Here is a 57,671-nt window from a genome sequence, read left to right on the forward strand (position 1 = left end):
TGTTTAAAGTAAAATTAACATTTTAGCTAAATTTTACCTTGACACAGTTTAATTTACAGTCTCCAAACAACAGAAATAGGGAGGGACTTCCCTCTCTTTTTTCTTCAAAACAATTCAATTACGTAAAGTTTTTTCTTGTTGCTAAATCTGCAAAAATCTCAGCTTAAGCCAAAAACTAATATACAAAAATAGCCCTTCGGAAGAGGACTATTTTTTTTGTTCTATCAAATGCTTTAAGTTGTTAACAGAGGTGTTTCTTCCAATAAATCTTTCAATGTTGTATGTTCATACACTGCCAGATTTGCATCTCTTACTTTCTCCATAATGGGTCTTATGCGGCAAGTTACTTCATCATCGCAATCATCGCATTTACCATAAAAATGTAACGATACACATAGCATGGGTGCAATTGGGCCATCTACAATACGCACAATTTTTGCAATGGTTACTTGCTCAGGTGGAAGCCTCAACTGGTAGCCCCCTCCTTTTCCTTTCTGGCTATGTAATATTCCGTTGTTACGCAGTTCGAGCAATATAGCTTCCAGAAATTTCTTGGGTATATTTTCTTTTTCGGCTATTTCAGCAATAAGAACAGGTTGCTTTGATTCGTATCTTTCAGATAAGAGTTTCAAAGCTTTTAGTGCATATTTTGCTTTTTTAGAAATCATTTATTAGTATGCTGACGTGAATTTGTTCGATTCATCCGAGATGAATCAAACAAAAGTAAAATTTTTTCTTGGTTTTGCAATACATGTCTCTTTTGATTCTTTCCAAAATCGCCAGAGGCTTATATTTATAGCTAATATAGCTATTTTTTTACTGAATAACTACTTTTTGCTCTGACAGGCATCCCTAGCAAGGTCATTCCTTCCAGCTTTATATTAATATCTGTTTCGGCATTAGAGTTAAAAAACAATACCGTTGCCTTGCCTTTCGCATCGGTTTTTACTATTGGTGCCCAGAAAATGGTTGACCTGTAATCTGGTTTATTATTTACCTGAAAATCTTCCATAGTAGGCCCGTCATATTTTGGCGAATAAAATTCTTTTACAGGTGCATAACCGTTTATTTCGGTTACTTCAATACCACTACTTTCCCAAGGCTGTCTGGCGGAATCTCCTCTCTTTGTTAGAACAGATATTACACCGTTACCCCCTCTTGAACCATAAATAGCCGCATCGGCGCCTTTCAGTACATCAATGCGTTCTACATCAAAAACTGGTATATTCAGTATGGCTTGTTTATCCATCATCATACCATCGAGCAAAAAGGTTGGCTCTGAAGAACCATTCATTGAGCTTATTCCTCTGATAATCACAGTAGGTTCCATTGCATTACCCATTACCTGCACACCCGGAATACGCCCTCTCAATAAGTCTAGTACATTGCCCGATACATTCATGTCAGGCGTTATTTTTAAGGTATTAGATGCGTGCGAGTACAATACTCTGTTGTCTCTCTCCTGTTCTCTCTTTGCTTTTACTACTACCTCCTGCAAAAGTTGTTCTCTGCGAGCTTTTATCAGTTTTTCTATCTCAAGATTCTCTCGTGTTCTTTTCAGGTAATCAGCCAAATCATTTTCATCAAATGTAATCGGGTTGAAAGGAATGGGCACTCGCTCCAATTTTGGTGGTTTAGCTTTATTAATGAAAATTTTAGTATTACGGTTTAATTTACCTGCCACCGCCTGAATCAGTATTTTACTGGTACCTGTAAAATCGAGGTCGTTTAATGAAAACGTTCCATCGGTTGCTGCCAAGCCAGAACCGAAGCTACGTTCTCCGCCTTCCTGCCACATCATAAATGTAAGGTTGATAGGCTTTTCGAATAGCTTACCATTCTGTCTTGTGATTTCGCCTGAAATATCAATCCCTCTTTGAGCAACAAACTCTGGTAATGGTAAATCTGATTTCAGAATATCGTCCCATTTGAAACGTCGCCAGCCTTGGGTCATCAATAAAATATCCATGTGGCGGCGTACCTCAGGTTTTGTTTGCGTAAAGTAATAATCGGGCTGCTCAACTTTTCCTTTTACATCTGAGCTCAAAAACAAGTAATTCAGTATATTCTCTTCATTCGGAGAGAGCAATACCTGTTTGCCATCTGTTACTACTACCGAAAAATTACCCTCCACAGGCTCTCCGTCCATGTCTTTCGCCTCAATCTCTAGTTTTACTTCTTCTTTGGGTTTATAAATACGCTTGTCAGGCGTAATGCTCAAGTTTATGTAATCTTCTTTAAAGATATATACCAGACGTTCGCAGCGTGGGCGGCCGGTTTCATCAAAAACCGTGAACTGTGTGATTCCCTCCGGAAATTTGTCTTTTGAAATCTTCACAAACATTGATTTGTTGCTGATTGGCGTGCGGGCTACATAAGAAATCTTACCCTGCGACTGCCCAATTACCAATATATTGCCGCTTTCTTTAGGTTTATTATAATTATGCCCTACATATAAGCGCATCAGGTTTTTGTCGGCAACGGCTTCTACCCCCATTACAAAGCCCTGTTTTTCTATGTTTGGAAACTGCACCTCTTTCTCAAATATATTACGGTATTTTATCTTGGCAATATAAGTTTCGTTGGGTTTAGCTTTAAAATTAAATACTCCCATACCCAAGTGCTCGCTGTCAAATACAATTACGGTATCGCCCGAATTTGTTAATATTATACCACTTACATCTACACCATTTCCTACCCTATCGCTTGCTTTAAAGGCAACTTTGTTATCAAGCCCCTCTACAATCTGCCCACCTTCCGGAAAAAACTGAAAGTCAATATCCTGTGGGTTGAATTTTGTCGGCAAAACGTCCTCACCAGATTTATATACTTTAAACTCCTTATTAAACATCAGGCTTTCATCAAAATTACGCATCCAGTTGGTATAGGCACGTAAACGATAATACCCCGAATGCAGGCTATCAGGTAGCTCAAAATCGCCCGCAGCCATTCCACCTTCCAGTTTCAGTATTTTTTTTCCAACCACTAATCCTAACTGATTATCAATCAGTTCGATATTCAGCGGAATACTTGTGGTATCAAGCAAATTTGTTTCAGCTTCTATCAGATAAGCTTTTAGCCAGATGGTTTCTCCGGCAGTGTAGTATGGCTTATCTAAATGCAGATATGCTTTCTCTTGGGGATATGTGGCAGCATACTTGTTAAATTTACTAACAATGTTGTCGGCAAGCTCGTCGTTCACAGTAAAAGCAAAAAGTAAAGCAGCAACAGCAAAAATTGACGCTAATTTTTTCATAATATTAAAAGAGTTGACTGTGTGTTAATGTAAACTACTTGGTCTTGCTTTCTATGGGCTACAAACAAGATACTGTAAATTACGCTATTTTCATAAACTGCCCGGTGGACAAAAAGTGGCTAAAAAGAACAATCAGGGAGAGTATATATAAAAAATATAAGGCTCTGCTTAACATGTACTCTTTTGTTGAAGCAAAATTAAAAAATTACCTTATTATTTCTATTAAAAACGTAAAGTCTACAGTATTTATTTTGCGAAAGAACTCATATTCTATACAAGTACAATTCACTAATAATCAAATACTTAACAATTAAAAACAGACACATACCATGCCTTTAACTGATTTTGTTAAGACAAATTGGTTTGGCGATATTCGTATATATTGGCACCTATTTAAATCATATCTGCGCCTGATAATTTTCTTTAAATATTTCTTGACTCGTATTGTTTTTTTCCTTTCCTTAGTTCTAAGAAGTTCTTTGAAACCCAGATTTATAAGCTTTAGCTATCACAAAATAGCTATGCCTATAAGCCTGACCAATTAATCTATTTTTTAACTTTAAATTAGTGAGTTATGAAGATTCATGTGCATGCAGTACACTTTGATGCTGACCCAGGATTGGTTAGTTTCATTCAAAACAAGTTAAATAAATTAGAAACCTTTTACGATCGTGTAACAAGTGGCGAAGTGTTTTTGAAATTGAGCAAAGGAGAAAAAAGTAAAGTTCATAAAAAACATATAGAAGTTAAATTAAATGTCCCGGGTCAGACAATATTTGTAGAAGAAAAAGGAGATACATTTGAAGAAGCAACCGACCTAGCTCTTGAAGTGTTGAAATCTCAGATAAAAAAATTCAAGGACAAGAAAAACATCGTAGAACATAAAAAACCTGAATTAGTAGAAGCAGAAGAAACAGTTGAAGACGAATATTAATCAGGAATATATATAAAAGGAGCGGCAGTCTATCAGTAGGCTGCCGCTTTTTTTATGACCTCAAAATATCGGCTAGCGTTTTTACGTTATAACTTAAAAATGTACAAAAAGTACATAGACCTTAGTGAAAAATTAATAAAAGATTAAATCACTATAATTTCCTTTTCAGAATTTACTAGTTCAAAATCATTTACTTATCTTGCATAAGTTTTGTTTATAACTATTATTTATGAGAAAGACAAAAGGCATTCCACGCCTATTGTGGTTTGTGCTACCTGTAATTATAGGTTTAATACATTTTTTGCGAAACTCGTACAACAATTACGCAATATACAAAGGGGTTTTTTATCATCTTATTCATCAGACGAACCTCTATAGCTTATACCCAAACGAGTATTTCGATAGTAATCATTATGGTCCGTTGTTTGCGCTCATAATCATGCCTTTCGCTATTTTGCCCGATTATATAGGGCTTCCGATATGGGTTGCGTTTCATGCTTTTGTCTTATATAAAGCTTTTACTACACTACCGCTTGAAGACACCAGTCTTTGGATAATTCTTCTGATTTGCATAGTAGATTTAATGACCTCTTCGCACAATGTGCAGGTAAACCCAAGTATTGCCGGGCTTATTATCTTATCATGGTATTTTGTTAAAGAAGAAAAAGACTTCTGGGCACCTTTATTTGTCATGATTGGCCTATTTGTAAAACTCTATGGCATTGTTGGCTTGGTTTTCTGGCTTTTTTCAAAGCACAAAGTCAAATACATTTATTCGGCTATATTTTGGGCGGTGGTACTCTTAGTGCTACCTATGGTTATAAGTTCACCCTCGTTTGTTCTTCAGTCTTATGCCGACTGGTATCATAGTTTGGTAGAGAAAAACCTCTCAAATCAAACCGGAAGCCACGGTATTGGTAGTATGCAAGATGTTTCGCTTATGGGGCTTTTCAGACGTGTGGGTGGTTTTGATATAAGTAACGTGGCTTTTATTGTGCCTGCTTTAGTTTTGCAACTGGCACCATTAACACGTATCAGTTTTTACCACAATCTGGTGTTTCAGCTACGCTATCTAGCGTCTATCCTTATTTTCGTAGTTATATTTTCGTCATCGTCCGAATCCTCTACTTACATTGTTGCGGTGTCGGGCGTGGCTATCTGGTTTATTACCCAAGACTTCCCCATTAAACGTTGGGTATGGGTTTTACTGATTACAGTAGCCTTAATTACCTCACTTACAGCAACTGATATTTTTCCGTATCATATCAGGCAAATGTTTATCATTTACTCTATAAAGGCATTTCCGTGCTGCCTGGTATGGTTTGCCTGTGTTTACCAATTACTAACCGACCAATACTCCCTGACCGAAAAAAAATGGATATTTCAAGACTAAAAATCTGTATTTTGTCAGCTGCCTATAATGAAAACGAAAATATACTCGTTTTCTACAATGCTGTAAAACAAGTAATTGATCAATTGCCTTATTCGTTTGAGTTTTGCTTTGTAAACGATGGTAGTTCTGATGGTACCCTACGTATTATCAGAAACCTAGCACGTGAAGACCACTCGGTAAAATATTTGTCTTTCTCAAGAAACTTTGGTCAACAGATAGCACTAAAAGCAGGCGTTGATTCTATTGATGCCGATGCCATTATTATGATGGACAGCGACCTGCAACACCCACCAAGCCTGATACCTGTCTTGATTGAAAACTGGCTCAGAAACAGAGTAAATGTGGTGAACACGATTCGGGAAGAAGACCGTGATTTATCTTGGTTTAAGAAGAAATCGAGCCAATGGTTTTATAAGGTATTGAATAATATAAGCAATTTATCGCTAGAACCCGGCCAGGCTGATTTTCGTTTGATAGACAGACAAGTTGCCGAAACACTAAAAAACTCGAAAGAGCAAGATGTTTTTCTGCGAGGTATGATTCAGTGGATTGGTTATAAACAAATGAATATCCCTTACAAACCACATAAACGTTTTGCAGGTGAAAGTAAATATACGCTTAGTAAAATGGTTAAACTCGCTTTGGCGGGTATCACCTCTTTTAGCGTAAAACCATTGCACGGGGCTATTTATTTAGGTTTTACCATTGCTTTAGGCTCGCTTTTGTATCTGCCTTATGTGTTTTATAGCTTCTTTAGCGGGCACGTAGTTGATGGTTGGAGTTCGGTTTTGATAACTATCGCTTTTTTTGGCGGGTTAAATTTATTTATTTTAGGAATTATAGGCTTGTATATCGGCAAAATATTGATTCAGAATAAAGAACGGCCGCTATACATTGTACAGGAACATAATATTTATGAAAACAGCTATTCTCAGTTTTGATGTAGAAGAGTTTGATATGCCCTTTGAATATGGTGGTAAGCCATCAATGGACGAACAGATTGCTACTTCAAGCGCTGGTTTAAAAAGTGTTTTATCTATTTTAGACAAATACGACGCTACCGCTACTTTTTACTGCACAGGCGTTTATGCCTTGGCACAACCTACCGTTGTAGCAGATATAAGCCGTAAACACGAGGTAGCCTCGCACAATTATTATCATTCGAGCCACAAAACCGAAGACCTGCTGAACTCTAAACAGGTGCTTGAAAGTATTATAAAAAAAGAAGTAAGGGGTTTCAGAATGCCTCGGATGGCGCCTGTATCAGATGCCGACCTGCTGGCAGCCGGTTATACCTATAATGCTTCGTACAACCCAACATATCTGCCGGGTCGATACGATTACAGACATATTCCCCGAACAGTTTTTGAGCAAAACGGCCTGATTCATGTACCAGCTTCGGTGTCGCCCAAATGGCGTTTGCCTTTGTTCTGGATAGCTTTTCATAATTATCCGTTAGCCTATTTTTTCTATTTATGTAAAAAAGTAGCCGAGGCCGATGGCTATCTGCACTTATATTTCCACCCCTGGGAATTTACAGATTATACAGATTTATTGAATGGTGCTAAATATCCTTTTTATTTAAAAAGGAATAACGGGCAACAAATGCAAGAGAGATTCAAACAATTGATGGCGTTTTTGAAAAGAGAAGGATTTGAGTTCAATACTACATCGTGGTTGGTAGAGCAAAAGAATTTATTCCCTGATATGGCATTAAAAAACGCATAGGCTTGTGCCTATGCGTCTAGTTTAAATATTTGTTTTAATTCTTGTGCTTCTTCCGGTTTCATTCTGCCTGCCAAAACCAATCTCAACTGACGGCGGCGCAAAGCACCTGCATACAATTCTTTTTCTTCGGCGGTTTCGGGCTCAACAGGTGGTACTTCTATCGGGCGGCCTGTCTGGTCAACGGCCACGAAAGTCATAAAGGCTTTGTTGGTGTAGATTTTTGTTCCTGCCGGAATATTCTCTGCCCACACATCAATTCCTACTTCGAGGGATGAGTTGAAAGCCCTTGTTACTTTAGACTGTAAAGTAACAACCGAACCCAAAGGAATTGCTTCTTTGAACGAAACATTATCAACCGAAGCGGTCACAACGATACGATTACAGTGTTTTTGAGCAGCAATAGCGCCTGCTATATCCATCATTCTCATCAGGTTGCCTCCCATCAGATTACCTAAAGTATTAGTATCATTCGGAAACACCATCTCGGTCATTACTGTAAGCGACTCTTGTGCTTTTCTGGCTTTTTGCATAATTCTTTTTTTCAATATATGGTTTGTTGAGTAATTGGTTATTTACGGTCGAGACGAAGAAACAATTCGTTTCCTGCACGTTGAGGAATTGAGTTGGTGCATCTCTCAAAAATAACAGGTTGAAAATAGGGTTCAAACATTGCCAGATATTCTTCTTTTGTACCACTAAAAGGTGGACCACCGTCAAACGGAAAATCAAAGATTACACCTACCAATTTACCTCTAGGTTTCAGTAAATCGTGCATTTGTCTGGCATAGGCAGGCCTCAAAGAAGGCTCAAGTGCCGATAAAAATGTTTGCTCAATAATGAGGTCATACTGCCCCTGATGCGTGAAAAAATCCTGATGAATTACCTGACACGTACCATTTTCTATGCAAAATTGTAACTTTTCTTGCAAACGTTCTACTAAAACCGCCGAAATATCAATTAAAGTAATGTTTGTGAAGCCATTATTAAGCAAATATTCAGCTTCGTAAGAGTTACCACAACCCGGAATCAATATAGCAACCGACTTATCTGTCAGTTGGTCGAAATATGCTTTCAGTGGTGTAGATACATAGCCAATATCCCAGCCTGTTTGTCCGTCGTTATAGCGTTGGCTCCAATAGTCGTCATTCAATATATTTTCCATCAATATTTCTGTTTATCTATGAACCTGAAGTAGTTGGCTGATGTTAGGACATCAAATCAAGCGCCTTCAAACACAAATATATCAATAAAAATGAAAGCAGTTGCCGACCACCTACGACAAACCCTACAAGAAGTTTTACCAACATTAAGAGCTATTTCAGACGACGAAGCGAGCATTAAACCGCAGCCTGAAAAATGGTCGAAAAAAGAAATTATAGGGCATCTGATTGATTCGGCTTCTAATAATCAGCAAAAGTTTGTACGCACAATGGCACAGCCACATGTAGATTATGTAGGTTACGCACAGGATTTCTGGGTAGCAGAACAGCATTATAATAATAGAAATTGGGAAGAGCTAATTACTTTATGGCAAGCTTATAACTTACATATTGCCCACATTATTGAATCTGTGAATGTTGATTATTTAAAAAACACGATAAGCATTGCAGGAAACGAACCGTTTACACTGGCCTTTATTATGGAAGATTATGTGGGGCATTTAAAACATCATCTGAAAGCTATTTTAAAATAATTTCACGCCCATCTTCATCTGAAAACAGGCGTTTTTTGAGTGCTCATTTGTACTTTTTGTCAAAAAAAACAGTATTTATTTACCTAATTTTTGTTGAACTTGTGCGGGATAACGTTCGCCTATAATTTTAATGTTTGCTAATGCAGAATTGATTTTATGGAGTTCATCATTACTTAATGAAATGTTTGCACCACCAATGTTTTCTTGTAAGCGATGTAATTTCGATGTTCCAGGAATAGGGACAATAAAAGGTTTTTGAGCCAACAGCCAACCTAATGCAATTTGTGCAGGTGTAGCGTTTTTTTCTGTCGCAATGGAAATAACCAAATCAACCAATGCTTGGTTGGCTTCTCTGTTTTCTTTGCTAAAACGTGGCGACATATTTCTTGCATCAGTTTTAGCCAACTCCACATCCGCATTTATTGTTCCTGTTAAAAATCCTTTTCCTAATGGACTGAAAGCAACAAAGCCAATTCCCAATTCTTTCAATGTCGGAATAATTTCATCTTCGGGTTCACGATAGAACATTGAATATTCACTTTGCAAAGCCGTTACAGGTAAAACAGCATGAGCCTTGCGAATGATTTCCGCATTTACTTCACACAAACCAAAATACTTTACTTTTCCCTCTTGTATCAGGTCTTTTACTGTACCCGCAACGTCTTCGATAGGAACATTCGGGTCGTACCTGTGCTGATAAAACACATCAATTACGTCTGTCCTTAATCTTTTCAAAGATGCTTCGGCAACGGCTTTAATATTCTCAGGACGACTGTCTAATCCTAATCTGCCGTCTCCGTCTTTAAAACCGAATTTTGTTGCAATTATAACTTCTTTACGCAATGGTTCAAGTGCTTCGCCTACCAACAGTTCGTTTTCTCCATAACCTTGCGCCGTATCAAAGAAAGTAACTCCATGTTCAACGGCCGAACGGATTAACTTTATACTCTCTTCTTTCGTAGGTGCATTTGGAAAACTTAATCCCATCGCACCAAAACCCAATGCAGATACTTCTAATCCACCTTTCCCTAATTCTCTTGATTTCATCTTTTTTGATTTTAAAATTCGATGGTACAAAGTTGACTCAATAAAAAATGAAACCAGTTGCCATTTGGCAAAAAGTGATTTTAGCGGATATTTTTTCGTATTCGGCTTAAAGATGATTTCGTAACTCCCAAATAAGAAGCGATGTATGACAAAGGCACACGATTTACTAATGTCGGAAACTTCTCTATAAAATCAAGATAGCGTTCTGTTCCGTCCTGCGAAACCAATTCGCTTCTTCTTGCAATTTTTTTGCCGTGATGTTTCGTAATTATCTTTTGAACAATGCTATCCAAACCAATAATAGTTTCAGAAAGGTGTTTCCAATTTTGTTTTGAAAAAACAACCAATTTGCAATCGGTAATGGCAGATAAATATTCGGAAGGCGTAAAAACTTCATCAATTGTATTTCCTGATAAAATCAAATGGTTTTCGTCAATAAAGTAACGTGTAATTTCTTCGCCTTTGTTGTTGTAATAATAGACCCGGATAACACCATCTGTAAGAAATCCAATTTGTTTAACTGTTTTTCCCGCTTCCCAATAATATTCGTCTTTGCGAAGTTCTATTTCTGTCGCTTTGCTTGTAATTAAGTCTATCTGCTGTTTGTTCAAATTACCAAACTGCAGCAGGTAATTTATAAATTTTTCCATACTACAAAATTATCGAATAGTTTGGTATGACGATTTGCCAAATGGCAAAATGTGATTGTGTTTTTACGTTTCCTTAATAGGCATATTTATCTATTATATTGGTAAACATTTACAACCTCCTGCCTTTATTGTTTAGCAAACTGTTCTTCTTTGTAGTCCACGCCCTGTTTATCAGGTAACACGCTCGAGCGCATTCTCATGCCACGGTTATACTCGAAAGAATACGACCCTGGCACGGGTAAATGGGGTTAACTTAAAGGATTTTAGCTATAAAATATAATTAATAACCGTGCCAAGCACTTTTACTTGCGAGTATAAGCGTGTCACAGTTTGTGTTTTCAATGGTCATAACTGGCAACTCTGGTAACTTTCCAGACTCCGTTCTTCTTTTGCCAGATGTGTAAAAATTTGAATGTTCCACAATCGTCTCTTCCGTTTTCTTTATGGCAAAAAGTATGTGTACCTACCTGTATAGCACCGTAATCTTTTACAGGATACACCTCCATGCTTCCTTCAACTAATCTTCGGGTCAACCCATTATTAGCAGCAAACAGATTTTTGGTTGCAGCTATATTCTGGGTATAGTTAGTAAGCCCTCCTTTGTCATGGTAAAACTCCAGGCTTTCATCAAAAACCTTTTTAATTGTTTCGCCGTCTTGCGTATTAAAAGCATTGAACAAAACACTATCCATGTGTGCTATTTCATTGTAAAGTGCATCGCCGCTAGATCTTGAAGCAAATTTGGTATTTACCAGATAATCTAGTTCCTGTGTCATTTTCCAATCGCCTTTTTGTTTTTGCCACACACGAGAAAACTTCGATTCTTCTACCAGTTTTTCTTCCATATAAAAACGCTGTACGCCTGTTTGTGTGGCTTTCTCACCATTCACAACAATTACCTGCAAACTGCCTTTTACTAATTGTCTTTTTAGTTTTATCCCCTTGTCGCAGAAATTCTTCTGCAAGCCAGTTTTGAAATCAGTAAATGTTTGGCTGGTGGTAGATCCAAAAAGACCATTATCATGATAAAACATGAAATCTTTACCCAGTATGTTATCAATTTTGTTTACCTCACAATCGTATACGGCTTTGAATAGAAGGCTATCTTTTCGGGCTAATTCATTGAAAATTGCTTGATTAGAGGGATTAACTTGCGCTTGTAGCTTTGCTAAAGGCAATACGAGATACATGAGGCAGAAAGCTGCCAGTAGGATACTTTGCTTTTTCATTATGTAATTTTGTATTTAAAAAAACTGTTTGAGTTAATCTTTAAGTTTTCTGTCAATCAGAAAATGAGTAATGAGACTTAGGCCACCGAATAAGAATATCATCGAAAAAAAGGCTACTTCCCGATCTAAATCGTATTTTCGATAGAGTATATTGCCAACCAGAATACCCAAGGCAACCCCTACGAATAGCATACCAAATTTCAAGGTTTGTAATTGTATGCGGTTTCTTGAATTAAATAGTTTCGAGGCGTCTGTTCCTCGTTCTATCATTAACATGCGTTCACGGTTGCGGGCAGTCAGAAAAACGTAGACAATACCAAATATGCCTGCAAAAGCAGCAACCGACACAATCATATCTCTTAATATTTCGTCCATCTTTTTATCGTAATTTTAGGTAATTATTACTTCTTGCCCATAAGACAACGGGCACGAAGCTTTGGTTACAGAATTTTCTAAAAATAAATTCTACAAAAAATATCGTCAATTCTGTAACCGGTAATTAGTTATTCTTGTCTTACTATACAACAAAGACTACCTCAGAATTAATGCATACAGAAGAGCAAGCCTACATAGAGAGAGTAAAAAAAGGAGACTCCGCTTCTTATGCATTTCTTGTGAATAAGTATAAAAATATGGCCTTTACGGTAGCCTTAAAGATTGTAAATAACCGGGAAGATGCCGAAGACATAATTCAGGAGAGTTTTCTGAAAGCCTATCAGCAAATTCATACTTTTGAAAACAAATCGAAGTTTTCAACATGGCTCTATACCATTGTTTATAGAGCCGCGCTTAACAAACTACCCCGAAATAAAGTAGATTTTTTTAGTATTGATGACGAAGCACATGAAAGCTATGCTGTTGACACCGCAAGCACACCCTCGGTATCGTTAGAAACTAAAGAAGAACAACAATACGTAAAAGATGCGATTCAACGATTACCACAAAGTGAAGCACTGCTGATTACGCTGTATTATCTCAACGAAAGTTCGTTGAAAGAAATAGAAGAAATAACCGGATTAAGTATGAACAACATCAAAATCAAGTTATTTAGGGCAAGAAAGAAACTAGAGCAAGAATTGCACTTTTTGTTATAAAACATTCAGCAAGATGGCACAAGACAAAGAAGATAAGCTAAAAAAACTGATTCAGTCGGTAGAATTAGACCAACCCAAGGCTGATTTTACTGCTACAATCATGCAGCAGATTGAAGCACAGGAATCGCTTGTGTCAAGTGTGGCTTTACAAGTTTTGCTAGAAAAACATCTGATGGAAAGTCCGTCGGCCGATTTTACTGAAAATGTGATGATGGACATAGAACGTTTAGACAAAAAAGTGGTTTATGAACCTATTATCAGTAAAGAAGTGTGGTATGGTGTAAGCATAGCAGCGGCCTTACTGATTACCTTAGTGAGTTTTGTTGGTAAATCTTCAAAAACAAATATTGATGTTCCGCCGTTAGCCAATAATATTAATCAGCTTACAGGCAAAATCATTTTACAAATCAATGGGCTTCCAGGATTGGTACTGGCTTGCTTGTTTGCGGTGAGTTCTTTGTTATTGCTTGAACATTTTTTTTCGAAGAAGAAATACCAAATATAATAACCGAAAAAAATAACCGTGTCATGCCCGTGTTCGGACGAGTATAGGCATGACACAGTTTGCATTAGCATGTAGGTATAATTCCTCAAATATCCATTCTTTGTTGATTTCCTCCCCCACTCGTAGTCTTTTCTTATTGATATACCTATGTGGTGCTGTTTTTGCGCTTTACAGGGTATAATCATTAAGTAAAAAGTCATGGCTAAAACAAAGAAATACGTACTCATTACAGGTGGCACAAGCGGTATTGGCTACGAGCTTGCCCGATTATTGGCAAACGACGGCCATAATTTAATCATTGTTGCCCGTAGTCAGGAAGAGCTAGATAGGGTGGCGCATGAATTGAGCGCAGCCTACAAAATTGAGGTGGTAACCTTTGCTAAAGATTTATTTAAGAAAAACGCAGGGTTTGAGGTATATGACTTCGTAAAATCGAAAGGTTTGCAGGTCGATATTCTGGTAAATGATGCCGGACAAGGACAATTCGGGGAGTTTATTAATACAGATATTGAGCGAGAGATGGATATTATTCAGTTGAATATTACCAGTCTGGTTGTGCTTACCAAGTTGTTTCTGATAGAAATGGTTGAGCGTAAAAGTGGTAAAATTCTGAATCTTGCTTCGGTAGCCAGCAAAGTACCGGGGCCTTTTCAGGCGGTTTATCATGGCACAAAGGCTTTTGTGCATTCGTTTACAGAGGCAATACGTGCCGAGGTAAAAGATAGTGGCGTAGTGATTACCTCGCTTTTACCGGGAGCTACCGCTACTGATTTTTTCAGAAAGGCTGATATGCTACATTCTAAAACTGTAAAAGACGGCAAATTGGCCGACCCTGCCGAAGTGGCTATGGATGGCTATAATGCATTAATGAATGGCGATGATATGGTGGTATCGGGCTTTAATAATAAACTACAAGTAGCTATGAGCAGCATTACACCCGACGAAATTGTGGCTGAAAGAGTTTATAAACAACAAGGCCCTAAAGAGGGTGTGCAGAAGTAAAAATTGTAAATTAGGGCTATACAAACTGTGCCACGGTTATACTCGAACGAGTACGACTGTGGCACAGTTATCTATCATCCTATTCAACTCAAATCAATCTTCCAAAACACCCATTAATCCGGTTTCGTAATCTACTATTGCCTGTTTTAATTCGGCAGGATAATTCATCACAAAAGGCCCATAGGTAGAAAGTGGCTCCTGAATTGGCTCGCCTGCCAGAAACAACAATTTACCTTTGCTAATGGCTTCAAAATCTATTCCCTCACCTTCGTGGTCAAAAGTGACCATGTTTAGTTTTTCTACTGTAGTTCCGTTGCTTCTTATCTCTCCATCAAGCACATATAATAATCCATTATAAGAAGCCGGTATCTCGAAGAAAGTCTTCGCCCCTGCTTCAAAATGCACCATCATGGCCAATATTGGCGAGAAAGTAGAGGCTGCTCCGGCCTGACCTTTGTATTCGCCTGCCACCAATTGCATTTCTATGCCGTCTTCTTTCAATACAGGCATAGTATCTTTGGTCAGGTGTTGGTATTTAGGCTCGGTCATTTTATGTGCCCGAGGCAAATTAACCCACAACTGTATCAACTCAAAATCTCCTCCCTCATGCATAAACTCAGCCGATGGCCCTTCTGAGTGGATAATTCCTTTACCCGAGGTCATCCATTGTACGTCTCCGGCATTCAGAAATCCTTCGTTACCTAAAGAATCTTTATGGTGAATTTTGCCTTGAAACAAAAATGTTACAGGCTCAAAACCCCTATGAGGGTGTGGGTTCAAGCGAGGCTTGCTGGTATCAGGGCTATGATAAGTTGGCCCTGCATGGTGTAACAAAATAAATGGGCTCACCTGCCTGATATTACTGGTTGGCAAGGGTTGTTTTACTCGCATTGGCCCCATCTGGACCTCATTGGCAAAACTTATGTTCTGAACATTACGAGCTTTCATTGTTAAATATTGAATGCTTCCTTAAGCATTATACATGTGGTTGTAATAACTGCACTTCTTTTGTGGCAACTATTTTATTTACAAGCCAGATATACTCGTTGGTAAACAATTCTACAGCCTTAAAGAAATTCGGGTCTATCAGATTTGCTTCAGCATCAAACTTTTTATCAACTGCAGGTACAATGAGCATATGTGGAGAAACAATGCCAAACAAAGCACCTACCAAAGTAAGCATTTGCTGGCTGGCTCTCATACCACCCATTGCGCCCGGTGAGGCTGTTACGATACCAAAAGGCTTATGAATTTGCTTCGGAAAATGATCTAAAAGGTTTTTCATTGCAGGCGAATAGCTACCGTTGTATTCGGGTGTTACCAGAATAAACGCATCGGCCGAGAACATACGCTCACCTAGCTCTTTCCACTGAGCCGGAACAGCATCAATAGATGTCCAGACTTTTTGCACAAAAGGTAATTCGTACGCTCTTACATCAATAATACCTACCGAAGCATCAGTGATTTCACTCAAATGTTTCTGTAAATATTTAGCTACTCGTGCCGTAACACTTTCTTGTCTTGGGCTGCCTGAAATGATTTCAATTTTCATTTTTCTTTGGTTTAAATTTAGAAAGACATCGGAACATCAATCAATAATATCTCCGTGTCGGTTTTTGCTTTAATTATTACTTCATTTGTTTCGCTGATACCAAGCGCATCTCTGCGGCCTAAGGTTTGTCCGTTTATTTCGGCTTCACCCTCAATTACAAAGGCATATACGCCATTTGTGTTTAGTTTGATGTTATATGTGGCTTCTTTATCCTGGTCGAGATTGATTAACGAAAACCAAGCATCCTGATTGATACCCATTCCGCTATCGTCAGAGCCTAAAGGTGAAACCAGCGTTTGAAACTGATTTTTTCTATCTTCAATCGAAAAAGCTCTTTGGTCATAACGTGGTTCAATGTCTCTCAGTTTCGGAAACACCCATATTTGTAAAAGCTGAAGCGCTTTGTCGATATTTTTGTTTCTTTCTGAATGGTAAATTCCCGTGCCAGCCGACATAACCTGTACTTCTCCCCTGCTGATAGCACCTACATTACCCATACTATCGGCATGCTCCAAATCGCCCGAAAGCGGAATCGTTACAATTTCCATGTTGTCGTGTGGGTGCATACCAAAACCTCTTCCACCAATTATTTTATCGTCGTTCAGCACTCTTAATGCACCAAAATGCACTTTAGTAGCATCATGAAAGCCTGCGAAACTAAAAGAATGATAGGCATCTAACCAACCGTGGTTGGCATGGCCCCTGTCAGTAGCTTTATAATATATCGTTTTCATTTTATACATTTACATTTAATGTATATACATATATATTTTAAAAATAGTTCACGGTGGAAGAATTTAGTGAGTGAGTGATTGGGGATTAATTGTGGATTAGTGAATGGTAAATTAGCGAATAATTTAAATAGTTTGCCACGAAGTACACAAAGCGCACTATGTAGCACAATTAAACAATCACTCATTCGCTAATTCACCATTCACTCATTCACAATTAGCCTTTTATCGCCCTGTTAAGAAACTCATTGAATGAGTGTATCGCCTCGAAGCCTTCTAATGCTTTGTCGGCGAAGTCTTTTTTGAGTACCTCTTTTATATCGAAAGTATTGGAAACTGTAAAGCTTTTCAGTTTCAGAAGCTCAACAGCAGGATTACTCTCATCATATCCTTTTGGTGGGCGTGTAAGAGAGGCTTCTCTGTCGAGACCATTAGCGAAGTGCTTTCTAAAATCAGGATTATCAATAATACCCTTTATTTCTTCGTAGTTATAATCTATTTCTTCACGTATCTTCTTCAAATCTTCATTTTCGGGCATCCAGACTCCACCTGCATAAAAACACTCATTGGCATCGATATGAAAATAGTAGCCGGCACCATTGGCTTTTTTGCCTCCGGCATTAAACCATGCACCAAAATTTGTTTTATAGGGCGACTTATCTTTCGAAAAGCGCACATCACGGTTAATTCTGAAAATACAGTTTTTTACCTGTAGGTTGCTTTCTTCAATGGCCTTATCAAATTTGCCTATGCCTTTTATTAGCTCTCCTACTACCTCGCCAAAGTTCTGTTTGGCGGTTTCGTAAGCCTTACGATTAGCGTCAAACCAAGGTTTGTTGTTGTTGGCTTTTAACTCTTCTAAAAACTGTATAGTCTGTGTATGAATCATTGTAGTAATAGTATATTGCGTGTTGATTATACCTACAAAATCATTTAGATGCGGCTAAAGTTCCCTACTATTTTATTTCATTTGTAAGTTCTCGCTGGTGCTCAAAATCACTGATATTCTGTAAAGTTGTAATGGCAATTTGCGTAAGTGCTTCTTCCGTCAGAAATCCCTGATGTGAGGTAATAAGCACATTCGGGAAAGTCATGAGGCGAGCCAGTGTATCATCTTGCAGAATTTCTTCTGATAAATCATTAAAGAAAACATTTTCTTCTTGCTCATATACATCAATCCCCAGATACCCTACTGTTTTGTTCTTTAAGGCTTCTACTACTGCTTGGGTATCAATCAGGCCTCCTCTGCTGGTATTAATCACCATTACCCCTTTTTTCATTTGGTCTAATGCTTCTGTATTTATTAAATGACGGGTTTCTTCGGTCAATGGGCAATGCAAGGATACTATATCTGATGCGTTGAGTAACTCATCAAGATTTACATAACTTACACCGATAGCCATCAGGTGTTCGTCGTGGTAAGTATCATAAGCAAGTACTTTACAGCCCAAACCGAGCATAATTCGGGCAAATATCCCTCCTATTTTACCAGTACCTATTACACCAACGGTTTTTTGATAAATGTCGAAGCCCGTTAATTTTTCTAACGAAAAGTTTCCTTCACGTACTCTATTATAAGCTTTATGTGTCTTACGGTTCAGAGTCATAATTAACGCCAGCGCGTGTTCGGCCACTGCATAAGGCGAATAAGCCGGAACCCGCACAACCTTAATGTTGGCTTGCTCGGCAGCAGCTAAATCTACATTATTAAACCCAGCACATCGAAGGGCTATCAGTTGCACGCCCGATTTTTGTAATGTTTCAATAACGGCTGCATTAAGTTTGTCGTTTACAAAGGCACAAACAACCTCAACACCTTCGGCTAGCCTGGCCGATTGCTCGTTCAGCGCTACTTCATAAAAATCTATCTCATGCCCTTGATTATACTTCTCGAAAAACTCCTTATCGTAAGGTTTTGTACTGAAAAATGCGATTTTTTTCATAATGATTTCTGTTGTGTTTTACCTAACTGATAGGCCAATGAAAGATGGTGTGAAAAACCCAGTAAAGAATGGTTACTGGTGGCATAATCGAAAAAGAATTGTTTCGATTGAAAGCCAATTCCGAAATGAACATTACTAAGCTTAGACGTAATGCCAGTACGAAGATAAAAACTTTTTACGATTTGGTACTCTAATCCGGCCTTAAATAAAGTGGGTAGCACAATATCTTTTTCAGCTTCGCCTACCAATAATAGTTGTTTTGTAGGCTGGTATGACACGCCTAAACGTAGCACAGTAGGTACTCTCTGCGACCTGAAAAGCCGAGCACCTGTAAGATTATAGGCACTAAAACCCAACTGAACAGTAGAACTTAGCTTGGCCATTACACCAAACTGTGTAAGAATTGTACGCTTAGTAGCCAAACCCTCCACAACCGCTTGCAGATACGATGCCTTGATACCCAACGAAACCCGACCCGTATTTTTAGCCAAAGCTAAGCCGAGTTTTTGTTCATGATAAAGTTTGTCGCCAAATCGTTCAACATCAAGCCCTACATTTACCACTCTTGTATTGTAGTTACCACCTAAGGCAAAAGTATTGAGCTCGGCAATTGAATAGCGATTATGATACGATGTACTGATAAAATTATTGGAGAGAAAGCCCAAACCAGCCGGATTATTAAAAACCGATTGCCTGTCGGAAAGGGCTACGGTTGCATTACCTATGCCCCAGCTTCGAGCTCCTATCGGGAAAGGTTCTCCAGAAGCGTGTAGAGGATAAAAGCGAAAAAGCAGGAAACAGCCTATAATAATCAGGCTTTTTCTCTGACACAACAAAACCCCGTATTTTACTTCTTTTTCAGCCAAGGCAGCGTTTGAATTTTGAAGCAAAATACGGGGTTGTCAAGAAAAAGGCAAATATTAATTGATAGTAGATTTAATTAAATCTACGCTTCACGATTTCGATAAATTCTTCGGCCTCAGCACCTGTAATATCCCACAGGTAGCGAGGAACATATTTTTTCAGAATCAATTCTTTGGCTTCGCCAAAATCTTTACACAATTCAATTTCATCAAGCGCATGCGAAAACGCCTGAATATTACCACCAAAAAGATTATTGGTAAACAAAAATCGTTGATTCAGTGATATAGCACTATTGATACCCTCAATGCGGTTATTCTGATGGTGGTCAAGAATAGTTTTGTTTGCTCTGGCTTGGTCGTTCAAGCTTTTTTGTTCGCTGGCTAAAGCCAGTTTTTCATTTAAACGTAACTCTTCTGCCTCTCTTGATGGCGATTTTTCATAACTATTCGGCTCGTTTACTTTCGACATCACCGAACCCAGTTTCTGCTCGAATATTGGCGCCGGAGGTCTGTTTTCAACTACTACTTCTCTTACAGGTTCTGGTCTTGGAGGCTCTACATACTGAGGTGGCTCTACATAGGTATTCACCTGCTGTACAACAGGCTCAGTAATCACTACCGGCGGTGGCACTACCACAGGTTGCGGAGGTACATAAGGTCTCTCTTCTACTGCGGGCTTGTTCAATTCTAGGTCGAAAAAAGAAGCAGCCGACGGGTTGTTGATAACATCAGCCACCGAAACGGCTTTAGAAGGCACCAATTCGTCAGGAATCGGTACTTTCTGTGCAAAAAGTGCTAGGTATTTATCAGGATTTTCGGCTGTGATAGGCATTTCTTCAATCCAGGTCATTGCCTGATTGGCAAATACAAACTCTTTTCCGTTCAGTTTTTCAACCAGATTAGGTAAAACCTGCTTATTAATCTGAATATATTTGGTAAGCGGAGCAGCATTCTCTTGTGTAAACCTGAAATTAGGCAGGTCGCGCATCAGTTCTTTATAAAAGGTCTGAGGCTCAAGAATCAATACCAGTGTTTCTCCTACCGAATCTACCAGCAGAGGCTCAAATTGTTCACGTTTCACAGAAATAAATTGTGAAACTATATTCATAAAATTCTTTAACGCTTGTTGCACTTCCGGAGCTGTAAAATCAAAATAAGGGCTACGCAAACGTTGCGTATCTCCCTGCCATTTTTCAAACAAAGCCCTGATTGTCAGTAGGTTTACCTGCTGCACATTACATAAAGAAAGTATTTGTTTGCCCGAGATAGTATTGTTCTGAGCAAAAAATTCATCACACACACGGGCTGCATAAGCCTTGCTGTACCGTTCGACGGCGGACAAATTCAATTTGTTCGACATTCTGAAATTTGTTTGTTTTGTAATTTAAATAGCTAATGGTCTTTAACTGGAAGCTAGTGTTAGCGTTCATGCGGAAGAATCATTTCTGCTAACTGACAGTAAAATTACTACAACTTTTTTGCCAGTTTTACATAGAACGAAAAAATTAAGAAAATAATGTTTATTGAACCAAAAAGAGGTAGAGGACAAGGACATAAAACAGGCTGGGTAGAAGTAATTTGCGGCTCAATGTTTTCGGGTAAAACCGAAGAACTGATTCGCAGGCTGAACCGAGCCAAAATTGCCCGACAAAAAGTTGAGATATTTAAGCCTGCTATTGATGTGCGATATCATGAAGCAAACATAGTATCTCACAACCAGACCGCTATTCGCTCTACGCCTGTTAATACATCGGAAGAGATTTTGCTCATAACCAGCGACTGCGAAGTGGTGGGGCTTGATGAGGCACAGTTTTTTGATGAAGGCATTGTAGAAATAGTAAATAAACTAGCTGAACAAGGCAAAAGAGTGATTATAGCAGGGCTTGATATGGACTCCTCAGGTGTGCCATTCGGGCCAATGCCAAACCTGATGGCTATTGCTGAGTATGTAACCAAAGTACATGCTATTTGTGTAGTTTGTGGCGATATTGCGCATTATTCATACCGAAAAGTTGCCGATGAACAACAGGTGTTATTAGGTGAAGCCGATAGTTACGAAGCCCGTTGCCGCCGCTGTTATCATTTAGCACCTTAAATAGTATTTAAAGAAAGATTTTTGTAATTTTGTGTTTTGGATTACAATAGTAATTGTATTCGTAGTTCAATGGATAGAATGCGTAGGCCGCCCCGTCTGATTCCGGTTCTGATAATGGGAGTTCGAATCCCTTCAGGAACACAAACATAGAATAATTAAAGAAAAAATATCCGTTCCCGTAGTTCAATGGATAGAATGTCAGATTCCGGTTCTGATGATGGGGGTTCGAATCCCTTCGGGAACACAAGAGGAGCTTTATTTGAAGTTCCTCTTTTTTATTTTCCAGTTTTACCTACTAATTCAACAACTTATTTAACGTTTCTTCATCGTTTTCTTCAAAATATGGTTTGTGAAACTGGTGAAGCTTCATGAGTACTTGCAGCAACAGGTTTTTCTCTTCTGCATTTAAATCACCTACAATATGCCCTGCCATTTTAGATATACCGCGCTGAATAAGACCGTATTGGGTTCGCCCCTTATCGGTCAGTGATAAGAGCTTCGAACGAGCATCAGCCGGATTTTCTCGCTCTTGTAGCAGTTCTTCTCTAAGTAAGCGTTTCAACACCTCATTCCCTGACGATTTTTCTTGAATACACATACGTAGCACATCTATTTTCTTAAACTCTTTGTCGGGGAAAAGAGAAACAAGTACCGCAAAATCATCAAGCGAATAAATCTGGGTATTACGAAAAACCCTGCGTGAATAAAACTGCGCATATTTATAAGCAATGCCCAAAAACATAGATATTAAGCCATCTTGCGAAGGAACAAAGGCAGCAGGCGCAGGCGGGCGTTCCGGCTTGTTAGCCTCATTTATTATCCACGACACAAACTGCACTTTCTGCCAAGTATCTGCCTTGGTTTGCTGTTGATAGGCCTCTGCTAAAGCAATAATCTCTTTTAAAATGGTGTAATCCATGGCTTAAACAATAAACACAAACTTAAAATTAGTATTATATAATACAATAAAAAATATTTTAGTTTTATATAGAACAATTTTAATCTTAATTTGTTCTATATAAAACTAATCTAATTCATTTTGCATGAAATCTACCATATTTTACTTTACTTTTCTACTTCAACTATGCATTATTAGCGCCTATGCGCAAAATACAGGAAACATTTACGGCAAAGTAATCGACAAAAATACGCAAGAACCGCTCATTGGTGCTACTATAAGTGTAGAACAATCGACTGCTGGAAGCACTACTGACCTTGAAGGCAATTATCGCCTTACTCTTCCTGTAGGTACGTATAACATTAAGGTTACTTTTGTAGGTTACCAAACCCTGATTAAGTACAATATCAACCTTACATCAGGCAATGCTCAGTCGGTTAACTTTGAATTGCAGGAAGAAACTTCGAGCCTGGGTGAAGTAACTATCAAAAATCAGAAAGAAAAATCAGCAATTGCGTCCGATGTTATTACGCCCCTATCGGTACAATCGCTCACTGTTGAAGAGATCAGGAGTAATCCTGGTGGAAATTTTGATGTTTCAAAGGTTATTCAAGCCCTTCCGGGGGTTGCAGGTACTACCGGAACCGGAGGTTTCAGAAACGACATAGTACTAAGAGGTGGCGGGCCTAACGAAAATATTTACTACCTCGATGGCATTGAAGTGCCTGTAATTAACCATTTTGCTACACAGGGTAGTGCCGGTGGACCGGCAGGTATTATAAATACCGCTTTTGTTGACGACATCAAACTCAGCACTTCGGCTTTTAATGCACAATATGACAATTCACTATCTGGTGTTTTTGAGATAAACCAGAAAGTTGGTAATTCTGAGCGACTGCAAAGCAATATCCGCCTTAGTGCTACTGAGCTAGCAGCCACTTTCGATGGTAAAATAAGTGATAAAACTAACTTTTTACTATCAGCACGCCGCTCTTATCTACAGCTTCTATTTCAACTTATAGACCTGCCTATCAGACCTAATTACTGGGACTTTCAGACCAAAATCACGCATAAATTAGGTAAAAAAACTACCCTTAACCTGATTGGTGTAGGTGCTATTGACGATTTCAAATTTGCCTTACCAAAAGACCCAAGCCCCGAGAATATCTATGTTTTCAGAAATTCATCGCTTATTAATCAGTGGAATTATACCGCTGGCGCATCAGTTAAACACCTCATCAATAATGGTTTTATAAATATTGCTCTTAGTCGCAATCATCTCAACAATTCATTAGAACGCTATGAAGATAATGACAACCCGAGCCCATTGGCACAAAATCTGTTTTCTCAATCGAAAGAAATTGAGAATAAACTAAGGGTATCGATCAAAAAATCGCAGAATGGTTTTACATATAGTTTCGGCGGAGTTATACAATATGTGAATTATGAGAATGACTTCTTCCAGAAAATCAGAAATGAGGTGCGAGACCAAAACGGAAATGTAATTCAGCCAGAGATAGCTTATCGCTTCAATACCAACTTAGGATTCTGGAAATATGGCGCTTTTGCACAAGCCGGAAAAACTTTTGCCAATCAGATGAGCATATCGGGAGGTATCAGGACCGATATGAACAGTTTTACAACCGATGGCAACAATCCGCTGAGAACACTCTCACCTCGTTTGGCCGTATCAGTGCCATTCAACGATAAAATAAGGCTTAATGCCGCCTGGGGTAGCTACTATAAAATACCTATTTATACCGTATTAGGTTTTAAGGATGCACAAGGCAATTATACCAATCGCAACAATAAATATATTAACACCATACATTACGCCCTTGGGCTTGAGTATTTACCAAAATCAGACCTGAGATTTACCATTGAAGGTTTCTACAAAGATTATAGCAATTATCCGGTTAGTACGCTCGATAATATTTCATTAGCAAACTTAGGGGGTGGTTTTGGTGCTATTGGCAATGAAGCCGTACAATCAATCGGTAAAGGGCGTACTTATGGTATTGAGTTTTTTGCACAACAAAAACTGGTTAAACGCAATTTTCTGACTTTCTCATACACTTTTGTTCGCAGCCAATTTGGTGGGCAAAATACGCCTCTTGTAGCATCAGCCTGGGACTATCGCCATCTAGTTTCGTTAATCTATGGCCTTAAACTAAACAAACAATGGGAACTTGGCGTGAAATATCGCTATGCCGGTGGTGGCCCTTATACGCCTTACGATTTGGCCAGTTCTCAGCGCAACTATCTCACACTAGGTCAGGGCATACTTGATTATACCCGCCTTAACTCTGTCAGGCTAAAGGCATTCAATCAGGTTGATATAAGAGTAGACAAAAAATGGAATTACCCACGCTGGACACTGGATTTGTTTTTAGATGTGCAAAATGTGCTGGCTTTTAAGAATGAGTCAATCCCTTATTTTACATTCCAAAGAAAAGCCGATAATTCAGATTTTGAAACTACCGACGGACAATCTATAAAATCAGATGGGTCTAATGCAATTCCGGTAATTTTAGAAAACTTATCAGGTCGCCCGACCCCAAGTATAGGATTCATTATAGAGTTTTAACCTCAAATAAAATATGATTGATTTCGGTAATAATGCACGTGAGTTTACTCACCACTACAAGATTATCATTGAAAATGAAATAAGCCTTGAAGAAGTTCTGGAGTTGTTAAATAAATATACCTATGAAGCACTTGTGCAATTTAACCCCGAGAAGGTTGGCACCCTTGGGTATTCATCACACTATTTTTTTCAAGAAAAAGTTGAGAAAGGCACTTATAGTCTCGAGTGCGATATTATAGATTTTACAATCCAGAAAACCGCTATTGAAGCGTATTTGTATAACAATACGCATTCAAAGATTTATGTAAAATTGTTTAGTGTTTATGAAAATGTGAAGGATAATAACAACACCTGATAAGAAGATATTTAACCTGCTTCGTAGTGAGTTTTTAAAGTTTACTATTTTACAAAACAAGTGTTTGGCTTAAACCAGACACTTGTTTTTTTTATTCCTCCATCAACTTCTTGATAGCTACTACGTGCGAAAACAAAACGATTGGCACAATACAGCAAGGCAGCCAGTTGAACGGGAAATACAAAACCGCAATATTGGGCTGCTCAAAACCGAACTGTTGAAAAGCAAAAGGAGCCGATAAAATAGCGGTAGAAACAATATTAATGAGTAAGACAAGACACATAAAATTCCACATAAGCATAATACCCGTGCCTATACGCTCTTTTATGTATAAATAGTAAACAATAGGTGCGGTAATACCTGAAATAATATCAAAATTCTGCCCTTCAAATGTCATAATCTCAGGTACTTTTTTATACAAATACAACCAGAACAAAACCAATTCTACGGGTATTCTGACAATATGCAATAGTGTTAGTGTTTTTAAATCGAGCTTATCAATAAAGTGTCTACCGCTTTTGGTAACAAACAAGCCAATGATTAGCAATATAGGTGGCACAATAGCCAGCAGAAGCCTCGGCGGCATGGCTTGGGTATCGGCATAAAAACCACTTGCACTTACCAAAGCTTGCAAAACAAGCCATGCGCTTGCAATAATTAGTATCCGGGTGGTGTATTCTGGCGAAGCCTTAGCTAAAAAAAACACGCACAAAAAAGTGCTAAGACCCATAACTAAGGCAATATAAAAAGGCAGATGCTCCATATTTGAATGCTTTTAATGATACACAAAGAAAAAAATCTATCATGAAATAATTATTGCCCTATGGCAAGTTTTCAGGAATGATGCAACATTAGGTAAGATTTCTATTCGCCCTTCTCAAGAGCAATGCTTATTAAGTGCAAGATAAACAACATTCTTAAAAAATCTAGGAAGATTCAGAAGCAACCTGCTTCATATATTTTGCGTCTAGTGTAAAATTGAATTTCCCGTTAATCTTTTTTCTATAAGGGCATTACAACAGTATATAGTCTGAGGAAAATTCTGTAAATTGACAGGTTGTTCTAACTCATTAACACCAAATATGAATGTACTGCAAACATTTGATAGTGTTTCTCTGGCTGAAATCGAGCGTGTTAAGTTGCTTAACAGGATAGATAGTAAATATATTTTTCATAAAAATGTATTATCTGAAATTCTGGACGAGATAAAACCTTATTATCACGTACTGGAAATCAATCAGAAACGCTCGCACAGTTATGAGTCTTTGTACTTTGATACCAACGATTATAAATTGTATTATCAGCATCATAACGGTAAGCCGAATCGACTTAAAATTCGCTACCGTCGCTACTCTGATACCGGGCTGGTGTTTTTTGAAGTAAAAAAGAAAATAAGCAATAGTCGCACAGTTAAATACCGTGAAGAACGCCTAAACCTTAACAAAGAGCTACAAAATGCCGATTATCAATTATTCAATTGTTTTTTACAAAAACCCGAGCGCCTGCACGACCAGCTATGGATATATTTCGACCGCATTACCTTAGTCAGAAAAGATTTTAGCGAACGCCTCACCCTAGACCTCAATCTTGTATTTCAGAAAGGCGAATTACAGAAATCTAACCAAGGTTTAATAGTAGCCGAAATCAAACAAGACAAGGGTTCTGTATTTAGCCCTATTGTGCAAAGCTTTAAAAAGAGACATATCTCTCAATCTAATTTCAGCAAATATTCGGTAGGCATTGCCTCTTTAGAAAACGTAAAACGCAATTCGTTTAAACCTGTATTGTTGAAGCTTAATAAAATATTGAGTGAATTAGTGATTTAGCGATTGAGTGATTATTATAATTGCGAATTAGTGAATGACGAATTAGCGATTATTTTAATAAACTAGAGCTAAAGCACAATTATTCACTAATTCACCATTCGCAATTCACCATTATTAAAATCACTCAATCATTCATTCACTAAATCACTAAATAAATATTTTAGTATGGAAGAACTCGAAGGCTCATCACGTGCCATTAATCAGTTTTTAGGAGGCAATATAGCTTTTGAATTTGGCGTAAGGTTTTTGCTCAATATGCTTGTTATTCTGATTCTGGTGCGTGGTATTTATTACAATCGCTATAAAAACAAAGACTTTGTATTTACCTTTTTCTTATTCAATGTCGTCAATTTCCTTATCTGTTTTCTGTTGAGTACAACCAAGCTCAAAATGGGCTTTGCTTTTGGGCTATTTGCTATATTTTCTATTATTAGATACCGCACGGTTACGGTTCCTGTGCGAGAAATGGGCTATTTCTTTGTTTGCGTGGCTATTGGTATTATTAATGCCCTTACACCTCTTAGCATGGAAAACTTTGAATTAGTAATGGCCGATGTTCTGGTAGTAGGGCTCACATTCGGCTTAGAGCACGGGCTGAATATCAAGCATGAAAACTTCAGAGAGATTCGCTACGAAAAGGTAGAACTGGTAGTACCTGAGCGACGAGAAGAAATGATTGAAGATTTACGGAAACGTATAGGTTTGCCGATTCATAGAGTAGAAATACTGAATGTTGATTTTCTGAGAGATGTGGCTCGAATCCACGCCTTTTATTATTCAAACGAAAACGAAACCAAAAGCGCGGCTTACGGAGGTGGCGATAGTGATGATTAACATACTTGTAGCCTTGTAGATATTTTGTTCAAAAACATAAAAAACAAAACGGTATCTTTGTATTATAATTGGCGACAAAGTAAAGCCAAGCAAAAAGAAGAATAAGAAAAATAAGCTTAAAGATGGCTAATCAGCAATTAGAAGTGTGGCTGCGAGGTCCACTCCCACAGATTCCTGCTTTGTTACAACCCGTTGCGCACGCTTTGTTACAAGCACAAGAAGAAGTACACACAATGCTAGCCAGTTTCCCTGATAAACTCTTGTGGGAACGCCCTGCCGGTGTGGCATCTCCGGCTTTTCATCTGCAACATCTTACAGGCGTTTTAGATAGACTTTTTACTTATGCACGTGGTGAAGCATTAACAAGCGAGCAGATGAGTGCTCTATCGGCCGAAGGAAAAGCAAATGAGAATATTAGTTTAAAAGAACTTTTAGCAGCTTTTGATAAACAAATAGCACACGCAATTACAGCATTAGAAAATACTGATGTAAATACCCTTACTGATGCCCGAGAGGTGGGTCGAGCCAAATTACCGTCTACGGTTATCGGACTATTAACCCACTCTGCAGAGCATACAACAAGGCATGTAGGACAGCTATTAGTTACAGTGAAAATTTTAACTCAGTAATGTATTTTCTACCGGATACTCTTCCTGTGTTAGCAATCGGGATTTAATAATAAACCTGACTCCTAAAGGAATTTCCAAAGAAAAACTAGCGCCTCTGCCTTTTACAACATCTAGCGTAAGGTGGGTGTGTTTCCAGTACTCAAACTGGTCTCTTGACATATAAAAGGGGCAGTCGGCTACATAGCCCAGCAATACATCGTTGTCATCAATATACATTTCGTCTTTCTGAAAACACATAGGCGCAGAGCCATCGCAACAACCACCGCTCTGATGAAATATTAGCTTGCCGTAGTCTTTCTTTAGTTTTTCAACCAGTTGGGTTGCCTCGGGGCTTATATCTACTCTTTGTACTTGCTCCATATTTTTATAAATTAAGGTAATAATGAGAAGAGGGAGAATATACCCCTCCCTCCTTCATCTTTCCATCATTCTATTTGAACCTGCTTAAACAGGTTCTTTATCAGAAGAATCCTAATTTATTCTTATCGTAAGAAATAAGCATATTTTTGGTCTGGCGATAATGGCTCAGCATCATCTTGTGTGTTTCACGACCTATACCCGATTTCTTATAACCACCAAACGGCGCATGAGCCGGATACGCATGATAGCAGTTTACCCATACTCTACCCGCTTTGATTCCTCTCGCTACTTTATAGGCTTGATGCGTATCACGTGTCCAGACTCCTGCACCTAAACCATAAAGTGTATCATTGGCAATTTCCAGCGCTTCGGCTTCGTCTTTAAACGTGGTTACACAAACCACAGGCCCAAAGATTTCTTCCTGGAAAATACGCATTTTGTTATTACCCTTAAATATAGTTGGTTGGATATAGTAGCCACCCTCTAATCCTTCATTATAAGCTGCACCGCCACCTGTTAAAACTTCGGCACCTTCTTCTTTTCCGATTTCGATGTAATTCAGAATTTTCTCGTACTGGTCGTTTGATGCCTGGGCTCCCATCATGGTAGTTGGGTCAAGCGGATGCCCTAGCTTGATAGCTTTGGTACGTTCAACTACTCTCTCAATAAATGCATCAAAAATGCTCTCTTCTACCAATATCCTTGATGGACAAGTACATACTTCGCCTTGATTCAGGGCAAAAAGCACCGCACCTTCCAGACATTTATCAAAAAACTCATCATCGGCATCCATGATACTTTTGAAGAAAATATTCGGAGACTTACCACCCAACTCTAAAGTAACCGGAATGATGTTTTTAGAGGCATATTGCATAATCAATTGTCCCGTAGTGGTTTCACCTGTAAAAGCAATTTTGTTGATACGTGGGTTTGACGCCAGCGGTTTACCTGCCTCAATACCAAAGCCATTTACCACATTTAATACTCCGGCAGGTAACACATCTTGTATCAGTTCCATCAGAATCAGGATACCTACCGGTGTTTGTTCAGCCGGTTTCAATACTACGCAGTTACCTGCTGCTAGTGCCGGAGCAACTTTCCATGCGGCCATTAATAAAGGAAAATTCCACGGAATAATCTGCCCGACAACGCCTAGTGGTTCCAGAATATTGAGCGATAATGTATTAGCATCTAACTCACTTGCCGAGCCTTCTTCGGCTCTGATAACACCTGCAAAATATCTGAAATGGTCAATAGCCAATGGTAAGTCGGCCGCCATTGTTTCTCGCACAGGCTTGCCGTTATCCCAGGTTTCTACCTTTGCCAGCACTTCCATATTCTTTTCCATTATATCAGCAATCTTCAATAAGATATTGCTTCTTTCGGTAGCCGATGTATTGTTCCAATGCGAAGCGGCTGTCCATGCAGCATCAAGTGCTTTTTCAATATCTTCTTCTGTTGACCTAGCTACTGAGGTAAACACTTTTCCATCAACCGGAGAAACGTTGTCGAAATACTGCCCTCTCACAGGCGGTACCCATTTACCACCGATAAAATTCTCATACTGATTTTTAAATCTTGGGGCAGCAATCTGCACCCTCTCTTTTTCAAGCAATTCAGACATAGTTTTGGTCGTTTAATAGTGTAAGAGATAAATCTTATGCAAAACTATCTTGACAAATTTATATTTCTTTTACCTTTTCTCCCAAAAAGATGAACTATCCTCTAATTGTGCAAAAGGGTGTATCAAAATAATTATTTATATATTATATTTGAATAGTGATATTTAAACAATGATAAGTTATGGAATTAACAGAGTCATTTTTGAGGAGCCGGAAAATTGAAACCCTCGTAGAGAATAGGTCAACTTTTACGCTAGACCACACTGAGCTAAGCATATTTGAGACGCACCAACAAGCCGAAAATGTTTACCTTAAGTTTTCAGACCCCGTATTAGCCAGTATGCTGATGGGTAAGAAAATAATGCACCTAAACCAGCACATGGACTTTGATTTTTTACCCGGCGAGTCGGTTATTCTGCCGTCTGACGAGGTGATGTGTATCGATTTCCCCGAAGCAAGTATAAAAAACCCAACCAAGTGCCTTGCAATGGCTTTTGAGCAGGCACGCTTAGATAAAATACTGGATAATCTGAACGAGATAAGACCTAAAATAGATAATCAGGAATGGAAGTTTACTAATAGTAATTTTCATTTTACCAACGATGTAGCCATTCAGCATATTCTGCAACGCCTGATTTTCATTTTTACAGAGCAACACCCGTCGAAAGATATTTTTGCCGACTTGATGATTCAGGAATTAATAATCAGGATTGTGCAAACCGAAACCAAGACGTTTTATTCTAAAAACGCAAACAAGCTCTCGTCAAACAACCGCATTGCCCACGTGGTGGGCTATATTAAAGAAAATATAAGGGAACATATTCAGGTAGAACAACTCTGCAAAATTGCCTGCATGAGCGAATCTAATTTTTATAGGGTTTTTAAAGAAGAACTGGGGCTTTCGCCTATTGAATTTATTATTGAGGAGAGAATAAAGCTAGCATCCAGCCTGTTGAAGAACCCTGAGTTTCGTATCAAAGATGTGTATTTTGAAAGCGGGTTCAACAGCCTTTCTTATTTCAACCGGATGTTTAAGAAAAAATTTAAATTATCGCCAAGCGAATACAAGCATCAGGCCGCTACCATTTCGTAAGTCATTAATAAAAAATTGAGCCATCAGAAAACTCTGATGGCTCTTCATAAAAGTGTGATTCATCTTTATAATATACTCTTAACACATATAAAGCAAAAAGGGAATCAATACTGAGGAAACGCCTACTTCATTTCATGCTGTTTCCGTTAGTATTTCTATTGATACAGGCAGCATAAACATTTGAGCCTGATTTTTTTTATTTTATGGCACCAACAAGAAGTTCCTTATTGGTTACCTGAGTAAATAAACCAAAACTGCTTTTGTTATTACTTACTAAACAAATATTCGAGGTGGTCTTTTTCTGAAGTAACGGTAGCATCTTGTGGCCAATCAATCTCTTCAAAATCAATAAAAGTTTGTCTGATAATTGAAACCAAGTCAAAAGCTTTCTTTGGCATTTTTAAACGATATTTTTGTGGAATATAAATAGCTTCAACGCTATTATTTTCTACGAAACGTCTTAACCCTCTTCTGCTACGGTTATGAAATAGTTTAATTTCCAGCTCTGCAATCTGAAATTCAAACCTGTTTCGGAGTACCTCAAGAGCATTTCTGAATTCAGGTGTAATCTTACTGGCTATCTTACTTTCAGGCCTATAAAACAATAATTCTGTAATAGAGTCTTCAAGATACTCAGCATAAATAAGTAGTACTCGATGTGGCTCACCCGAACTTTTTTCAAGGGCATATTTTAACGTGTTTAAAGAAGCTACACGAAAGTCAATTGGAACTAATATAGTTTTCAGCATACCTAAACATTTGATTGTTACAAGCACAAAATTCTGAAAACCATATTAGGCTTGCCTAAGAACCAAATTAGAATGCTATTAGAGAGATTAAAATAAGATTAGAAATTATTTAATAAGTTTCGCCAGAGGGAAATTTATCTGCACGCTAGTGCCACTACCGACCTTAGAAGTAACAGTTAGCGTACCATTATGAAGTTTAATAATATTACGTGATAACGGAAGGCCAATACCGTAGCCCTCAAATAAATGTGTATTAGAAGCCCTGAAAAAGGGGTCATAAATAAAAGGAATTTCGCTTTCAGGAATACCAATACCCTGGTCTTTAATAAAGAGCAACACCTGCTCTTGGCTAGCACCTATATGCACTGCCACAGGTTTATTGTGCGAATACTTGCAGGCATTGTTTAGGATATTTGCCAATGCTAAGTGCAACAATTGTTTATTACCATTAATTTTCAATTTCTTGGGGTCTTCGGGCAGAAGGCTTAAATCTACCATAATTTTGTTTTCAGGATTCAGGCGGTCGATAAGCCTTTTTACTTCCCAGATTACCTCATCGAGCCGCAACACTTCAAATACTATTTTCTTGCCTTTATACCCGGTTTGAGCCAGAAAAAGCAAAGATTTGGTTATCTGATTTAACCGCTCGGCTTGCTGTAACACATTATTTAATACATGCTGATATTCTTCTGGTTTACGTTCTTTAATAAGGGCTACTTCTGCTTCGCCCATAATAGCTGTAAGTGGTGTAGCCAGTTCGTGCGAGGCATTGCTGATAAAGTTTTTCTGTGTCTCAAAGGCAGTCTCTATCCTGTTTAGCAAATCGTTGAAAGTTCCGGCCAATTCACTGATTTCGTTGTTATTTTCGGTCTCTTTCACCCTGAGGTGGATATTCTCGGTACTAATCTGTTTTACCTTTTCTATCATTTCTCTGATAGGGTCAAAAAAATGTTTCGAGAAATAAATAGAAAGGTAGACCGTAACTACTACTGTAAATAATAATCCCCAGAGCAGTATGTTTCGAAGAAAAATAAGGTGATGAGACACAAACCTGTTATGTGCTGACACTATTACCAGATAAGTAATATTGTTATGATTCAGTTTGATACCATTATAAAACACGTTTCCTTCCTGATAACGGCCTTTGTTATCTTTCATAATAGATTTTAGCAACGACAAAGGCACTTTGTATTTTTCGGCCGCTTCTTCTAAAGACGTATTGGCATTTACATTGATGATATACTCACGCTCTGCCTCGAGTTTTTCTAAATGCTGCTCTCTTATTTTCTTAAAAGTCTCGGCATTGGCAGTATCAATTTTAAGATTATACTTTGCACCAATTGTGGCACGGGTTTCTAATCTTTTATAAAAATCAACATAAGAGTATTCGTTCAGGAAGAAGTATATCCCGATACCAAATAAGAGTAGTATGGCAATATTGAATACAACTAACGATACCGCTATGCTGGTTTGTGTTTTCATGCTTCTTTTAATACATAACCCATACCAATAACCGTATGAATTAGTTTCTGTTTATTGTCTGAATCTAATTTTTTGCGTAGGTAGTTTATATATACGTCTACTACGTTTGTACCTAAATCGAAGTTAATATCCCAAGCACTTTCGAGTAAATCCATCCTCGATAACACTTTTCCCCGATTTTTCATCAAAGTTAATAAGAGCCTATACTCTGTAGCTGTGAGCGAAATAAGACTTCCGCTTCTTTCAACTGTTTTGGCATCATCATTGATTCGCAGGTCAGCCATTGTATAGATATTATTGCTAGACTCGTTTACTATTTCGGTTTTAATAACAGATCTGCGCAACAGAGCTTTGATTCTGGCACTTAGTTCTATAAACTTAAATGGTTTTACGAGATAATCATCTGCTCCGGTGTTGAGACCTAAAGCTATATTTTCAGAAGTCCCCAAGGCTGTAAGAAACAAAATAGGTGTTTGAATATCGTTGGCGCGAAGTTCCTTGCATATTTCCAAGCCATTTTTATCAGGCAACATAATGTCAAGCACAATCAGGTCAAACTCACTGGCTAAAGCCATGCTAGCACCTGTGGTACCATCAAGTGCCACCGAAACGGCATAGTTCTCTTCCGATAAACCGCTTCTGATAAAGCTGACTACGCTGATTTCATCTTCTACAAGAAGTATTTTTTTCATAAATTGTGTCTAGTGTAGGTGGAGTATTTTTAATAATAAAACAATGTTTAAATGCTTGCCAATCGGGCAAAATCAGTTTTTTAAACATTCTCTGTGTTGTACATCTCTTAGCAAATATAACAAATAATTGATTGAGACTTAACTATAAACGTTCTTCAATACAAAAGCCAAATGACCACCAGATAAAAAAACGAGGATTTTTTATAACGCAAAGCATGAATTTGCTTCTATAAATTATAAAAATTTATATGCTTTATGTAATTTTGAGATAATCAACATTAACAATAATCTATTATTTACATTAAAGCAGAACCATGAAAAAATATTGCCTTTCTATCTTCACGGTTACAACTTTGTGTGTTTGCTCATATTTTTCCTCCAAAGCACAAAGTGTAACTATCGACCCTAAAAACACTGCCAGTAGTATTATAGATGCCAAGTCAACAATCAAGGGTTTTCTTATGCCTCGTATGAGTCAAGCGCAACGTACTGCTATAAGTGCTCCAACGGCTGGCATGCAGATATACTGTAATAATTGCGCCACAGGCGTTGGCCCTTATACTTATAATGGCTCGGTATGGGTTCCGATGTTTAATACAGCCGAAATTATGTACACCGTAGGCCAAAGTGCACAGGGAGGTATTATTTTTTATGTTGATGACTCTGGCCAGCACGGTTTGGTAGCTGCTGCCACCGATTACGGTTTAGGTATTAGCATGAAATGGCTAAATAACAGCAACATGAATACCAATGCCGTGAGGTCGGGCATTTATGGCGGCCAGACGAATACTGAACTGATAGTTGATAAGCAAGGCAATGGGACTTATGCAGCATTTGCAGCAGCACAATTCAATGGTGGCGACTATGGCGATTGGTACCTACCCTCTAAAACCGAACTTTATATGATGTATCAGGTAAAAAATAGCATTGGTATGAGTGGCAATACTAATTCATATTGGAGTTCTACCGAAATACCTGCTAATTCAGGATTTGTATCAGAAACAGCAAATTTTGTAAATTTCAGTACAGGGGCTCAAACTCCTGCCTCCAAAAGCAATACTTACAGAGTAAGAGCTATCAGACGCTTCTAGATTTCAATCATATAATTTATTCTAAAAGACATTTCCGATGAAAAAATCATTTTACATATATATCACATTAGTGTTTCTTGTTGCGTTTCAACATCAAACATTTGCCCAAGCTACACGCACTTGGGTTTCTGGTGTAGGAGACGACGTAAACCCGTGTAGCCGTACAGCACCTTGTAAAACCTTTGCCGGAGCCATTTCTAAAACTGCCGCTGGAGGCGAAATATCGGTATTAGACCCTGGTGGCTATGGAGCGGTTACTATTACAAAAGCTATTACAATAGATGGCAGGGGCACAATGGCAAGTATACTTGGTTCTGGCACCAATGGTATTAATATAAATGCTGGCCCTAACGACGTGGTTATTATCCGTAATTTGTCTATTAACGGTGGTTCCACAACTTCTCCGGGCACTAATGGTATAAGATACATTGCAGGTAAAAAAGTACATATTGAAGATTGTACCATCAGCAATTTTGGCACAAATATTATCTCTGTAGCACTAGCTACTAAAGGCTTACTTACACTAAAAAATGTAAATATTACAAGTAATATATCGACAGTACCAGGCATATCAGTTGCTACCACAGCCGACACAGCATTTGTATCTCTTGATAATGTAAATATACAAGGAATCGGCACAGCTGTAAATGCGCAAGCGGGTGCTTTGGTAAATGTTTTTAATTCTTTTATTGCAAACAATAGCAGAGGTATATTTGCAGAAACTGCTACTTCAGTTATCAGACTCTCAAATACATCTGTTCTTAATAATGATGTAAATGTAGGTCTTGGCGCTGGAAAAGTATTTTCTTATGGCAATAACCAGATAAATGCTCCAATAGGTAGTGTTTTGAATGTGCTATCCTCCCAGTGATGAATAAAAAGGGAGAGGCCAGAAACCTCTCCCTAAAATATTAATAAATTTCATCTACCTATTACTCTGCCATCAACTCTTTCAATATCTTCTGTGCTGCTACTGAAATAACCGTACCGGGGCCAAAAACGCCTTTTACGCCCGCATCATATAAAAACTGATAATCCTGTGCAGGAATCACCCCTCCGGCAATTACCATAATGTCTTCACGGCCAAGCTTTTTAAGTTCTTCTATTAACTGTGGCACCAGTGTTTTATGGCCTGCCGCTAAGCTCGATGCGCCAACAATGTGTACGTCATTTTCGGCTGCTTGTCGGGCAGTCTCTTCGGGTGTTTGAAAAAGCGGACCAATGTCAACATCAAAGCCTAAATCGGCAAAGCTGGTGGCTATTACTTTAGCGCCCCTATCGTGCCCGTCTTGTCCCATTTTAGCTACCATTATTCGTGGACGACGACCTTCCAGTTCGGCAAACTTATCAGTCATTTCTTTGGCAATTCTAAAGTTTTCATCATCAGAAACCTCTGATTGATAGACCCCCGAAATAGAACGGATAGTTGCTTTATGACGACCTACAATTTTTTCCATAGCATCAGATATTTCGCCCAAGGTAGCACGCTTACGGGCAGCCTCTACTGCCAGTACCAGCAAATTATCGTCTATTGCGCCTGTGGCTTGTGCTGTTACCTCGGTAATTTTATTTAAAATCTTTTCAACCTCTTCGTTATTTCTTTCGCGCTTGATTTTCTCCAGCCTTTCAATCTGCTTTCTTCTCACATTCTGGTTATCAACTTCAAGCAATTCTATGTCTGTTTCAGTATTGGTTCTGTATTTATTTACCCCCACAATTACATCTTTACCTGCATCAATACGAGCCTGTTTTCGGGCAGCAGCTTCCTCAATACGCATTTTAGGCAAGCCCGTGTCAATAGCCTTGGTCATTCCTCCTAATTGTTCTACTTCTTCAATCAATGCCCAGGCTTTTTGTACTAGTTCTTTGGTAAGGTATTCAACATAGTATGAACCACCCCAAGGGTCTACTACCCGACAAATTTCGGTCTCGTGCTGAATGTATAATTGTGTATTGCGGGCAATACGTGCCGAAAAATCGGTAGGTAAAGCAATAGCCTCATCTAATGAATTGGTATGTAAAGATTGGGTATGCCCCAATGCCGCCGCCATAGCTTCAATGGCTGTACGGGCTACATTATTGAACGGGTCTTGCTCAGTCAGTGACCAGCCGGAGGTCTGGCAGTGTGTGCGTAAAGCTAAAGACTTTGGATTTTTTGGGTTAAACTGTTTTACAATTTTTGCCCATAAAAGTCGGCCTGCACGCATTTTGGCGATTTCCATAAAATGGTTCATGCCGATTCCCCAAAAAAACGATAACCTTGGTGCAAAATCATCAATATCCATTCCGGCGGCTATGCCTGTACGAATGTACTCTAATCCATCGGCTAGAGTATAAGCTAGCTCCAGATGCGCAGGTGCACCTGCTTCATGAATATGGTAACCCGAAATAGAAATTGAGTTGAATTTGGGCATGAACTGAGACGTATACGAAAATATATCGCCTACTATCCGCATCGAAAACTCTGGTGGATAAATGTAGGTATTACGCACCATAAATTCTTTCAGAATATCGTTCTGGATAGTTCCTGAGAGTTGCTGTGGGCTTACTCCCTGCTCTTCGGCAGCTACTATATAAAATGCCATGATTGGCAGTACTGCTCCATTCATGGTCATCGAAACCGACATTTCATTTAAAGGTATCTGGTCGAAAAGAATCTTCATATCTTCTACCGAATCTATGGCTACGCCCGCTTTTCCTACATCGCCTACAACCCTTGGGTGGTCTGAGTCATAACCTCTATGCGTTGCCAAATCGAATGCTACTGATAGCCCCTTTTGCCCAGCCGCCAGATTTCTACGATAGAAAGCATTCGACTCTTCGGCAGTAGAAAAGCCTGCATATTGTCTTATTGTCCAGGGTTGCATCACATACATAGTGGTATATGGCCCTCTTAAAAAAGGAGGTATTCCGGCCGAAAAATGTAGATGCTCTGCATCTTGAATATCAGCTGCTGTAAATCTTGGCTTAATGGATATACCTTCGGCTGTTTTGAAAACAGGTGTACTTGCCCGCAACGATTCAGTTGGAGTTTCTTGTATTTCAAAAAGCTTTATCTTAGAAAAATCAGGTTTCATACTATACCCTCCTATTTAGTTTGTGATGCAATTCATAGGTAAATATCTAGTTTTTTGAAAATAAAGCAATGAAGTTATTCAAATTTTGAGCAATAAGGGCACAAAAAAAGTTTGCCCCTATAAGAGACAAACTTTAATAAAAATAGAAGTAGATTTGTTTCAAAAGTTTTTCAATGATAAATTGAGTTCCTTGTTTGCCAACGCTGCACTATTCACTTTTTTTACAAGAACACTCTGCGATTGCTTGGGTAAATCTTTCAGACCTTTTGTTCCTCTTGCCTCCCAAGCATCTAACCAATTAGTGATGGTTGCTCTGCTCACCTCAAAAATGTCTGACAATGTCGTTACGTTATAGCCTTTAAAACTTAATAGTATGGCTTTTGCCCGCTCACGTTCTCGGTAGTTTCGGCTACGACGAGACACTTCTCTCAAAAAATCCACTTCATCAGGGTTTATTTTTCTTACGTAACGCATAAGCAAAACCGTTTAAAATTTATAAGTCGTAAGTATTACCGTTCCAGTCTAAATCTTTGCCACTTACTTATTTGTTTGTTAGATGAGTATGTATTAACTCTATACATAAGACGTTTAAAAATTCATGAACGCTGTGAGATTGTTAAAATTTCTTAATGTTTTTTAGATGGTAGCCCAAATAGATGATTTACAGCATTTTAGAAACTGTTTGAGTTAATCATTCTTTTTTATCTCCAAAATTTAACTCAAACACTTTCTTAGTTTTTCAACAGATTAACATGATTTCCTTGATTTAGATAAAACCTCAATAATTCATCCCATTTTCAGGGCATTTTACATCATTTTTTTATTTAGCTTATATTCCCAATGTATTTTTACCAACGTAAAAAGAGTAAAATCTATTAACCTTTTTATTAAGCAAACTTATGATTGGAAGCTACATCAAAACCTCTAAACGCAATTTACTGCGTAACAAAATGTTTTCGAGCATCAATATAGTTGGTCTTGCCATTAGTATGTCTGTCGGCCTGCTGCTTATTGCATTCGTGCTCGACCTACGTTCGTATGACAGATTTCACAAGAACGGTGACCGGATTTATAGAATCACCAACGTAGTGCGTGAGAATCGTGTACAAAGCGGCAAGTTTGCTACTACATCAATCAAAGCCGGAAAGCTTATCAGGCAGAAAGTAAGTGGGGTAGAAGAAGTAACGATTATGCGCCACGATTTTTCGGAAGATGCAACGGTTGGAGATAATATTCTACCCGTGAAAGGCTTCTGGGCCGACCCATCGGTGTTTAAAGTTTTTACATTTCCAATGTTACAAGGAAATCCTGAAACAGCTCTGAAAAACCCCTATTCTATTGTGCTGACTCAAACCTCTGCCAGAAAATTATTTGGCAATGAAAATGTGGTAGGCAAAATGATTAGATTCGGTATCGCAGACTATCAGGTAACGGGTTTAATGAAAGATGTTCCTTTCTTTTCGCACATCACTTTTGAGGCTTTAGTTTCACTATCAACAGCCGAACAGATAAACAAGAACAACAATTTCGACAAATGGACTAATATGTCGGCAAACTATGTGTATATACGCTTGCCTGAGAACGCCAACATGGTTTCAATCCAGCGGCAGCTTGATGCTATTGCAAAAGAGGAAAATCTTGCCGACGAAAAAACCAAAATACAGCTTGAGCTTCTTCCTTTATATAATATTGTAGTTGGCGAAAACTTCCATAGTTCGGAAGGAGGCCCCGGCTCTTTAGGGCCACACATGCATCCGATTGTTTTGTGGATACTAGGCGGGCTTGCCTTAGTTGTGATACTATCAGCTTGTTTCAACTATACCAATCTTTCGATAGCCCGTGCCATGCGTCGATTTAAGGAAATAGGCATTCGCAAAGCCATTGGTGCGCAAAAGGGACAAGTATGGGCACAGTTTTTAGTCGAGTCAATCATGATTTCTCTGGCGGCACTTCTGCTTTCATTTGTTTTATTTCTCATATTACGCCCGCAGCTAATAAGTCTGGCTCCCGAAATGCAACGCACAGTAAAGCTTGAGCTTACTTTGCCTATGGTTACGGCTTTTATTTTTTTCTCTGTTGTTGTTGGGGTTATTGCTGGTTTTCTGCCTGCATTATTCTTTTCGAAAGTCAATGCCATTAATGCGCTTAGGAATGCGGCTTCGGTTAAAGGCTTTAAACACCTGACGCTTAGACGAACTCTTGTAGTAGTTCAATATACACTCACACTTATTTTTATTACAACAACCGCCATCGGCTATGTGCAGTATAAAAACATACTTTCGTTCGACTTAGGCTTCAATACCGAAAATATTCTGAACATAAATATGCAGGACAATAAGCCCGAGGCATTTATGAAAGAACTGAGCGAAATGCCGGAGGTAAAATCATTATCTCGGTCGCTTATCATTACAAGTGTCGGTAATGCATGGGGTGGATTCATCAAATACAAAGATTCTCGAGATTCTGCGCTAGTTATGACTAACAATGTGGACGAAAACTACTTGCCACTGCACGAGTACAAGTTTATTGCAGGTGGAAATTTTGTTGCACGCCCCACTACATCCGAAGCCGTAAGAGAAATAATTGTGAACGAGCAGTTTTTGAAACGCTTTAATATCAGTAACAAAAACCCACAGAAAGCAATCGATGAGGAGATTACATTCAGCAATTTTAATATACGTGGACGCAAGATGAAAATTGTTGGCGTAATAAAAGACTTTCACTACGGCAAGGTTGAGAATCTGATTGGGCCAGTAGCGTTTATGACATGGGTGCCGGGCGACAGAGCCGTAGTGAACGCCAAAATACAAAGCAAAGATATAATGGCTACTATGGCTAAAATTGAGGCAATATGGAAGAAAATTGACCGTGTGCATGTATTTGATGCCAAGTTTTATAATGAAGAAATAGAAGAAGCCTATAGCGAATTTTCGGCCATGATAAAGATTATCGGCTTCCTTTCATTGTTAGCCATTTCTATTTCATCAATGGGTTTATTTGGCATGGTAGCCTTTACGACTGAAACCCGATTGAAAGAAATTAGTATTCGCAAAGTAATGGGTGCAAGCGCTGGCAGTCTTATCTATTTATTGAGTCGTGGTTTTCTGGTAATGTTATCAATATCGGCACTTATTGCGCTGCCTATCACTTACATTTTCTTTGAGAAATATGTTCTTAGCAATTTTCCGTATCATACACCCGTACAGGTTACGGAGTTATTAATTGGCTTAATGGCAGTCTTGCTAATTGCCTTTATTATGATTGGCTCGCAGACAATGAAAGCAGCAAGGGCTAACCCGGTGAAGGTATTGAAAAGTGAATAGACTGTAAAAAGCAACTCATTTCAAAATACAAAATACTCATTATAAGCACTTTATAGTCCCATCGGGACGGTATATTTTTAATATCTCGTCCCGATGGGACTTTGTTTTTTGGCTTCTCAATTTTACTACCGATATATCGTCCCTGACGGGACTTAGTCAGTTGAATTTGTGGTAGAATTAACTGTTTTGATACAATTATTTCATTTAGGCTGATATCTACATCTATACTATCATTTTCTATATTATTTTGTAGATTTGCTTTATCAATCATCACCCACATTAATTTGTTTCATACACAGCAATGCAAGTCATAAATCCGGCTACCGAAGAAATTATCACCACATTGGTTGAAGATACGGCTGAAAGCCTTCAATTAAAACTTAAAACCCTGCAAAAAGGACAAAAAGCATGGGCGAGAGTTCCATTAAAAAAACGTATCAGTATCATTGCTCAGTTTTCAGAGCTACTTGCCGAAAACATTGAAGAACTAGCCGCAACGCTTACTTCTGAAATGGGCAAACCTTTGCAACAAGCCCGCAATGAGGTAAATGGTGCAAGAGGCCGCATTAAGTATTTTGTAGAAAACTCTCAGAAATACTTAAAAGACGAAATAGCTACCCGTCAAGATAATCTTACGGAAAGAATTTCATACGAGCCATTAGGTGTAATCTGTAACATATCGGCTTGGAATTATCCTTTTCTGGTAGGTGTAAATGTATTCATTCCGGCATTAATCGGGGGTAATGCTGTTTTCTATAAACCTTCTGAGTTTTCGACACTTACAGGTTTAAAGATTGAAAAATACCTCAAAAAAGCAGGCGTACCTGACGATGCTTTTCAGGTGGCTATCGGTGCAAGAGAAGTAGGCGAACAATTGCTGGAAATGCCACTTGATGGCTATTTCTTTACGGGGTCGTATCGTACAGGACAATTTATTTATGAGAAAGTTGCCAATAAAATGGTGCCTTGTCAGCTTGAACTTGGTGGTAAAGACCCACTTTACGTGGCTGACGACGTGGCTGATATACAAGGAGTAGCAGCCGGAACGGCCGATGGTGCTTTTTATAATAACGGCCAGAGTTGCTGTGCAGTTGAACGTATTTATGTTCACGAAAAAGTATATGACCAATATGTAGAAGAATTTGTAAAAGAGGTAAATGGCTATAAAATTGGTCAGCCGAAAGACGAAGGTGTTTATATCGGTGCATTAAGCCGTCAATCACAATTAGAGTTTCTGGAAAGTCAGGTGCAAGATGCCTTGCAAAAAGGCGCTAAATTATTGATTGGTGGTAAAAGCATTGCCGGACAAGGTTATTTCTTTGAGCCTACGGTGCTAGTAGATGTGAACCATAAAATGAGCGTAATGAAAGATGAATCTTTCGGGCCAATTATTGGTATCATGAAAGTAAAAGACGATAAAGAAGCCACTAAATTGATGCAGGATACCGAGTATGGCCTTACAGCGGCAGTGTACACATCAGACAAAAAACGGGCAGAAAAAATATTGAAACAAATAAATGCCGGCACAAGCTATTGGAATTGCTGCGACCGTGTTTCGGCACCTCTACCTTGGAGTGGACGCAAAAACTCAGGTTTTGGCGCTACACTTTCGCACGCAGGTATCAGAGCCTTTGTGAAGCCTAAGGCTTGGCATTTGAGGGGTTAGTTAATCTTAATTTCAGATTACAATTAATGGTATAAAATGTCAAACGAAAATAGAAAACATAAAATTTCAGAAGAGGAATTTATTTCAGCATTGAAATTAAATGAACAAGAATTCAATTTAAGAAAAAAAGAATTTAAGGAGAAAGGAGTTGAGAGGATAGTAGACACAAATCTAGGAGAATATACAAAATCAATACCTAACTTTAATTTCTATAATTATAATTGGCCTAATACATCATTTATTGTATTTAATGACATCGAGGTTTTTACCGAAAATGATATTATTACTATTCTTAATCCAGATATGAATAGCAATTGCAATATCATTTTTATTAATTGTCATTTACCCAAGATTAGCATTTCAAATACTATAAGAAATGAAATTAGGTTCAATTCTATTTTGGTATTTAATACAAAAATTAAAGAAATAATTATTTCAAATTTTAATATAGTAGAATTTAACCTTCATGGCAGCGAATGTGATCATTTATGTATTCAAGAAAGGTCTACAATAAAAAACTTATCTTGTCATAACTCTTCAAAAATACCTAGTCTTCGAATTCTAGGTGCAAGCGCAAAAGATATAAGCTTTGGAAATAGTGAAGTAAATATTTTTTGTGGAGGGGGTAGGATTGGACAAATACATGCCTTCGCCTCTAAATTAGGGTTGAATTTTGATCAGTCCATTTTAAGAGATATAGATTTAAGAGGTTGTGAAGTAGGTAGTATTTTTATTCAAGAACTTGTTGTAATAAAATCCATTACCTTTTGGAATAGTACTTTAAAAGATTTTTTGTATTATGGTGAAAATATTGGAGATCTAAAGATAATTAATTCAAAAATTGGCAAAATAACATATTCAGTATCAAGTCGTAGTAATGAATTAGAAATAAATGATAGCAATATCGAACAAATAATAATTTATGGGACGACGTTCAATAAAATTTCAATAAATAAATCCAACTTTCAAGAGATTTTATTTAGTAATTGTTCATTTATTAATAGTTACTTTTATTTTTTAAAATGCAATAATATAAATTTTGAAAATTGTAACTTCTACGAACTAAAGGTAAGCTCAAATATCAACAAAGATAGTTTTCTTATTTTTTCCAAATCTTTTTTCTTTTCCTTAAATATTAGCTACTTCTCATCTGTTTTAGGCTTCATTTTTTTTAAAGAAATGAAACCAATTCATTTAATTGATTTAAGTCTACTTAAAAAAAATATACCAAATCCTTTATTAGAAAATAACTATAACGATTCATTAGTTGAGAAAGATTTTTTATTTGAGAGAAAAGATAATGAATTCAAATCAAATTACTCTGAATGGATATGCACTAAAAAAAATACTCTTGTAGACGAATTATTAAAAAAATATCAACAACCCACTTTTGTATTATGCCAATCTACATTAGGGAAAGCAGAATTTACCGATTGTGACTTAAATAGCTTCGATTTTCAATTTAGTAATTCAAAAATTACGGAGATATTTATTTCAGGTGGTACTATCCCCTCAAATAATATACAAATTTTTAATATTCCAAAAGACACCTTAGAATGGCACGAACAAAAAGTTTCTATTTATAATCAATTAAAGAAGGTTTTTGATTCTCAAGGTGATGTTTTTTGGAGTTCACATTTTCAATCAAAAACTTCTAAGCATCAAAGTAGGGTCTTAGAACTAAGAGTAGAAAAAGAAAGTAAAAACAGTAATTCTTGGACAGATAAAGTCAACCAATTTTTCTCTAGTAATCGCTTTGATTTGCGCGCATTTAAGTTAAACCAATTTTCAAATCTACATGGAGAGAACTGGGGCAGAGCTCTAGCATTTACATTATTTGTTCCAATTCCTTTCTATTGTCTTTATCTGTGGTCTGTAGGGCGATTATTTGTATTTAGTAATGAGATAGATTGGAATTTAATTGGTTATTATTTTTCTTTTTTAGACCCCACCCATAAAATTGATTTTTTAGAAGATGCTAAAGGTGATTTAAATGGTTGGTCAAGATTTTTAGATTTCGCTTCACGAATAGTTGTCAGTTATGGTATATACCAATTAATTGTTGCTTTTCGGAAACTTGGAAAAAAAGCTTAATTCCGCCTAAATCCTATTCTTAGAATCAATAATTATGGTTACGGGGCCATCGTTTAACAATGATACTTTCATATCAGCGCCAAATTCTCCGGTTTCAATTACTTTACCCAAATCCTGTGTTAATTGAGCAATCATTTTTTCGTAAAGCGGAATAGCCACTTCCGGCCTTGCTGCCTCTATAAACGATGGTCTGTTACCTTTCTTTGTGCTGGCGTGTAAGGTAAACTGGCTGATTAATAAGATATTTCCGTTAACTGCCGATATATCTAAATTCATCTTCCCCTCTTCATCACCAAAAACCCTCAGCCCTACTATTTTCTTTGAAAGCCACTCTATATCTTCTTGGGCATCGGTATGTGTAATGCCCAATAATATTAAAAACCCTGTACCTATCTTCCCTTTTACAATACTATCTATTGTTACTGAGGCTTGGCTAACTCTTTGTATAACGGCAATCATGTTCAGTTTATAAATTTAGCAATAAATCTGCAATTAAAAGATAAGTACCAATCCCGATTATATCGTTGGCGGTAGTAATAAAAGGCCCGGATGCTATGGCGGGGTTTACGCCTATCCTATCGAGCAAAAGTGGTGTGACAGTTCCCATAAAAGAGGCCAATACCACCACCGACAGCAAAGAGAAACAAACTACCAGAAATAGTTCCGGCTCACCTATCACATAAATATATGTTCCGGCCAATGCGCCAATCACTAACCCATTCACGATAGCTACCAGAATGATTTTCAACAAACGTTGCCATAAACTGGCAGTAATACCTGTTTTTTCGGCAAGGCTTTGCACAATAAGAGACGAGGTCTGGATACCCACATTGCCCCCTGTAGAACCCATAATCGGAATAAAAGCTGCCAAAGCCGCTACTTTCCTGAACTCGTCCTCAAAACTCTTGATAACCGTTGCAGCTAACAAACTTCCGACCACCCCTACAACCAACCAAGGCAAACGGGCTTTGGCTAGTTGCCACACGCTATCATCTTCTTCGGCCTCTCCGGTAATACCCGACATCACCTGAATATCTTCTTCGGCTTTATCGGTAATAAAGTCAATCACGTCATCAATCGTAATTCTGCCCAACAATCTGCCTAAAGTATTCACTACCGGAATCGCCTCCAGGTCATACTTCTGCATCAAGTCGGCTACTTCTTCGGCTTTGGCTGTAGTTTCAACAAATACTATGTCATCATCAAGAATATTCTCAATCTTGGTGTTTTTGCGAGCCAATACAATCTGCTTCAACGATACTATGCCTTGTAGCTTTTGTTCATCATCAACTACGTAGATAGCAAATACTTTCTCTACATCTTCGGCCTGCCTTCTGATTTCCTCAACACATTCGCTTACCGTCCAGTTAGAGTTTACCTTTACCAACTCTTTCTGCATCAAGCCCCCTGCAATATCTTTAGGGTAATACATCAGGTCTATAATGAAACGAGCCTGTTCACGGTCATCGAGCAAAGCAATTACTTTTTCTCGTATCTCTATTGTTTGCTCATTCAATAAATCGGCAGCATCGTCAGAGTCAAACAGGTTTACATATTTAGCAATTTCTTCAACCGTAAGATGCTCTTTAATAAAATTCCTGCGCATCTCAGGCTCAATATGGGCAAGTATATCAGCCCCTACTTCCGTATCAACCAAGTTTAATAAGTAGTGCCCCTGCTCTCCGTTCAATTCGAGTAGAATCCACGCAATATCGGCAGGGTACAACTCTTCCATTTCGGCTTTAAGCATTTTTTCATCTTTCTGCTCAATGCCCAACTCCAATTTTTCTATGTACTCCCTGGTTAGTTCAAAAGTAGCCATATCTACTCTATTTGTTTTCGGTAAATAACTTGGTTAGTTGTATAAACTCAGCTACTCCTAATTGCTCGGCACGCTTATTTAATAATTCATGCTCAAAATTCAATCCAATGGGTTTTAAGGCATTCCGTAAGGTTTTGCGGCGTTGGTTAAAGCCTGCTTTTACCACCTGAACAAACTTTTTCTCGTCACAATCTAACTTTTCTACATTATTTCGGCGGACACTTATCACACCCGAATCAACTTTCGGCGGAGGAATAAACGCACCGGGCAATACCGTAAATTCGTACTTTATGTCATAATAAGCCTGTAAAAGCACACTTAAAATGCCGTAATCTTTGTTTCCTGGAGGCGATGCAATGCGTTTAGCTACTTCTTTTTGTAACATACACACAACCTCTACTACTAAATCTTTGTGCTCAAGTACCTTAAAAAATATCTGCGATGAAATATTATAGGGGAAATTCCCGATAATAGCAATCGGCTCGGTGCTATCAAAACCTTTCAACTCCGAGAGATTCATTCTCAGAAAATCTTCCGAAAAAATGCGGTCGCTTAAATCAGGGAAATTCGCATTGAGATATACCACAGACTCGGTGTCTATTTCAACTACAGAGGTCTGATACTCAGTCTTTTTCAACAGAAACTGTGTCAATACACCCATACCTGGCCCTATTTCTAAAACCTTAGTATAGTTTCTATGGAGTGAAAGTAAATTCACAATCCGCTCGGCTGCATTCAAATCTTTGAGGAAATGCTGCCCGAGGTGTTTTTTAGGTTTGACTTTTTGCATGCCCAAAATTACTTCTTTATCCTCATAATGCGGTTGAATTAACCGAATTTTGTTGAATATCCTCTACATTTTGTCGAGGCTTTTACTCCTTATCTGCTGGTTTTCATCGAAATATCGTGTTTGGAACATTTTTTTGATTCTTAGTAACAAATTATTATTAAATATTAAAAGCCATGCAACGCAATTTTGTTTCAAAATCGATCATTTTAGCTTCTGCCCTATTAGCAGTAGGCTATACCAATATGAGTTGTAAATCAAGCAGTAAGGTGTCGAAAAACGACATATCGAAAGCTGAGTATCAAGCAGCCATAACCCCTACAAATGCCCAGCAAGAAAACATCGCAACGGTTTCTATGGGCGGTACATCAGGCGAAGAACTTAAAAGAATAATGGCCGGATATGTACCAGACCTGAACGAAAACCTTGGCGATATTGCCATGGTAGATATTTATGATGAGGGTTTGGTGGTAACCATGAATAAAGGTAATTTCTTTGACGTAAATTCTTATATTATCAAAGAAGAAGCAAAAGCAGATTTACGAAAAGTTGCTTTTTCTTTAAACCAGATGCCTAATACTTTTGTAGTGGTAGGCGGGCATACCGATGCTACTGGTAGCTATAAGCACAACAAAAAATTATCAAGAATGAGAGCCGTTCAGGTAGCCAATTATCTGAAAAGTTCGGGTGTTGACGAAAAACGACTTTTAGTTGAAGGATACGGTAAAGATATACCTCGATACACGAACAACACTATGAAAGGAAGAGATAAAAACCGAAGAGTAGACTTTGTGATTGTGGCCGATAACGCTGTGCGTGAAAGTACAATCAATACTATGGGTTCGGTAAGATAAACCTTAGTTTAACTATCTTACCTAAAACCGTAATCGGGGTGGCTTTATGCTGCTCCGATTTTTTTGTTTTACACGTATTAGAAACGGTGTAGACCGTTTGTTTAGGGTATTTAATAGAATCGCTGAAAACCCTAAAACTTTTTACATTTCGTTTACCTTTTTTTACAGGCGTTTAACAAGCGCCGGGATAAAAAAAAATAGCTTTGCTGGAGGCTTTGAAAAGATAAACGAAAAAACTCGTAAAAGTATTTATGCTTTTTTTAATGACTATTTTTTACACTTCTTGCGGACAAAAGCAAACTGAACCATATATGGTACCATCTTGATGTCTGCATCATTGGGTAGTGTGTTCAGATATGATAGAAAGACCGTCAAGGATTTTAAGAGAGTAAGCAATAATGTGTATCGCCCCATCTGCTACTTTTCGCTGATTAATATGATTTTACTTTAAATAAAAAAACATGAAAAAATTATTTGTATTTATTCCGGCTACCCTTGTGGTATTATTTCTACTAAATTCTTTTGTGCTGAAAGAAAAGGAAGCAAAAAAGAAATCGATAAAAGAGGTCAAATCATCAGAGATTGCCAACATCATTTTTAAATCTACTGATGGCGGACAAACCTGGCAGGACATTAGTAAAGGGCTGCCTGAAAAATTGCAGAGAGAAGGTGTGTGGAGAGATGGTTTAATTGCAAATGACCATGGGCTCTATTTACGTGCTGGCAATGGAGTTTATCACAGTGAACCAAATTCAACAAACACTTTTTGGACAAAAGAGGTTTTCTCTGGTAAACAACGTAACATTACCCCTGGCAAGAATGGCATATTTGCTTATGATTTCAGAGGTCAGTTTTTACAAAAAATAAACGGAACGAATGATTGGTCACCCATTTACACGAATTTTCAAGAGCAAGCCATACGCTTAGACAAAACGAAAGATTGGATGTACAATAATTATAAAGAGAGACAAGTAACCAATGTTTTTGAAACGGCCGGAGGCACAGTTTTCATCAATGCCAGCAACATTCTTTTTAGATCAACTGACAATGGAAAAACTTGGAAAAAAGTGCATACCGGGGGCGTGGCAATGAAATTGACAGAGTCAAACGGTGTACTCATGGCTACCTACAAAGATGGGATATTAAGATCGACAGATGATGGTCAAAATTGGGATCTCGTGCTTAATGAAGGGGGTGTTGGCATGGCCGTGGAACGAATAGATGGGGGATTTGCTGCTATAGTAAATAACACAGTTACCAAAACAAACACAATACACATTTCAATAGACAATGGAAAAACCTGGAATGCCATAGGTGAAGAACTTCAGCCTTCGTGGACTAGTTTATTCATGAAAAAAGTAGGTTTGATTAAGTCTTCATCTGATATTTTATCTATCAAACAAATGGGTAAATATTTAATATGTGGTCGTACAAATGGTCTATTCTGCTCATCTGACATGGGCAAAACATGGCAACAACTACCAGTTCCTCCTATAGGAAATTTTGGTTTTAATTTATCTGTTTCAGACAACGTAATCTATGTTATACCAAATAAAGGATGTTGAAAAACGCTAAAGATGGTGTCTCAAAAGAAAATGAAGCAAAATATTATTTGGCTCTAAAAACTTTTAAGACACCCTCTTTAAAATCATTTGTCAATAGTAATTAAACAACTTCAATTTTAGTTTCTTAATTTTATAGATAAATTTGGCCTTCATTCATCAATCATTATGACACGAATCCTCGCCTGCCTTTATCTGTTTCTACCATTCATAAGCTTTGCACAAACAGGCTCAGAAATCTATCTGCTTGACATAAGCTTTAAGAATAACAAATTTACCTTATCAAATCCTGTAAATATCACCGAGCATAAGGGTTATGATAATCAGCCTTCGTTTCATCCTGTTTTGCCTTTTGTATATTATGCTTCGGCCAACGACAGCGGGCGAACTGACATTAAGGTTTACGATTATATAAAGCACCGCACCCAACAGATTACCAATACCCCAGAGCGAGAATACTCACCTACCATAACCCCTAACGAATATTATTTTTCATGTATTATTCAGCGAGATAACGGGCAGCAGGATTTAGGACAATACCTGATTGGTGGCGGCCCTGCCAAAGTTTTAATAAAAGACCTGAAAGTGGGCTACCATACATGGATTGATGCCAATAATCTACTGCTATTTGTGCTGGCCGATTCTACTAATAACCTCTATCATTATAACCTTACTACAAAAGAGCGCAGCATTATAGCACCTAAACCCGGGCGCTCGCTACACAAAATTCCGAATCAACAGGCTTTTAGTTTTATAGATAAATCGTCGGCTGACCAATGGATAATTAAGCAGTTTGAGCCTGCGAGCCAAAAAATCAGTCCGATTGTAAACCCCTTAGGTAAATCAGAAGACATAACCTGGACAAGCACCAGCTATATTCTGAGCAGCGATGGCGAAAAACTCTATGCTTATAATCCGCAATCAAGCAAAGAGTGGCAGCTTATTGATACTAGCCACTTACCGATGTTGAAGAAAATAAGCCGTATGGCTGTTAATAAAGATAATAACAAGCTGGCAGTGGTGGTGAGCGAGTAATTGCGTAAATAAGGTTTAAAATCTTCATCTTTATTTGTAGATTTGGCTTTATATTATAACACTACCAGAACGATGACGGTTGAGAAATCACAGGAAGAATTATTGTTTGAGATTGAAAAACTCAAACGTAAGCTCGAAGAAGCAGAACATGCCAATGCCATTGACCAATTACAGGATTTAGTTGATAATACTTCTGAAATTATCATGCTTCTTTCGCTGAATGGTCGGTTTTTGTTTGTCAATAAGGCTTTCAGAGAAGTGATTGGCTATACAAGCGAAGAGTTATCACGCCTTTCTTTACAGGATATTCTACACCCGCAATTTGCCGAAGATATGCTTGACACCTTGCAGAAAATCAAGGAAGACAAGCAAATTATCGATTATCAGACAGTAGTACGAAACAAAGAAGGCAAGCGTGTGTATTTATCAGGCGATATTAGCTGCCGCTTCGAAAATGGCGTTCCTACGGCTTTTCGCTGTTTATTCAGAGATATTACACTACGCCGCCGTGCAGAAAGAGCGCAACAATTATACTATACTATTGCCCAACTTAACCTTAATACACTCAACCTAAAGGATTTCCTGACACAGGTACATCTTGAACTTCAAAAGAAAATACAGGCTAATAATTTCTTTGTAGCACTTTTTGAGCCCGAAGAAGGCACTATTTACTACCCTTATGTGGTAGACGAGTATTACGAAACGAGCGAAAACTTTCTACGCCGCAAACTCGGCAATGGTATCATTGAGTACTCAATGGTACAAAACAAACCGCTTTTTTTATATAAAGAAGACATAGAAAAGCTCTCAGAAACCGAACGACTTACCATGTATGGCTCTTCGTTGCCTGAGGTTATGCTCTGTGTACCTCTGAAAGTTGACACTAATACTACGGGGGTAATCGGCGTACAGTCGTACAGCGACCGTAACAAATTTAATATCCGTGACCTTGAATTGCTTGAGTTCGTTTCGGGGCAGGTAGCGGTGGCTTTGGTTCGGAAGCAAAAAGAAGAAGATTTGCTGAGGCAGACCTCTCGCCTCAATGCCGTTTTTGATAGCAGTTCGCACGTTATCTGGACGGTGAATCTGAAACGTCAGTTAAGCTCTTTTAATAAAAATTATGAAGAAGTAATTAAGACAAACCTTGGTTTTCCGCCAGAAATCAATTCAAGTACCGAGAAAATCGGCTGGCGATTGATAGCCCCGGAAGACCGCCCAGTATTACGTGATAAATATAACGAAGCCTTTAAAGGACACCCCCAATACTTTGAAATGCACTGGGGCAAAATAGATGGTGGCGACGATTGGTATGAGTTTTATCTGAACCCTATTCTTTCTTCATCAAGCGGGCAAATTGAGGAAGTTTCAGGCATTGCTCAGAACATTACCGAGAAGAAAAACTCAACTATTACGCTACAGAAAAGTGAGCAGAAGTTCCGTGATACCATTGAGTCGTTCATTGATATTTATTATCGAACCGATCTGGCCGGAAACATCAGCATGATTTCGCCATCGGTCTTGACGCATACAGGCTATAGTGTTGAGGAGGTAATGGGCAATAAGGTTGATAAATTCTTTGAAAATGCCATTGATAGTTCAAAAAATATCAAGGCGCTTTTAAAATCTGGCAGTATTACCAATTTTGAGGTAGTAGTAAAACGCAAAGACGGAGAATTGAGGCAGTTTATGCTCAATATCCGAATGATAAAAGACGCTAAGGGGATTCCGATTGAGGTTGAGGGGGTAGCACGTGATATTTCGGAATTGAAAAGTGCCAACGAAGACTTATTGATTGCCAAAGACGAAGCCGAACGCTCGCTGAAAGTAAAAGAACGCTTCCTGGCAAATATGAGCCACGAGATTCGCACGCCTATGAATGGCGTGATTGGCATGATTGACCTGATGTATGAAACTCCGCTGAACCCTGAGCAAAGAGACTATGTACAAACCATTAAGAAATCATCCGAAACGTTGCTTACGATTCTGAATGATATTCTTGACTTGTCGAAAATAGAAGCAGGTAAGATGGATTTACATAATGCTCCGCTTGACATCAGAGAATTACTGGAACGACTGGTAGCTTTGTTCCGCCAGCGTGCCATCGAAAAAGATAATACGCTTACTTGCTATGTAGCCGACGATGTGCCTGCATATCTGATAGCCGACCAGACACGCCTCTTACAGATTTTCTCTAATCTTACCTCAAATGCTTTAAAGTTTACTGAAAATGGCAATGTATTGGTTTCATTATCGAAAGTATCGTCTAACGGAAAAATACATGTACTGAAAGGAGAAATAAAAGACTCAGGAATTGGTATTTCGGAAGAAGACCAGAAACTTTTATTCGGAGCCTTTCAACAGGTAGATAATTCTACCAAAAAATCATTTGGGGGAACAGGCCTGGGGCTTGCCATTTCAAGAGAACTATGCCGCTTAATGAAAGGCGACATGGGCGTAATTTCTAACGAAGGCAAGGGTAGCACCTTCTGGTTTACGATTGAAGTCCGTTCAACCAGCATCAGCCCTAGCGTATCTGATGCCAATGATGGAGAAATACAGCTCACTAATTTCTTCAGCAATTACAAGCCTAAAATTTTGTTGGTTGACGATAACCAGGTAAACAGGAAAGTAGCTTCAGAAATATTACAAAAATCAGGCTGCAAGGTAACAACTGCCGAAAGTGGCGCTAAAGCAATAGAGATTTTTGGGAATGATTCGTCTTTCGACCTCGTATTTATGGATATTCAAATGCCCGAAATGGATGGTATTGAAACCACTAAAAGAATGCGAACACTTTATGGTTCGTCTTTACCAAAGATAGTAGCCATGACAGCCTACTCAATGCAGCACGACCGTGAGCGTTTTCTGAGTGAAGGTATGGACGACTACGTGCCAAAGCCAATCAGAGCGGCGGTACTTGTACAGAAGGTTAATGAGTTAGTGAAAACTGAAGACCGTGTTGAAAATACTGAGCCAATTACCAGCGTTGCAGAAGAAAAACAACAAACTAATGAAGCCCCTACTATAAGGCCACAAGAAAATTTATCTGTTAATACTAATCAAGGCACAATAGCCGACTTTAATATACCTGCCGATATGCCAATGTTTGACATGGAAGTGGTGAACCAACTGAAAGAAATGGTAGGCGACGAAATGCTCCTGACAGTATTTGAAGACTTTGAACAAGAGGCAGAAGAACAAATAAAAAATACCAAAGAGGCATACCCCGATAATGTAAAAACCATACAAAGCGAATTGCATACTTTGAAGGGGAATTCGGGTACTATTGGTTTATCACGCATTCACGAAATCACTAAAAATCTGGAAGTGCCATCAAAAACGGGAGATTTGACGCATTTTGTCGAAAAAATGATAATCTTAGAAGAAGAATTTGCTAAATTTCGGGGTCAATATCGTCACATGTTAACCTAGCCCATTACCCAAAGTATTATAATCAATAGTTTTTAAAATTATTGATGAGTGAATATATAAGAATGAAAACCCTTCGGTCAATTATAATTTTGCTACTTTTATTAGGGCAAGGTGAAAATCTTTTCGCCCAATGGAACTGTGGCATGCCTACACCAAGCGAGCAACAAAGAAAGTCATTATTAACACAGTATCAGCAGTTTATTCAGCAAAAATCTTCCGGCAAAGTCCGTCTTACCAATTATAGAGTAGCTGTAAAAATAAACATTATCTCGGGTGTTAACACACCTGCCGCTGCTATTCTGAACGAGACCGATATAAGAGAAATCATTGCTCATGCCAATACTTATCTACAGAATATCAACGTAGAGTTGTATCTGCTTAATAATCAGGTATATTCTATTAAAGAAGATAAATACTTTGAGTTCAAGATAAATGATGAACCTGAGCTTCGCAGAAAATATGATGTGCAAAACGCCATTAATATCTATTTTGCCAAAAACATAAGCCTTAACGACTTAACCATATTGGGCGGCTACGCCACGTTGCCTAGTCTTTCAGCTAATAGTAACCGGGTATTTTATTCTTACTTTGAGCATTCAGAAAGCGATCTGCAAAACCTTAAAAACAAAACCTTTCTGCACGAATTAGGGCATTATTTTGGCCTTTTGCACACTTTTCAAGACAGCAACAGCCCTGATGTATCACAAAGGGAATTAGTAACCCGTGGAACGGGCTCAAATTGTAACTTAATGGGCGACCAGCTATGTGATACCCCTGCCGACCCTTTTGAAAGACTTCCACTTTCCTCTGCCTTTAAATGTACTGATATATCTCCTACTGAAATTGTTGATGCCAATGGCGAAAGATTCTCGCCCCCAGCCAATAATATTATGGCATATTATCAGGGTTGTGGCAATGTTTTTACCGAGCAACAATACCTTAAAATGCAGGCTTCGTTTTCTATACGTTTCTCGCCTTCGGCCGAGTACGAAATAGCAGGACAAGGGACAGCTAATTTTGTTTCTATCAAAAACCTTAACAAGTCTGTGTATTGTGTAGGCGACTCGGTGCAAATCAGTTATGGACTTGATGGGCAGTTTGAAGATAACAACCAGATTTATGTTGAGTTGTCAGATAATTCAGGCAAAAACTATAGCCTTATTGAATCAATACGTCGTGGTAGCAGGGTGATAATCAAGCTTCCGTATGATTTACCCGCAGGCGAAAATTACCGTGTCAGGTTAAATACAACCAGACCCGAGACATTCAGCCCCGTTAGCGAAAACTTTACCATTCGTAGTTTTCCTACCGCTGCTATTAGTAGCAGCCAGACGGCTATCAACGCAGGAGAAACAGTTAATTTAACGGTTAGTTTAAATGGGAGTGGCCCATGGTCGTTCGATTTATCAGATGGTACGTCTGTTGTAGATACTCGCCAGAACACCCATAATTTTAGTAAAACCCTTAACGTTACTACAGTTTTTGCGGTTTCGTCGGTACAGAATATTTGCGGAGTAGGCGCCAAAACCGATGGCGTATTGATTAATGTAGCACAACCTCAAATTAGTGCTGCGGGCTTAGCAACAACAACCATTTGCCAGGGGCAAACAGTGAGGCTTTCAATAAACGTTGCAGGTTCTCTATCTTTCGATACGCCATTGGTTATTCAGATCTCTGACGCCACAGGGCAGAACTATGTAGATTTACCAACACAGGTTTCATTATTTAATATTTCTGCACAGATTCCAAGTGATTTCAGTACGGGAACAGGCTACAGGTTAAGAGTTATTGCACGAAACTCATCGTTATTTAGTGCGGCCATAGGCCCCCTAACCATTGTTTCCCCGCCTACCCCACCTATTGTTAATCCAGAACTTAATCTATGCCAGTATGTTACTGCCGAGGGCTTAAAAGCCTCTGGCACTAACATAAAATGGTATTTGGAAGAATATGATTTAAGGTCTTATGAGACTCTTATTCCGCTTACTTCGCAACAGGGGGCATTTAAGTATTATGCCACACAAACCGACAATTTTGGCTGCGAAAGCAATAAAGCCCGAATAGACGTAAACGTGCGGGCGTCTCC

52 protein-coding genes and 1 tRNA gene (1 of these 53 running past the window's edge) are annotated in these 57,671 nt (G+C 38.3%); 26 read left to right on the plus strand and 27 right to left on the minus strand.

From position 1 onward, the window contains the following. Positions 1-233: 233 nt before the first annotated feature. Positions 234-668 (minus strand): RrF2 family transcriptional regulator, encoded by a 435-nt coding sequence (locus tag WAE64_RS23460; protein WP_340240421.1) that lies wholly within the window; start codon positions 666-668, stop codon positions 234-236. A 140-nt stretch (positions 669-808) separates the two neighbouring features. Then, positions 809-3,256, minus strand: a complete 2,448-nt coding sequence (locus WAE64_RS23465; RefSeq protein WP_340240422.1) for a TonB-dependent receptor plug domain-containing protein — start codon at positions 3,254-3,256, stop codon at positions 809-811. Positions 3,257-3,830: 574 nt separating this feature from the next. Between WAE64_RS23465 and hpf the strand changes: the two genes are divergently transcribed. The 4 genes from hpf to WAE64_RS23485 all read left to right on the plus strand — a co-directional run bounded on the left by hpf (position 3,831) and on the right by WAE64_RS23485 (position 7,311). Further along, positions 3,831-4,190, plus strand: a complete 360-nt coding sequence (hpf, locus tag WAE64_RS23470; RefSeq protein WP_340240424.1) for a ribosome hibernation-promoting factor, HPF/YfiA family — start codon at positions 3,831-3,833, stop codon at positions 4,188-4,190. A gap of 229 nt (positions 4,191-4,419) precedes the next feature. Continuing rightward, positions 4,420-5,583 carry a glycosyltransferase family 87 protein gene (locus tag WAE64_RS23475; protein ID WP_340240426.1) on the plus strand — a complete coding sequence of 388 codons (1,164 nt, stop codon included), beginning with the start codon at positions 4,420-4,422 and terminating at the stop codon, positions 5,581-5,583. Next, positions 5,565-6,524 carry a glycosyltransferase family 2 protein gene (locus WAE64_RS23480; RefSeq protein ID WP_340240428.1) on the plus strand — a complete coding sequence of 320 codons (960 nt, stop codon included), beginning with the start codon at positions 5,565-5,567 and terminating at the stop codon, positions 6,522-6,524. The genes WAE64_RS23475 and WAE64_RS23480 overlap by 19 nt, the downstream gene beginning before the upstream one ends. Continuing rightward, the gene (locus tag WAE64_RS23485) at positions 6,499-7,311 is read left to right on the plus strand and encodes a polysaccharide deacetylase family protein (protein WP_340240430.1); all 813 of its coding nucleotides are present in this window, start codon (positions 6,499-6,501) and stop codon (positions 7,309-7,311) included. The genes WAE64_RS23480 and WAE64_RS23485 overlap by 26 nt, the downstream gene beginning before the upstream one ends. Before the next feature lie 8 nt (positions 7,312-7,319). Here the strand turns inward: WAE64_RS23485 and WAE64_RS23490 are convergent, their stop codons facing one another. Together WAE64_RS23490 and WAE64_RS23495 are read right to left on the minus strand one after the other, a co-directional pair. After that, on the minus strand, positions 7,320-7,841 hold the full coding sequence (locus WAE64_RS23490; protein WP_340240432.1) for an acyl-CoA thioesterase: 522 nt from the start codon (positions 7,839-7,841) through the stop codon (positions 7,320-7,322). A 38-nt stretch (positions 7,842-7,879) separates the two neighbouring features. Beyond that, entirely contained in the window at positions 7,880-8,473 is a 594-nt protein-coding gene (locus WAE64_RS23495; RefSeq protein WP_340240434.1) for a methyltransferase, read from the minus strand. Positions 8,474-8,563: 90 nt separating this feature from the next. On the opposite strand from WAE64_RS23495, the gene WAE64_RS23500 reads away from it, so the two are divergent. Then, the gene (locus WAE64_RS23500) at positions 8,564-9,004 is read left to right on the plus strand and encodes a DinB family protein (RefSeq protein WP_340240436.1); all 441 of its coding nucleotides are present in this window, start codon (positions 8,564-8,566) and stop codon (positions 9,002-9,004) included. A gap of 75 nt (positions 9,005-9,079) precedes the next feature. Here the strand turns inward: WAE64_RS23500 and WAE64_RS23505 are convergent, their stop codons facing one another. From WAE64_RS23505 to WAE64_RS23520, 4 genes are all read right to left on the minus strand, one after another. Beyond that, positions 9,080-10,051, minus strand: a complete 972-nt coding sequence (locus WAE64_RS23505; protein WP_340240438.1) for an aldo/keto reductase — start codon at positions 10,049-10,051, stop codon at positions 9,080-9,082. Between the two features lie 80 nt (positions 10,052-10,131). Further along, on the minus strand, positions 10,132-10,701 hold the full coding sequence (locus WAE64_RS23510; RefSeq protein ID WP_340240440.1) for a Crp/Fnr family transcriptional regulator: 570 nt from the start codon (positions 10,699-10,701) through the stop codon (positions 10,132-10,134). Between the two features lie 338 nt (positions 10,702-11,039). Continuing rightward, positions 11,040-11,930 (minus strand): nuclear transport factor 2 family protein, encoded by an 891-nt coding sequence (locus tag WAE64_RS23515; protein ID WP_340240442.1) that lies wholly within the window; start codon positions 11,928-11,930, stop codon positions 11,040-11,042. A gap of 33 nt (positions 11,931-11,963) precedes the next feature. Further along, on the minus strand, positions 11,964-12,305 hold the full coding sequence (locus WAE64_RS23520) for a DUF6249 domain-containing protein (protein WP_340240444.1): 342 nt from the start codon (positions 12,303-12,305) through the stop codon (positions 11,964-11,966). Positions 12,306-12,475: 170 nt separating this feature from the next. On the opposite strand from WAE64_RS23520, the gene WAE64_RS23525 reads away from it, so the two are divergent. The 3 genes from WAE64_RS23525 to WAE64_RS23535 all read left to right on the plus strand — a co-directional run bounded on the left by WAE64_RS23525 (position 12,476) and on the right by WAE64_RS23535 (position 14,531). Continuing rightward, a complete protein-coding gene (locus WAE64_RS23525; protein WP_340240445.1) occupies positions 12,476-13,024 on the plus strand; it encodes an RNA polymerase sigma factor in 549 nt (182 codons plus the stop codon). A gap of 13 nt (positions 13,025-13,037) precedes the next feature. Then, a complete protein-coding gene (locus WAE64_RS23530; protein ID WP_340240447.1) occupies positions 13,038-13,529 on the plus strand; it encodes a hypothetical protein in 492 nt (163 codons plus the stop codon). A gap of 198 nt (positions 13,530-13,727) precedes the next feature. Beyond that, positions 13,728-14,531: an SDR family NAD(P)-dependent oxidoreductase gene (locus WAE64_RS23535; RefSeq protein ID WP_340240449.1), complete on the plus strand. Its 804-nt coding sequence runs from the start codon at positions 13,728-13,730 to the stop codon at positions 14,529-14,531. 93 nt (positions 14,532-14,624) lie between these two features. Here the strand turns inward: WAE64_RS23535 and WAE64_RS23540 are convergent, their stop codons facing one another. From WAE64_RS23540 to WAE64_RS23570, 7 genes are all read right to left on the minus strand, one after another. Then, complete coding sequence (locus tag WAE64_RS23540) at positions 14,625-15,479, minus strand: pirin family protein (RefSeq protein ID WP_340240451.1); 855 nt, start codon at positions 15,477-15,479, stop codon at positions 14,625-14,627. Positions 15,480-15,507: 28 nt separating this feature from the next. Next, the gene (locus WAE64_RS23545; RefSeq protein WP_340240452.1) at positions 15,508-16,083 is read right to left on the minus strand and encodes an NADPH-dependent FMN reductase; all 576 of its coding nucleotides are present in this window, start codon (positions 16,081-16,083) and stop codon (positions 15,508-15,510) included. A 17-nt stretch (positions 16,084-16,100) separates the two neighbouring features. Beyond that, on the minus strand, positions 16,101-16,817 hold the full coding sequence (locus WAE64_RS23550; protein WP_340240454.1) for a pirin family protein: 717 nt from the start codon (positions 16,815-16,817) through the stop codon (positions 16,101-16,103). Positions 16,818-17,031: 214 nt separating this feature from the next. Then, positions 17,032-17,703 (minus strand): DUF2461 domain-containing protein, encoded by a 672-nt coding sequence (locus tag WAE64_RS23555; protein WP_340240456.1) that lies wholly within the window; start codon positions 17,701-17,703, stop codon positions 17,032-17,034. A gap of 67 nt (positions 17,704-17,770) precedes the next feature. Then, a complete protein-coding gene (locus WAE64_RS23560; RefSeq protein WP_340240458.1) occupies positions 17,771-18,757 on the minus strand; it encodes a 2-hydroxyacid dehydrogenase in 987 nt (328 codons plus the stop codon). Then, entirely contained in the window at positions 18,754-19,647 is an 894-nt protein-coding gene (locus WAE64_RS23565; RefSeq protein ID WP_340240459.1) for a PorV/PorQ family protein, read from the minus strand. The genes WAE64_RS23560 and WAE64_RS23565 overlap by 4 nt, the downstream gene beginning before the upstream one ends. A gap of 46 nt (positions 19,648-19,693) precedes the next feature. After that, positions 19,694-20,980: a hypothetical protein gene (locus WAE64_RS23570; RefSeq protein WP_340240461.1), complete on the minus strand. Its 1,287-nt coding sequence runs from the start codon at positions 20,978-20,980 to the stop codon at positions 19,694-19,696. A gap of 156 nt (positions 20,981-21,136) precedes the next feature. On the opposite strand from WAE64_RS23570, the gene WAE64_RS23575 reads away from it, so the two are divergent. Beyond that, on the plus strand, positions 21,137-21,715 hold the full coding sequence (locus WAE64_RS23575; RefSeq protein ID WP_340240463.1) for a thymidine kinase: 579 nt from the start codon (positions 21,137-21,139) through the stop codon (positions 21,713-21,715). Positions 21,716-21,887: 172 nt separating this feature from the next. After that, positions 21,888-21,959: transfer RNA gene (locus WAE64_RS23580), tRNA-Arg, on the plus strand. A 51-nt stretch (positions 21,960-22,010) separates the two neighbouring features. Here the strand turns inward: WAE64_RS23580 and WAE64_RS23585 are convergent. Further along, complete coding sequence (locus tag WAE64_RS23585; RefSeq protein ID WP_340240465.1) at positions 22,011-22,634, minus strand: winged helix DNA-binding protein; 624 nt, start codon at positions 22,632-22,634, stop codon at positions 22,011-22,013. Positions 22,635-22,758: 124 nt separating this feature from the next. On the opposite strand from WAE64_RS23585, the gene WAE64_RS23590 reads away from it, so the two are divergent. Then, positions 22,759-25,200, plus strand: coding sequence for a TonB-dependent receptor (locus WAE64_RS23590; RefSeq protein WP_340240466.1), 2,442 nt, complete (start codon positions 22,759-22,761; stop codon positions 25,198-25,200). A gap of 13 nt (positions 25,201-25,213) precedes the next feature. Beyond that, a complete protein-coding gene (locus tag WAE64_RS23595; RefSeq protein ID WP_340240468.1) occupies positions 25,214-25,555 on the plus strand; it encodes a hypothetical protein in 342 nt (113 codons plus the stop codon). A 91-nt stretch (positions 25,556-25,646) separates the two neighbouring features. On the opposite strand, the gene WAE64_RS23600 is transcribed toward WAE64_RS23595, so the two are convergent. Then, complete coding sequence (locus tag WAE64_RS23600) at positions 25,647-26,318, minus strand: hypothetical protein (protein WP_340240470.1); 672 nt, start codon at positions 26,316-26,318, stop codon at positions 25,647-25,649. 319 nt (positions 26,319-26,637) lie between these two features. Here WAE64_RS23600 and WAE64_RS23605 point away from each other — a divergent pair, with 319 nt between their 5' ends. The 3 genes from WAE64_RS23605 (at position 26,638) to WAE64_RS23615 (ending at position 28,844) form a co-directional block, all read left to right on the plus strand. Then, positions 26,638-27,381 carry a polyphosphate polymerase domain-containing protein gene (locus WAE64_RS23605; RefSeq protein WP_340240472.1) on the plus strand — a complete coding sequence of 248 codons (744 nt, stop codon included), beginning with the start codon at positions 26,638-26,640 and terminating at the stop codon, positions 27,379-27,381. Between the two features lie 165 nt (positions 27,382-27,546). Continuing rightward, the gene (locus WAE64_RS23610; RefSeq protein ID WP_340240474.1) at positions 27,547-28,215 is read left to right on the plus strand and encodes a DUF4956 domain-containing protein; all 669 of its coding nucleotides are present in this window, start codon (positions 27,547-27,549) and stop codon (positions 28,213-28,215) included. Positions 28,216-28,337: 122 nt separating this feature from the next. Then, positions 28,338-28,844, plus strand: a complete 507-nt coding sequence (locus WAE64_RS23615; protein ID WP_340240476.1) for a DinB family protein — start codon at positions 28,338-28,340, stop codon at positions 28,842-28,844. Here the strand turns inward: WAE64_RS23615 and WAE64_RS23620 are convergent. Next, the gene (locus tag WAE64_RS23620; RefSeq protein ID WP_340240478.1) at positions 28,833-29,204 is read right to left on the minus strand and encodes a DUF779 domain-containing protein; all 372 of its coding nucleotides are present in this window, start codon (positions 29,202-29,204) and stop codon (positions 28,833-28,835) included. The genes WAE64_RS23615 and WAE64_RS23620 overlap by 12 nt on opposite strands. Before the next feature lie 100 nt (positions 29,205-29,304). Then, entirely contained in the window at positions 29,305-30,828 is a 1,524-nt protein-coding gene (exaC, locus tag WAE64_RS23625; RefSeq protein ID WP_340240480.1) for an acetaldehyde dehydrogenase ExaC, read from the minus strand. Positions 30,829-31,007: 179 nt separating this feature from the next. Here exaC and WAE64_RS23630 point away from each other — a divergent pair, with 179 nt between their 5' ends. After that, on the plus strand, positions 31,008-31,919 hold the full coding sequence (locus tag WAE64_RS23630; RefSeq protein WP_340240482.1) for an AraC family transcriptional regulator: 912 nt from the start codon (positions 31,008-31,010) through the stop codon (positions 31,917-31,919). Positions 31,920-32,185: 266 nt separating this feature from the next. Here WAE64_RS23630 and WAE64_RS23635 read toward each other — a convergent pair whose 3' ends face one another. The 3 genes from WAE64_RS23635 to WAE64_RS23645 form a co-directional block, all read right to left on the minus strand. Further along, a complete protein-coding gene (locus tag WAE64_RS23635) occupies positions 32,186-32,668 on the minus strand; it encodes an adenine nucleotide alpha hydrolase family protein (protein WP_340240485.1) in 483 nt (160 codons plus the stop codon). Positions 32,669-32,773: 105 nt separating this feature from the next. Then, entirely contained in the window at positions 32,774-34,150 is a 1,377-nt protein-coding gene (locus WAE64_RS23640; RefSeq protein ID WP_340240487.1) for a HAMP domain-containing sensor histidine kinase, read from the minus strand. Beyond that, positions 34,147-34,842, minus strand: a complete 696-nt coding sequence (locus tag WAE64_RS23645; RefSeq protein ID WP_340240489.1) for a response regulator transcription factor — start codon at positions 34,840-34,842, stop codon at positions 34,147-34,149. Before WAE64_RS23645 ends, WAE64_RS23640 begins: the two co-directional genes overlap by 4 nt. Positions 34,843-35,156: 314 nt before the next feature. On the opposite strand from WAE64_RS23645, the gene WAE64_RS23650 reads away from it, so the two are divergent. Continuing rightward, positions 35,157-35,933, plus strand: coding sequence for an Lcl C-terminal domain-containing protein (locus WAE64_RS23650; protein WP_340240491.1), 777 nt, complete (start codon positions 35,157-35,159; stop codon positions 35,931-35,933). Between the two features lie 37 nt (positions 35,934-35,970). Continuing rightward, entirely contained in the window at positions 35,971-36,804 is an 834-nt protein-coding gene (locus tag WAE64_RS23655; protein ID WP_340240493.1) for a right-handed parallel beta-helix repeat-containing protein, read from the plus strand. 61 nt (positions 36,805-36,865) lie between these two features. On the opposite strand, the gene scpA is transcribed toward WAE64_RS23655, so the two are convergent. Together scpA and WAE64_RS23665 are read right to left on the minus strand one after the other, a co-directional pair. After that, a complete protein-coding gene (gene scpA / locus WAE64_RS23660) occupies positions 36,866-39,010 on the minus strand; it encodes a methylmalonyl-CoA mutase (RefSeq protein WP_340240494.1) in 2,145 nt (714 codons plus the stop codon). 159 nt (positions 39,011-39,169) lie between these two features. After that, positions 39,170-39,484: a helix-turn-helix domain-containing protein gene (locus tag WAE64_RS23665; RefSeq protein ID WP_340240496.1), complete on the minus strand. Its 315-nt coding sequence runs from the start codon at positions 39,482-39,484 to the stop codon at positions 39,170-39,172. A 425-nt stretch (positions 39,485-39,909) separates the two neighbouring features. Between WAE64_RS23665 and WAE64_RS23670 the strand changes: the two genes are divergently transcribed. The 3 genes from WAE64_RS23670 to WAE64_RS23680 all read left to right on the plus strand — a co-directional run bounded on the left by WAE64_RS23670 (position 39,910) and on the right by WAE64_RS23680 (position 46,093). Further along, positions 39,910-42,333 carry an ABC transporter permease gene (locus WAE64_RS23670; protein ID WP_340240497.1) on the plus strand — a complete coding sequence of 808 codons (2,424 nt, stop codon included), beginning with the start codon at positions 39,910-39,912 and terminating at the stop codon, positions 42,331-42,333. A 301-nt stretch (positions 42,334-42,634) separates the two neighbouring features. Continuing rightward, on the plus strand, positions 42,635-43,999 hold the full coding sequence (locus tag WAE64_RS23675; RefSeq protein ID WP_340240499.1) for an aldehyde dehydrogenase family protein: 1,365 nt from the start codon (positions 42,635-42,637) through the stop codon (positions 43,997-43,999). A 36-nt stretch (positions 44,000-44,035) separates the two neighbouring features. Further along, the gene (locus WAE64_RS23680; RefSeq protein WP_340240501.1) at positions 44,036-46,093 is read left to right on the plus strand and encodes a hypothetical protein; all 2,058 of its coding nucleotides are present in this window, start codon (positions 44,036-44,038) and stop codon (positions 46,091-46,093) included. 6 nt (positions 46,094-46,099) lie between these two features. On the opposite strand, the gene dtd is transcribed toward WAE64_RS23680, so the two are convergent. Genes dtd through rsmA form a run of 3 tightly spaced genes read right to left on the minus strand, consistent with a single transcriptional unit; the run spans position 46,100 to position 48,705 of the window. Next, a complete protein-coding gene (gene dtd, locus WAE64_RS23685; protein WP_340240503.1) occupies positions 46,100-46,552 on the minus strand; it encodes a D-aminoacyl-tRNA deacylase in 453 nt (150 codons plus the stop codon). A gap of 7 nt (positions 46,553-46,559) precedes the next feature. Further along, positions 46,560-47,915, minus strand: coding sequence for a magnesium transporter (gene mgtE / locus WAE64_RS23690; protein ID WP_340240505.1), 1,356 nt, complete (start codon positions 47,913-47,915; stop codon positions 46,560-46,562). A 7-nt stretch (positions 47,916-47,922) separates the two neighbouring features. Further along, positions 47,923-48,705: a 16S rRNA (adenine(1518)-N(6)/adenine(1519)-N(6))-dimethyltransferase RsmA gene (gene rsmA, locus WAE64_RS23695; protein WP_340240507.1), complete on the minus strand. Its 783-nt coding sequence runs from the start codon at positions 48,703-48,705 to the stop codon at positions 47,923-47,925. Positions 48,706-48,878: 173 nt separating this feature from the next. Between rsmA and WAE64_RS23700 the strand changes: the two genes are divergently transcribed. The 5 genes from WAE64_RS23700 to WAE64_RS23720 form a co-directional block, all read left to right on the plus strand. Beyond that, positions 48,879-49,556, plus strand: coding sequence for an OmpA family protein (locus WAE64_RS23700; RefSeq protein WP_340240509.1), 678 nt, complete (start codon positions 48,879-48,881; stop codon positions 49,554-49,556). A 461-nt stretch (positions 49,557-50,017) separates the two neighbouring features. Further along, complete coding sequence (locus WAE64_RS23705) at positions 50,018-51,121, plus strand: WD40/YVTN/BNR-like repeat-containing protein (RefSeq protein ID WP_340240511.1); 1,104 nt, start codon at positions 50,018-50,020, stop codon at positions 51,119-51,121. Positions 51,122-51,286: 165 nt separating this feature from the next. Continuing rightward, the gene (locus tag WAE64_RS23710; protein ID WP_340240513.1) at positions 51,287-52,153 is read left to right on the plus strand and encodes a TolB family protein; all 867 of its coding nucleotides are present in this window, start codon (positions 51,287-51,289) and stop codon (positions 52,151-52,153) included. A gap of 72 nt (positions 52,154-52,225) precedes the next feature. Then, entirely contained in the window at positions 52,226-55,585 is a 3,360-nt protein-coding gene (locus tag WAE64_RS23715) for a PAS domain S-box protein (protein WP_340240515.1), read from the plus strand. Between the two features lie 89 nt (positions 55,586-55,674). After that, positions 55,675-57,671, plus strand: the 5' portion of a protein-coding gene (locus WAE64_RS23720; RefSeq protein ID WP_340240516.1) for a zinc-dependent metalloprotease. 520 nt of this gene lie beyond the right edge of the window; the window shows 1,997 of its 2,517 coding nt (coding positions 1-1,997); it begins with the start codon at positions 55,675-55,677; its stop codon lies off the right edge, out of view.

It is taken from the genome of Emticicia soli, from assembly GCF_037860775.1.
Classification (GTDB): Bacteria; Bacteroidota; Bacteroidia; order Cytophagales; family Spirosomataceae; genus Emticicia; species Emticicia soli.

Excerpts from the sequence above, each read along its gene's own strand:
- WAE64_RS23630 (WP_340240482.1), top strand. The coding sequence starts at position 31,008 with ATGGAATTAACAGAGTCATTTTTGAGGAGCCGGAAAATTGAAACCCTC.
- WAE64_RS23505 (WP_340240438.1), bottom strand. The coding sequence starts at position 10,051 with ATGAAATCAAGAGAATTAGGGAAAGGTGGATTAGAAGTATCTGCATTG.
- WAE64_RS23570 (WP_340240461.1), bottom strand. The coding sequence starts at position 20,980 with ATGTCGAACAAATTGAATTTGTCCGCCGTCGAACGGTACAGCAAGGCT.
- WAE64_RS23530 (WP_340240447.1), top strand. The coding sequence starts at position 13,038 with ATGGCACAAGACAAAGAAGATAAGCTAAAAAAACTGATTCAGTCGGTA.
- WAE64_RS23485 (WP_340240430.1), top strand. The coding sequence starts at position 6,499 with ATGAAAACAGCTATTCTCAGTTTTGATGTAGAAGAGTTTGATATGCCC.
- WAE64_RS23590 (WP_340240466.1), top strand. The coding sequence starts at position 22,759 with ATGAAATCTACCATATTTTACTTTACTTTTCTACTTCAACTATGCATT.
- WAE64_RS23475 (WP_340240426.1), top strand. The coding sequence starts at position 4,420 with ATGAGAAAGACAAAAGGCATTCCACGCCTATTGTGGTTTGTGCTACCT.
- WAE64_RS23680 (WP_340240501.1), top strand. The coding sequence starts at position 44,036 with ATGTCAAACGAAAATAGAAAACATAAAATTTCAGAAGAGGAATTTATT.
- WAE64_RS23500 (WP_340240436.1), top strand. The coding sequence starts at position 8,564 with ATGAAAGCAGTTGCCGACCACCTACGACAAACCCTACAAGAAGTTTTA.
- WAE64_RS23555 (WP_340240456.1), bottom strand. The coding sequence starts at position 17,703 with ATGATTCATACACAGACTATACAGTTTTTAGAAGAGTTAAAAGCCAAC.
- scpA (WP_340240494.1), bottom strand. The coding sequence starts at position 39,010 with ATGAAACCTGATTTTTCTAAGATAAAGCTTTTTGAAATACAAGAAACT.
- WAE64_RS23575 (WP_340240463.1), top strand. The coding sequence starts at position 21,137 with ATGTTTATTGAACCAAAAAGAGGTAGAGGACAAGGACATAAAACAGGC.
- WAE64_RS23600 (WP_340240470.1), bottom strand. The coding sequence starts at position 26,318 with ATGGAGCATCTGCCTTTTTATATTGCCTTAGTTATGGGTCTTAGCACT.
- WAE64_RS23585 (WP_340240465.1), bottom strand. The coding sequence starts at position 22,634 with ATGGATTACACCATTTTAAAAGAGATTATTGCTTTAGCAGAGGCCTAT.
- hpf (WP_340240424.1), top strand. The coding sequence starts at position 3,831 with ATGAAGATTCATGTGCATGCAGTACACTTTGATGCTGACCCAGGATTG.
- WAE64_RS23670 (WP_340240497.1), top strand. The coding sequence starts at position 39,910 with ATGATTGGAAGCTACATCAAAACCTCTAAACGCAATTTACTGCGTAAC.
- WAE64_RS23520 (WP_340240444.1), bottom strand. The coding sequence starts at position 12,305 with ATGGACGAAATATTAAGAGATATGATTGTGTCGGTTGCTGCTTTTGCA.
- WAE64_RS23610 (WP_340240474.1), top strand. The coding sequence starts at position 27,547 with ATGGAAGAACTCGAAGGCTCATCACGTGCCATTAATCAGTTTTTAGGA.
- WAE64_RS23715 (WP_340240515.1), top strand. The coding sequence starts at position 52,226 with ATGACGGTTGAGAAATCACAGGAAGAATTATTGTTTGAGATTGAAAAA.
- dtd (WP_340240503.1), bottom strand. The coding sequence starts at position 46,552 with ATGATTGCCGTTATACAAAGAGTTAGCCAAGCCTCAGTAACAATAGAT.
- WAE64_RS23550 (WP_340240454.1), bottom strand. The coding sequence starts at position 16,817 with ATGAAAACGATATATTATAAAGCTACTGACAGGGGCCATGCCAACCAC.
- WAE64_RS23635 (WP_340240485.1), bottom strand. The coding sequence starts at position 32,668 with ATGCTGAAAACTATATTAGTTCCAATTGACTTTCGTGTAGCTTCTTTA.
- mgtE (WP_340240505.1), bottom strand. The coding sequence starts at position 47,915 with ATGGCTACTTTTGAACTAACCAGGGAGTACATAGAAAAATTGGAGTTG.
- WAE64_RS23650 (WP_340240491.1), top strand. The coding sequence starts at position 35,157 with ATGAAAAAATATTGCCTTTCTATCTTCACGGTTACAACTTTGTGTGTT.
- WAE64_RS23710 (WP_340240513.1), top strand. The coding sequence starts at position 51,287 with ATGACACGAATCCTCGCCTGCCTTTATCTGTTTCTACCATTCATAAGC.
- WAE64_RS23615 (WP_340240476.1), top strand. The coding sequence starts at position 28,338 with ATGGCTAATCAGCAATTAGAAGTGTGGCTGCGAGGTCCACTCCCACAG.
- rsmA (WP_340240507.1), bottom strand. The coding sequence starts at position 48,705 with ATGCAAAAAGTCAAACCTAAAAAACACCTCGGGCAGCATTTCCTCAAA.
- WAE64_RS23480 (WP_340240428.1), top strand. The coding sequence starts at position 5,565 with ATGGATATTTCAAGACTAAAAATCTGTATTTTGTCAGCTGCCTATAAT.
- WAE64_RS23525 (WP_340240445.1), top strand. The coding sequence starts at position 12,476 with ATGCATACAGAAGAGCAAGCCTACATAGAGAGAGTAAAAAAAGGAGAC.
- WAE64_RS23700 (WP_340240509.1), top strand. The coding sequence starts at position 48,879 with ATGCAACGCAATTTTGTTTCAAAATCGATCATTTTAGCTTCTGCCCTA.
- WAE64_RS23535 (WP_340240449.1), top strand. The coding sequence starts at position 13,728 with ATGGCTAAAACAAAGAAATACGTACTCATTACAGGTGGCACAAGCGGT.
- WAE64_RS23665 (WP_340240496.1), bottom strand. The coding sequence starts at position 39,484 with ATGCGTTACGTAAGAAAAATAAACCCTGATGAAGTGGATTTTTTGAGA.
- WAE64_RS23460 (WP_340240421.1), bottom strand. The coding sequence starts at position 668 with ATGATTTCTAAAAAAGCAAAATATGCACTAAAAGCTTTGAAACTCTTA.
- WAE64_RS23545 (WP_340240452.1), bottom strand. The coding sequence starts at position 16,083 with ATGAAAATTGAAATCATTTCAGGCAGCCCAAGACAAGAAAGTGTTACG.
- WAE64_RS23620 (WP_340240478.1), bottom strand. The coding sequence starts at position 29,204 with ATGGAGCAAGTACAAAGAGTAGATATAAGCCCCGAGGCAACCCAACTG.
- WAE64_RS23605 (WP_340240472.1), top strand. The coding sequence starts at position 26,638 with ATGAATGTACTGCAAACATTTGATAGTGTTTCTCTGGCTGAAATCGAG.
- WAE64_RS23540 (WP_340240451.1), bottom strand. The coding sequence starts at position 15,479 with ATGAAAGCTCGTAATGTTCAGAACATAAGTTTTGCCAATGAGGTCCAG.
- WAE64_RS23560 (WP_340240458.1), bottom strand. The coding sequence starts at position 18,757 with ATGAAAAAAATCGCATTTTTCAGTACAAAACCTTACGATAAGGAGTTT.
- WAE64_RS23490 (WP_340240432.1), bottom strand. The coding sequence starts at position 7,841 with ATGCAAAAAGCCAGAAAAGCACAAGAGTCGCTTACAGTAATGACCGAG.
- WAE64_RS23640 (WP_340240487.1), bottom strand. The coding sequence starts at position 34,150 with ATGAAAACACAAACCAGCATAGCGGTATCGTTAGTTGTATTCAATATT.
- WAE64_RS23510 (WP_340240440.1), bottom strand. The coding sequence starts at position 10,701 with ATGGAAAAATTTATAAATTACCTGCTGCAGTTTGGTAATTTGAACAAA.
- WAE64_RS23655 (WP_340240493.1), top strand. The coding sequence starts at position 35,971 with ATGAAAAAATCATTTTACATATATATCACATTAGTGTTTCTTGTTGCG.
- WAE64_RS23595 (WP_340240468.1), top strand. The coding sequence starts at position 25,214 with ATGATTGATTTCGGTAATAATGCACGTGAGTTTACTCACCACTACAAG.
- WAE64_RS23705 (WP_340240511.1), top strand. The coding sequence starts at position 50,018 with ATGAAAAAATTATTTGTATTTATTCCGGCTACCCTTGTGGTATTATTT.
- WAE64_RS23645 (WP_340240489.1), bottom strand. The coding sequence starts at position 34,842 with ATGAAAAAAATACTTCTTGTAGAAGATGAAATCAGCGTAGTCAGCTTT.
- WAE64_RS23465 (WP_340240422.1), bottom strand. The coding sequence starts at position 3,256 with ATGAAAAAATTAGCGTCAATTTTTGCTGTTGCTGCTTTACTTTTTGCT.
- WAE64_RS23515 (WP_340240442.1), bottom strand. The coding sequence starts at position 11,930 with ATGAAAAAGCAAAGTATCCTACTGGCAGCTTTCTGCCTCATGTATCTC.
- exaC (WP_340240480.1), bottom strand. The coding sequence starts at position 30,828 with ATGTCTGAATTGCTTGAAAAAGAGAGGGTGCAGATTGCTGCCCCAAGA.
- WAE64_RS23495 (WP_340240434.1), bottom strand. The coding sequence starts at position 8,473 with ATGGAAAATATATTGAATGACGACTATTGGAGCCAACGCTATAACGAC.
- WAE64_RS23675 (WP_340240499.1), top strand. The coding sequence starts at position 42,635 with ATGCAAGTCATAAATCCGGCTACCGAAGAAATTATCACCACATTGGTT.